Genomic DNA, 57,671 nt, shown 5'->3' on the forward strand with positions numbered 1-57,671 from the left:
CTGCCCGGTTGGCAGACCTTATGGCGAGGCTGGTTGCGATTACAGGATATGTGTTGGGCTGCTGATTTGATTACCCAATCACTTTAAAAGATGTTGGTAATGACAAGCCCTTATAGGGTGAGGGCGTTTTTGCACATTTGGGATGCTCCCAACCGCAGAGGCGCAGAGAACACAGAGATAAGAGATTACAGAGGAATTGATGGTAATAAAATTTTTATTCAACCAGGAAATGGCTAATTAATCTCAGTATTGACAAAATTACCAAATATTGTCTTTAAAAACACATTTATTGGATAGTTAGATAATTTTAATATCGAATCAATCATAAATCAGGTTAATAAACTCTCAACTAAGACAAAAAATGAGTAACCATAATTGCTTAATTAAAGCAGATCGTAGGGCCATGGCAGTGCCATGCCCCCCATAGGTGTAAGGCTGCGTCAGGGTTTGGGATTGCAGCAATAATAATAAAAATAAGCTGGAAATCAGATAAAAAATCTAGATTTTATCAAGTACAAGCTTAAAAATATTTCAATAGATTCTGGAACTTAATAAAATTTTTGGTTACAAACTAACGGTTATGATTATATAATTTTTGAAAAACTTTATTCTAAAATTGCTTTATCGTCACTGATTTATCAATATAAAAATAAAAAAATAATATGATTGCGCCAAGAATAAATAGTACTAAATTATACTTATGGAATGAACCGTTCTTTGCATCACCCATCATTGCGCGTGCGGATATCTTGACAATTAATGATGGCGGTTGGACAACTCAGGATCGCTATTTTCGCCAATTAGCGGATGTTAACGGCGATGGACGGGCTGATATTGTGGCTTTTGGGCTAGATGATGTTTTAGTCTCGCTAGGAAACAGTAATGGTACTTTTGCCAATCCCTTTATCGGTCGTTCTGATATCTTTACAATTAACGATGGCGGTTGGTCAACTCAGGATCGTTACCCCCGTCAGCTAGCGGATGTTAATGGGGATGGACGGGCTGATATTGTTGGTTTTGGCTTAGATAATGTCTATGTCTCATTAGCTAACAGCAATGGTACTTTTGCCAATCCCTTTATCGCTCGCGCTGATAGCTTTACAGTTAACGATGGTGGATGGCTAACTCAAGATAGCTATTTTCGCCAGCTAGCGGATGTAAATGGCGATGGAAGGGCTGATATTGTTGGTTTTGGCTTAAATAGTGTCTATGTTTCATTAGCTAACAGCGATGGTACTTTTGGCAATCCCTTTGTTGGCTTGGCGACAAACGATGGGGTATTAATTAGTCAAGATGCTTATCCCCGCTTGCTAGGAGATGTTAATGGTGATGGACGGGCTGATATTGTTAGTTTTGGGACAACCGATGTTTGGGTAATTCTCGGTCAAAGTAATGGCACTTTTGCTAATCCTATATTAGGTATTAAAAACTACTTTACCGCAAGTAATAATTGGACTAGTCAAAATCTTACTCCCCGTCAATTAGCGGATGTTAATGGTGATGGAAGAGCGGATATTGTCGGTTTTGCTCAAGATAAAGTTTATATCTCTCTAGCTAATGCCAATGGTACTTTTGCTACTCCTACTGTCGGGATTAATAACTACACAGTTAATAGTAATTGGACAAGTCAAAATGTAACTCCTCGCCAAGTCACCGATGTTAACGGCGATGGTCATGCTGATATTATCGGTTTTGGTGCAGATAATATTTATGTTTCCCTCGCAGCTACCAATAAAGTAGAAATTGTTGGCGGTGCGGGTAATGATGTACTCAATGGAACAGCGCAAAACGAGCTGTTAAAGGGGGGAAGTAGCCCCAATAGCGATTATATAAAAGGTTTAGCAGATTTGCGCACTGCTGGCGTAGCGATCGCAGGTTATGTCTGGACTAATTACGGCAAACGCGATATTGCCGAAGTAAAAGCAGATATTGACTTATACCAAGACTACTACAACGTCAATAGCATCTTTCTGGATGAAGCGGCAAATACTGCCAGTCAAGTGAACTACTACAAAGAATTACACGACTATATCATCAACACCAGCAGACTAGACAAAGTTATTCTCAATCACGGTACTCAACCAGACAGTCGTTATTTATCAGAATTACCCAACGCTAACTTAGTAATTTTTGAGAATCAAATCGGTTGGACTACAGCGCCAACTCCACCTAGCGGCTATAACTCCGATCGATTTTCCAGCTTAATATATTCTGTCACCGATCCGGCGGTGATGAAAAACTATATAGATATTGCAGTTAGTCGCAATGTGGGGTACATCTACGTTACAGATGATGGCGCAGATAAAAATCCTTGGGATAGACTAGCTTCTTATTGGCAAGAACAAGTTAATTACATTGATTCTTTACCAACAGCTAGCAACCTCAACATTTTATTGCCACTATACGCCTATCCTAATTGGTATAGTACCAGCTATCTTTGGGATGATGTGGCAGCTGCTAACGCTAAAGTACCGATTACCGCAATTATCAATCCTAATCACGGCCCACAAACGGGGAACGATACCCTTAATGGCGGTAATGGAAATGATACCCTAATGGGTTTTGATGGCAATGACTCTCTCAACGGTGGTGGCGGTAACGATTTGCTCATCGGCGGTGCGGGTAATGATATCTTGTACGGTGGATCTAATACCGATACCCTTAAAGGTGGTAGCAATGACGACAAACTTTATGGTGATAGTGGTAGTGACTTCCTTGAAGGTAGTTATGGCAATGATACCCTCAGTGGCGGAGGTTATTCGGTAACTAGCACGGAAATAGATACTTTAACTGGTAATAGTGGCGCAGACAGATTTATCGTAGGAGATCAATCAGCGTTTCTCTATATTGGCTCCAGTTATGCCAAAATTACTGATTTTAAAGCTTCTGAAGGTGATGTGATTCAGTTAAAAGCCTCTGCTAATGTGAATGAATACACTTTTACCTATGAATCTACTAAATATGGTAGTGCAGCGATTTCAGACTCATTAATTTATCGAGGTAACGATTTGATTGCAGTGGTGCAAGATGTTTTAGTGACGACACAAAATATTATATTTGTTTAAATGGGGTATTGGGCATTGGGCATTGGGCATTGGTGAAAAAAGGATAAGCAAGGTAATGCATTAACAATGCCAGGCGATGCATTAACAATGCCAGGCGATGCATTAACAATGCCAGGCGATGCATTAACAATGCCAGGCGATGCATTAACAATACCAGGCGATGCATTAACAATACCAGGCGATGCATTAACAATACCAGGCGATGCATTAACAATACCAGGCGATGCATTAACAATGCACACAGATCCACCCCGTAGGGGCGGGGTATCCCCGCCCTTAGCGACAATCCGTATGTCACAATCATTAATTGAACCCGTATAACCTAAGGAAATTGCTAAACTGAGAGAATTCCTGGAACTTTGTTCAGTCTGAAAACTACAGCGATGGCAAGACCGAGTTATGGCCCAGAAGCAAAAAAGCGATCGCGCCGCTTATTAGAAGTATTATTAACTTATGCTAATGATGCGATCGCCACTCAGGATGAAGCGACTTTAGAAGCACTGCGTCCTCAAATCCAAACTCGCTGGTTATCAGAACATCGTCTAGTTATCAGAACTAAGCTGAGATTTTTGCAAGCATTAACAACCTTAGCGCCAGGGGAAATTCAATTAAACGCCGAACATATTAAAGAAGCTTTAAAACGATTTACCGATTTCTTAGAAATTTTAGAAGATAATCGTCCTGCTCGTAGCGGTTCGGAAACTTGGCATTTTACCCTCAATCTTTGGCATACACGCCATGATATTGCAGGGAATTTACAAAAATTTGATGTTGAATGGGAAAATCGTCGTCCTGAAAAATCGAAGCAGGTAGCAGGAGGGGAAGGGGGAGAAGGGGGACAAGGAGGACAAGGGGGACAAGGGGGAGAAATAATAGATTGGTGGGGAATTTGTCGTGATGCTTTAATGGCACAAAATCACCAACGACTGACAACTAATCCCCTGACTAGTGCTGATGGTGTGAGTTTTGAATTAGATCAAGTATATGTGCCGTTGGGATTGGTGGAACGCAAACATCGTCGGCGTTATGGTAGTGATGTCAATCCTCAAGAAGGTTCGCGGTTGTATGAACCTGAAGATACGGAAGTTACCCAGATTTTTAATCATGAGGAATTTCTCCAACAATTACTCAGAGAACAACAAAGTCAGCGCATTGCAATTGTTGGCGAACCAGGCGCAGGAAAAACAACATTACTGCAAAAAATCGCCGCTTGGTTGTTAGAGAATACTCAAGATTTGCCGATTTGGGTTGATTTGGCAGATTTACAAGGTAAAACTTTAGAGCAATATTTAATTCAAGCTTGGTTACCTGCTGCTGTTCGTAAGCTTCGCGTTCCCGGAGAAGTTGAAGAAGCATTTTGCGAACAATTTAATCAAGGAAGAGTTTGGTTATTCTTAGATGCAGTCGATGAAATGGCTTTGGAATCTAGCCAAGCTTTAGCAAAAATTGCGAGTTATCTGACAGGTTGGGTAGCAGATGCGAGGGTAATTCTCACCTGTCGGTTAAATGTGTGGGATGGGGGTAAGAATGCGTTGCAATCTTTTCAAACCTACCGCAATCTTAATTTTAGCTATGGGGAAAAATCTGCGCTCAATTCTTCAGATTCATGCAATCAAGTAGCGCAATTTATTCGTCGCTGGTTTCAAGATAATCCCAATTCTGCTGAGAGTTTACAAGCTGAGTTAGCGCAACCAGAACGACGACGGTTAAAAGATGCGGTGAAAAATCCTTTGCGTTTAGCTTTATTGTGTCGCACTTGGGGATTAACTCAAGGAAGATTACCCACAACTAAAGCGATGCTGTATGAGCGATTTGTGGAATCAATTTATGAATGGAAACAGGATCGATTTCCCACAACTTCCACCCAGCGACAACAATTAAATCGCGCTTTGGGAGAATTAGCGCTGTTAGCAATTTCTCAAGAAGAAACCAAGTTTCGTTTGCGACACCGTTTTGTCTGTCAAGTTTTAGGCGCGCCTGATGATGGCATGTTTCAATTAGCGCTACAGTTAGGCTGGCTCAATCATGTAGGCATCTCAGAAACTCAAGGCGAAAGAGTTTATGCTTTTTATCATCCCACCTTTCAAGAATATTTCGCCGCTCAAGCTATTACTGATTGGCGTTTTTTCTTTAATTGCAATTCATCTCATCCCAGTTATCGCATTTTTGCACCCCAATGGCGAGAAGTAATTTTATTGTGGTTGGGTAGAGATGACATTTCCCCAACGTATAAAGAAGAGTTTATCCAAGCTTTAACAGCATTTAATGATGGTTGTGGCGGATATTATAGTTATCAAGCTTATTTTGTCGCCGCACAAGGCATTGCTGAGTTTACAGATTGTCAACAGGCACAGAAAATTGTGCAGCAGTTGGTAAAATGGCGATTTGGCTATTACAAATTTAACGCGCAACAGCAATTAAGATATCTCGCGCCGATTGTGGAATGCGCGCGGGTATCCTTATTAAAAACCGATCGCCCAAAAGCGATCGCGGCTTTAGAACAATTCGTTACATCTAGTCAAAACGAGTTCGATATCTGGAATGCAGCTTATAGTTTAGGTAAAGTCTTCGATCCTGGTAATCAAATTGCGATCGCAGGTTTAGAAAAGATTTTGCAAACTGTACGCTATGAAGCATTGCGCTGGCAAGCAGCGTATAGTTTAGGTAAAGTCGATCCCGGTAATCAAATTGCGATCGCTACTTTATTAGAAATTATTACCTCAACCAAGAGTGAATCTACTCGGCGCAAAGTTGCTTATAGTTTAGGCAAAATCGATGCTAAAAATGCCGTTGCTATTTCTACATTAGAGAAAATTGCTGCATCTGCAACCGATCCATCCCAAAGTCGTCAAGCATTAGAAAATTTAGCCACCCTACACAGCGATAAATTATCTTCTGTCGTTAATTCTATCCCCGCACAATTTCCCAAAACTAGAAGACGTAAGCGCAAAACCAAGCCACCATCATCATATTACTCGCTCAATTTTCAAATAGCCGAATTAACTCAAGGTATCGCCTTAGCAGAAGATGAAGATATCCAAAGAAGAAGAGCATATAAATTAGCACAGCTTGTTCCCGGTAATTTAATTGCACTCAATACCTTATTACAGCTAATCAAATCCAGCAAAAACGAAACACTGCGCAAACGTACAGCAGATAATATCAAAGAAATTTTACTTCCCGAACAATTCCCAAACGCGATCGCATCATTGAAAAATTGTAGCTGTCAGCAATTCATCAATGATGAACGAGAACGCTGTCGCGACTGTTATAAACTAATTTGGCACTGTGCAGACAATATGGATTATTTAGATTTTTCCCAAATTTGGCATCAATAATGTTAAGTAGCCATCATGAACATCTGTCTTTTCCAATGCCCAATGCCCAATGCCCATTTTTAAGCTATTCGCACAGATGACATAATACTGTCACCCCAATGTCACCAAATAGTGAGATATTGTAAATAGATGGATTGTTAATTTTCTTCCCAAGGCAGGAGAACCTGCCTTTTATTTAAGTTATTTCTCAATCAATATCAATAAGCTATTTATTTACGTTCCCTGCTGTTATTGGGCAATAAATAATTTCAATCAAAATTATAATTTGATCGGGCAATATTCTCATCCGGAGCATTTACAAAAATTAACCGTTTTTGGCGATCGCGGATGACGAAAACCGAGCCAAAATTGGTAAATACTAGTAACTGAAAAATAGCAATAAAACATCCTACTCAACATTCATTGAGTAGGATTAAAATCAAAATATTTCTTTAAACCCAGTTTTATTTTACACTGCTATACGCATAGATTGTAGGGGGGTATTACCCCTCACTATTCCTAAGTAATTATACCGATGCTCAATTTAAATATATTGAGTGACTTTGCGCCATCAATCAAGATTAGGTTTAGATGAGTTAGGTTGAAGCAATTGCTTCCATTCTATGGCTTTTCTTTCCATCTCCTTGATAAATCCGTCTTTACCATTCACATATCCTTCGATATCATTTGGGTATTGCTTGGCTAATTCCCGCTTCAAATCGCTGTATTTAATTGCATCTTCTGGATGTGCAATCATGTAATCGCGAAATGCTAAGTGTCTTTGAACTTCAGCAACATTAATCTTGAAGAAATGAACGTGATGTGTTCTGATTCCTTCCTCATTATTTTTACGAAAGAAACGACGACCAGGGAGACCAAATTCACCCATATTTTTATAACCTAATGCAGTCATCACTGAACTTTGCTCATCTATCTTAGCAATGTCCTTAACCTGAACTAATATATCAATAATTGGTTTCGCATAAATGGTAGGAATCGAAGTACTACCAATATGATGAATATCCACGATATTATCGCCCAATGCTGATAAAATCAGTTTGGCTTCAGCTTCAAACTTACCTCGCCATGATGGATCGTGGGGTACAACTTCTACTTTCATGAGAGACTTGAAAAATTGCAAATACAAAACTCAAAACAGTTTTTCTGGAGGTATAAATAAGTAAGCGATTGTACACAATTAAGATACAAAACGTAAACAAATTTGAAACCCTTATCAATGACAAATAACCAATGACCAATGACAAATGACAACCCTGACTAGTTATCTTTAATTGCGCCGACTTACTTAGTTATTGATGATAATTACCATCCCCAACTACCAGGAATCCCCTTAAAAGGCCCAACTATATCGCTAGTAATCCAACCACCATAAAAGTTACCAGGTTGGGGTTGTACTTGTTCGCCATCAACATAGCAAGCATCCATTGTATGCGCGTAAAAGGCAACATAATCTTTCATAGCTACAAAAGCCGATGTCGGATGGGGATAAAACCAAGCAGTATTCTCAACTGCTTTGTCACCAACCCGAATGCTGTAATAATTGGCGATTCCTTTCCATTCACAAAAACTAGACTTTGATGTCAGGAAAAGGTACTCCATTTTAATATCTGCAGGCGGAATATAATATGTAGGCGGGTGGCTAGTTTCTAGAACCCGTTTTGCTGCGTGAGTATCAACAATAGTTACCTGATTGAAAATAATTTGAATATGTTTATTTGTATCCTCAAGACGTGGGGGACGAGGATAATCCCAAACAGATTCTTGTCCGGGAGAGGGTTCAATGCGTTGTGGATAAACCATAATCAAATTGACAAATGTGAATAAGTAAGCTGAAAAATAAGATTAATTCCCTAAATAAAAAAACAACACAAATGGTCTGATTAAACATCTGTGACCGTTTGCGTTTATAGAGGAATTAAACATAGGGGAATGCACCCTGAAAAGCTAGCCTAACGTACTTCTTTGAGACTTTCAACCTGTTTGGTGAACAACTCAGTGAATAAACTCAGTACAGAACGTTCTTCGCGGACTTTAATATTAGCAGTTAACGACATACCAGACTGCAAGTTGATTTTTTTATCCCTGACTGTCAAGTATTGTTTTTCTAAACTCACTCTGGCGGGAAAGCGATAAAACTGATGTGTTTGATCTGGCGGTAATGCATCAGAACCAATACCAATCACTTTTCCTTTAATATCTCCAAATTCACTAAAAGGAAAAGAGTCAATTCTCACATCGACTTTCATGTCTTCCCTCACAAAACCAATATCTCTATTAGTAATGAAAACTTCAGCAATAAATTTGTCATTGGGTACTATTTGCATGAGTTTTTGTGTGGGGTTAGCCACATATCCTGCTGTCTTCGCTTGCAAATCAAAAATTGTACCGCTTACAGGCGCTCGCAGTTCTTGATATTTAATATTCTGCCTAGCTTGAGCAATTTTGCTATTAATATCTGATAATCGTTGTTCATTTTCTAGCAAAATTTTCGAGAATTGACTATCAATATCCGCAATGCGCTGTTTGTTTTGCGAAATTCTCTCTAAAATATCTTTATCGGAAGCGGCTACAGTATTGACTGACTGCTGTTGTCCTTTTTGAATCTCAAATTGCAGGCGTTTTTCTTCTTCCGCTAACTGCGCGATTTCCGCTCTGAGATTTTGTACCTGTTGCTGCTGGTTGAGATATTGTAGTTGGGAAATCCCACCTTCTTCAGCTAAGATTTTCACCCTACCTAAAATAGTACTTTGGATTTCTAAACTTTTTTGCGTATCTTCTTTTTTAACTTGAGTTTGTGCTAGTTGTTTGCGAGTTTTTTCGACTTCCAACTGTGCCGCTAAAGAGCGTGAATCTAACTCTCTGCGTGCTACTGCTAGGCGTTGTTGCTCATCAGAGCCTAGTCCAGCTTCTGAGCCATTTTTGTTTAATTGATTGCGTAACAAGTCATTTTCGGAAACTAATTCTCTGCGACTTTTAAGCAGAAAAGCTGTATCTTGAGGTAAGCGACTGCGCAAAAATTCTAATTCCGATGCTGTCGCCGAACTTACACCCATCAAGCGCCGATAAATTTGGTTTTCTTGAGTGATAGCAGCGCGAATTTGGTTTAAAGAATTTAATTCCGCACGGCTAGCAATGGAGTCAAATGTTAACAGTAAATCTCCCGCTTGTACTTGTTGACCATCTTTCACAAAAACTTCTTTCACAACTCCATTAACTGGAGCTTGCACATCTTTAACTGTTCCTTCTGGCTTTAATTGACCTGTAGCTGGTACTACTTGCTCAATTTTGGCTAAATATGCCCAAGCTAGTCCAAAACAGGCGATGAGCATGAGAGATACCATAATGGTACGCGACCAAATCGGAGATTGACGCAAGATGACTGCTTGCTCAAAGTTAGGCTCGCGGAAGTTAAATTGCGGTTCTTTGACAGGTTGAACATCAACAGATTCTACAGATGTTGTCACTACTTGCTGTGAATCTGATTGTGTTTGAGTACGTTGTTTGCCGTTACTGTTTGTATCGTTAAAGCTATTATCGTTCAGTTGAGTCATAGGGACTTTAGATTGTAAATTAGTAAATGTTTTTATTTAAGAGTTATCAGTTATTTAATGTGTTTGATAACTGATAACTCCATCATTACAGATTGACTTCTTGCTGCTGATAAAGGTAAAAATAATGACCTTTTGCATCCATTAACTCTTGATGGCTTCCTTGCTCTTTGAGCCTACCGCTATCCATGACGATAATTTTATCTGCATGACTCACAGTACTCAGACGGTGAGTAATAAAAAACACCGTACTTCCTTTAAAGCCTTGAGCTAAGTTCAGACAGACTTGTCTTTCTGTTGGGTAATCGAGAGCGCTAGTTGCTTCGTCTAATACTAATAATTTTGGTCGTTGCAAAACCGATCGCGCGATCGCAATTCTCTGTCTTTGTCCCCCAGAAAGTGATGCACCTCGTTCGCCTACACGGGTATTGTAACCATTAGGCAATCCCATGATAAACTCGTGGGCAACGGCGAGACGAGCCGCTTCGATAATTTCTTCGGTGGTAGCTTCGGGATTAGTTAAAGCAATATTTTCTTGCACTGTACCATCAAATAACAGTGGATCTTGCGGTACTACACCCAGCTGTCGCCGCAGGGAATACAGTTCTACTTTGGAAATATCATAACCATCGATGAGAATTCTCCCAGACTCGATATCATAGAGTCTTAGCAGTAATTTCATCATCGTACTTTTACCCGATCCACTCTGACCGACAATACCCACAAATTGTCCGGCGGGAATATCCACATTCACACTCGAAAGTTGTAAGGGGCCGCTAGGTGCAAAGCGGAAGGAAACATTTTCATATTTGACTGCTCCCTTAATTGCAGGTAAGGGGATGTTGTCGCGATTAGTTTCGGCTTCTTCGGGTGTATCCACAATATCGCTTAACCGCTCTAAAGATAAGGCAGTTTCTTGGAAGTTTTGCCACAGTTGCGCTAAACGTAATATTGGGCTGGTAACATAGCCAGAGATAATTCTAAAGGCGATTAATTCTCCTAGAGTTAATTCGTTTTGCAGTACTAAATAAGCACCTACCCACAACACTAATAAACTACTGAGTTTGTTGAGAAAGTTACTCGTAGAATTGGCTAGAGTCGAGGTGACAACGGTTTTAAACCCTGCAGCCACATACTTTGCATAACGCTCTTGCCAAGAAAAGCGCGATCGCAATTCGATATTTTGCGCTTTTACTGTTTGAATCCCCGACATCACCTCAACTAAATAAGATTGAGTTTCGGAGTTGCGTTCCGCTTTACTACGTAACTGTCTGCTGACAGTGGGCGAAGCAATTAAGGTGATAATCACAAAGATGGGAATTGTACCTAAACCCACCAATGTCAATTGCCAACTGTAAAACAGCATAACGATGATATAAACCACCGAAAATACTGCATCTAATCCCACCGTTAAAGCTGTACCTGTCAGAAATTGGCGGATATTTTCTAATTCGTTAATCCGTGTTGATAATTCACCTACCGGTCGCTTTTCAAAATATCTGAGTGGTAAGCGCAGTAGGTGGTCGATAATTTCCGACCCCAAACTCATATCAATGCGGTTGGTAGTATCAACAAATAAGTATGTCCGCAAGGTAGTTAATACGGCTTCAAATATGCCCACTACTAATAGCAATACCCCCAAAACATTCAGCGTATTAATGCTATTTTGGACAATGACTTTATCAATAATTAGCTGAATAACTAAGGGATTAGCTAATGCCGCCAATTGCACAAAAAAGGAAGCGATAAAAACTTCTATGAGTACGCGACGGTGGCGCGATAAATAGGGAATAAACCACCGCAAGCCGAACCGCTCTTGAGGTGTTTCTTTAGTAGCAGCTACCAGCAATATCCGCAGTTGAGGCGGCATTTTGCTTTCATCCACATCCAAACCTGCGACTAATTCAGCTGGTTTGCAGCGCAAAATCCCTTGAGATGGGACACCCACCACTACAGAATTAGCATCGGCTGCATATAAAACCGCAAAACTATCACCATAGCGAATCAATGCTGGTGTGGGAATCCTGGTAATGGCGCTGACAGGGATATCTACTAAATGAGCTTTGAGTCCAATTAACTCTGATAGGTAAGCACAAAGCTGATATGAGAGAGTACCCTGTTTTCGCATTTGCTCTGTTAAGATGCGCCGCACGACTTCTCGCCGAAAGGGAATGTTGAGGTGTTTGCAGAGCATCTGAAAACAGGCAAAGGTGGTATTTACCTCCCCAGTTCCCCGAAAGAAGGGAAATTTCTGATTTTTTTGCTTACCCTTGGAGCCTACTGCTGGTTGGGAAACCTCTTCTACAGAGGCATAGGGAATATCTACTGACTCAAGTGAGTAGCGCGGTTGCGAGTGAGAGCGAGATATAGATTGAGATTGAGACTGAGACTGAATCGTCGTTACTTGCTCTTGTACCGGCTCATCCTCAAGGAAATACAAATTTGCCGGATCTAAACCGAGTATCCGGATAGCATTTGGCCCTTGGACTTCAATGTTGCTGCCATCACTAAATTGCAAGCGCGAACATGTAGCTAAATTATCCACTGAACCACTACCACTGACAAACCAAACGCTGTCATGATTGAGTTGATTCAGTCTGGTTCTTCCTGGCGGAATGTAATTTACTTTCGCCTTGGGTAAAGCTTGATCTGATAGTTCTTTGAGATTAGCACTGGCTAAAGCTTGCTTTTCTAGTTGCCAGCCAATAACATCAAATATTTCAATAATATGGGGGCGATTTCTGCGCACATTGGCAAAAGCTGGGTAGGAAGACAGCAGCCGTAAGTATTCAACAGTACTTAACGTTACACATACTGTTTCTGTGGATGCGATCGCTGTTTCACAACCCACTTGACGCAAAAAACCGATTTCTCCTAGTACTTCTCCTGGTTGCAATAACCTCAAAGTTATTGGCATTTGGGTTTGCGGATCGTATCCTAAAAGGCGTACTTGTCCTTCATAAATAATTGTGATTTTGTCAGGAACAACTTCCTTACCGATAATTTTTTGACCTATGCGGTAGCGCCACGCTTGTAATTGTTGCGCGAGTTCGACGATTTCCTCTTGGGGTAATTGGTCAAAACCTTCGATAGTAGGAAGAAATTCTTCAAAGGCGTTCTTAATATAAGTCATGCAAGCTTATTAATCACTTTTATATAGGTTTTACTTATTTGTAATTGGCTACTAGGCCTTAAGAAACATATCTCCTGGCATACTACACATTATGCAGGGTAAAAGTTACAATCTTTGCGAAGTTTTACTTAAAAAAGTTACTCTTGGTGTCATTTTGCGAGAAAATCGACAAGTTACAGTGATGTCTTGTTAAATATAATACTTAATGCCAAGGTAATTTCATATTGTGGTGCTATTTTGGTTGCAGGTAATTTTTGATGCTCTATATTTATCTAGCTAACTAAGCGATCGCTTCTGCAAATAGCTTCAATGTTGTGTAACCTACATATAAAGAAACTCCAGATTGTCTCTCAGGATTTCTGGAGCTGTCTGGAGTGGTTACAGATGCTTAATACGAATCAATTTTTACCTGCTTATCGCCCAATGTCTTTAGGGTATATACCGAAGTTGCTGAAATTGGGTCAATGGTCAATGGTCAATGGTCAATGGTCAATGGTCAATGGTCAATGGTCAATGGTCAATGGTCATTAGTTACCCAGCACTAGCTACTGACAACTGACAACTGACAACTGACTAACCCAAAATAAAACCTCGGCCCGATGCGGAAGCCGAGGTGAAAGAAGAAAACTCCGAGATACCCAAATGTCAGATTTTTCTTCTGCGTTGTCGTTGTTCTAAATATTGAGATTTCTTAGCTTTGTAAGCTTATATTAATATATTTAACATATTCTTCATAAAACGTCAATCATTTGAAGTTTTTGTAAAGCCAGACCCCCAATAATGGCTTGGGGGCTATATCTATTGTCATGCTAATGCGCCACCTTAACTTTTATTGAGGCAGGTTGCGGCTGGTGTAGGCATCCGTTGCATAAGCATAAGCAGGAGTGCGTTCAGCATAATCAGTATCTTGCCCTGTAATTGATTTCGCCAACTTTTCAAAAGCATCTGAGCGCCAGTTACGCTCGTGGATGGGCTTGCTTTGCTCTCCCAAAAAATAAGCCAAAGTACCAATAACTGAAGCAGCTACCCAACCCACAACCAATAATGCAATTAAGATAGTCATTTCAAACCTCTACTTAAGCTTTGTAACTTTATGTAAATAAATATAACTTTCTTGTTACAAACATTGCAATATACAAACTAACGTGCATACCGATATTAAAAGTGGGGTAATCCACACCTAATACCAATTCAAAATTCAAAATTCAAAATTCAAAATTCAAAATTAAGAAACCAAACACAACAAGGGTTTGGGGCTGTGCATCTGTCGCAATCATTTTTCAAATTGGTATAAGAGTGCGATTGTGAGCGTGCTTTTAGTCGGATCGGCAATAAAAAAGACAGGCGATACGCCTGTCTGAAAATAAATGAATTCGCAAATCATTTAGAAATTCATTTCAGCCGCTTGGACTTTCTCAACCTGCTTCTTCTTCAAGACGAGCATGACTTGAGCTAGCATCACCAGTGCGATGAATGCAATCAACCATTTAATGCGATTAGCATCTTGCAATACAATTTCTGCATCTCTTTGACCAAATCCACCAACGTTGGGATTATTTGTCAAAGCATCGCCAGATTTTACTGCTTGTCCTTCAGAAACAATTAATTCTGGGCCTACAGGAATTGTCTCAGTGACAACTTCACCAGATTCGGTTTGGATGCTCACTAAATATTGGAGGTTACCCTCGTCATCTTCTTCTTTAGCAATCTTGGTAATGGTACCAGCAGCAGAAGCGTTATAAACGGTGTTATTGCTCTTTTCGCCAGTTGGGTAAACTTGTCCGCGTCCCCGGTTACCACCTACATGCACTGAATATTTACCAAAGTGGATATTTTTATCAGTTGCGGGGTTGGGGGAGAGAACTGGGAAGATTATTTCCTGATACTGTTCGCCAGGTAAGGGGCCGACGATGACGACGTTTTCTTTCTCTTCGCTATAGGCTTGGAAGTAAGTATCGCCAACTTCCTCTTTCAGTTCTTCAGGAATGCGGTCTTCGGGAGCAATTTTGAAGCCTTCGGGGAGCATCAATACCGCACCGACGTTTAAGCCGACTTTAGAACCATCAGCACCTACCTGCTGGACGCTGGTATCGTAGGGAATTTTCACTACAGCTTTAAACACAGTGTCAGGTAGAACTGATTGGGGAACTTCCACTTCTGTCGGCTTTGCAGCTAGGTGACAGTTGGCGCAAACAATTCGCCCAGTAGGTTCGCGGGGGGTTTCTGGATATGTTTGCTGGGCCCAAAAAGGATAGGCAGCAGCAGATTGGGGCAGAGCTAAATCGCTGGTGAAGTAGAATGTCACTGTAGCGATCGCCACGAGCAATACTTTAACTATTGCTCTGGTATTGCGAGTTAACCTCGCGATTATCGAAGCATTTCTCATCTCTATAAGGGCAACGATTCTCTCATGAATTAGTCATTAGTCATTAGTCATTGGTCAATAGTCAATAGTCAATAGTTAATGGTTTACACTATGGACTTTTGACTATGGACTTTTGACTAAAATAATTAAGCCCACCAAGGTTCTTCGCCTGTGCGGAAGTCGGTTTCAGTCCAAGGACTAATGACGACTTTATCGTCTTGTACAGTGGTGTGAGCCAAAGGCAAAGACTTAGGTGCTGGGCCGCGAACAACTTTACCGGTGGCGTCATATTGGGAACCATGACAAGGACATTTGAATTTGTTCTCGGCTACGTTCCAGGGGACAACACAACCTAAGTGGGTACAGATAGCATTAATCCCGTAATCACCTATAGCTTCTTTGCTTTCTACAACAAGATAAGTGGGGTCGCCTTTAAGTCCCTGAACTAGGGCGCGATCGCCTACATTATGGCTTGCTAGAAATTTGCTGACGCTCACATCGTTGCCCAGTTCGTCTTTTGCTGTTGCACCGCCACCAGCGCCACCACTAGCTGGTGGAATAAAATACTTGACCACGGGATACAATGCACCCAGAGCCACTCCAGTGACGGTTCCAAAAGTGAGCAGATTCATGAATTGACGACGCCCCATATCGGGCACGTCTGCTGATTCAGAAAATTGAGCCATAATCTACGCGCTCTTTCGTGTATTTTGTTAAGCATTTTGATAAGAGTACTAGTAGGTGAGCAACTCTTATCTAAGTCGAAATGTTAATGCCCACAAAAATGCCATACTTCTCTGTTCCAAGATATTTCTAGCATCTTTTCTGTTAGCATTACATTTCTTTATATCCTTATCATACTTGAGTTACGGAACTTAACATCATAACTAAATGTAAATTCTAATTGAGACAACCTATGACAGGACAGGAATTACGTCAACTGTTGGTTGATAAATGGGGCTATTCCTACGATGTGCAGCTGCGGCGCTCTCAAGGGAAAATCTTTCTCCAAGTCATGTGGAAATATCTAGAGCAGGCTTCTTTTCCTTTGAGTGAAGAGGAGTACCAGTCCCATCTAGATAGCATTGCCAATTATCTCCATGCTTTAGGAGGAGCATCCCAGGTACAGACATTTATTACACAGACAAGGGAGCGTCCCCGCTTAGGCAAGGCTGTGAGCATTCCCCTTGATTTAGGCGAACGCAGCTCCGAATGGATATTATGACTTGATTGGGCGCAAATTGCACGCTTTTTGCTGTTGAGTTCACCAAAACATCGATTCTGTGAGTTGCTCACCCCCTGCTTTCCGTCCTAGTAGAGAATGAGCGATCGCAAATCCAATGACTATTGGGACTGAACAAAAGTGAGCAATTCGCAGTCCTTGCCAACTTCCAAATAAATTAACTATCCAAGGAAACTGTGCAGGTTTATACATACCTATGCCTGTAAATATAGCGATAAGCAAAATAGGAATAATCGCTGTATATACTAGGCGATGCCAAGCATAAATTAGCCGCTTGGAGTTGTGGCTTTTTTGTAATGCTTTCATATCGTTCCCACCCACAAATCGATGTCGCCAACGACGGGTAATTAAAATATAAACTCCATACCACAATAAATTTACAGAAAAAAACCACATGGCAAAAAAATGCCAGTGTCTACCTCCTGCTAACCAACCTCCTAAGGTAAATATGGGCGGAATATGTAAACCTGCACGTCCGCCAAAAACCGGATTAGCATTGTAAATTTGTAGTCCACTGGTAAGCATAAGAAATAAGCTAATAATATTTCCCGTATGGAAAATCTTAGCCCCTATGGCTTGTTTGGGTAACTTACCTCTTTGCGTGGGAATGGTCGAACTCATAGATATTTGATCTAGCCGCGATTGTCTATTTCCTACCTCCAAAATAATTTCACAACTTGCATCAAATAGCTATAGATCTAATTTTTAAGTAATCTTATTCGCCGCCCCACGTGTCAATTTTACTCCAGCCCAAACAATCAATGGTTGTCCCACAGATTTATAGAGCAAACTCTCCAGAATTAGCCCGTTATTATTAGCTGTTAAAGCTTGATTTATTTGCTTGATAGACTCATAAAAGCCGTTGTACCAGCCTTTATTAGACATGAGATTTCTTTGGACAAAATTAAATAGCTGACGAGTGTAAGCAGTGTTATACAATACATGCCAGCCAATCGCCGCCTTGGTACTCAAAAAGCGTAAATCATGGTGTTTTTCGAGATTTTCTGTAATTGTCGCCCAAGGTTCTTTATTCACAAACAAACTACTGTAAACAAAGTAGGGAGGACGATCTATATAGTCGGCGGTTAATGCTGTTAATTGTTTTGTCGTTAAATAACGAGCTTCTTGGGCGGCTAAAACTCTATCGGCGTAAGCTTTTGGTACAGTTTGAAATCCGGTTTCAATCCCATCGAGAATATAAGGTTCGCTGACAACGTAATTATTCGCTCCCGAATTTTCGTGATTGCGTTCGTCATAGGGTACGCCCTTACCGTAAAGATTTACAAACGCGACATGAGACTGATAATTTAAGGCTTCCTTGACAGGTAGTCCCCAAAGTTTTAACCCAAAGGCAGCATAATTTTCATAACCTAAACGTCCTTCTTGGTGGTACTGTTCTTTACCATTAATTATGGTAGTACCGTACAATTGTCCGTTTTTGGTGAGGCGTTGTACTTGCCAATGCTGCCAAATAGCTTCGGTTTGCTGTTGAAATTGGGGATATTTTGTGCCTAAAATCTTCAGCCAAATGGCCAAGCGTCCGATATCAATGGCTGACCAGCCAATTTCTTGTTTTTGCTCTAGCTGACCGTAATTTATTGGTACTAAAGTTTGAGAATTATAAACTTTGTTAGGTAGTTCGCCTTTATACAAAGGTAGAGATGCTAGAGTTTGCAGCATTCTGCCAATTTTGACTTCAAATTCATATCCAGAGACAAATTTGAGTTCTCTAGCACTAATTAAAGCAGCGATCGCCACCGCTTGATCGGACATGGTCACAGAAGTCACGCCATCAAGGGAATTAACTAAGCCTGTTTGCTCATTCCAGTTGCGTTGGAAATATAACCAAGCTTGATGAGCGATCGCCGTTTCTTCCAGACTTAACGATCCGGCTTGAGGCGCGATATAAGGAGTTTTAGCGATTGTCGCCTGACTAGGACTAATAGGCGTACCTGGTAAGGCTAAGGATTGAGCATCAAATGTGGCAATGGCTTGGGCAGCATTGCCCGTAGTATCAGAGTGAGATGTAGAAATTTCCGTTTTTAGCACAGTATCAGTACTATTAAGCTGGTTGTAATTAATAATTTAGACTAAAAAAGCTATTATAGCTGTAACTCTTATTTACACAGAAGCTTTGATAGATAAGCCTTTGGGTATTGGTTTTACATCATAGAATATATATTAGTTAGCAAGTATGTGTTAAATGCTACTTTTTGCGATTAAATCCGGAATTTCTAGGAGATTACAGCAGAAATTAATACAAATTAATCAAGAAAAGAGTACCGATATCATTACAGTGCATAAATCATTACAAAATTAAACAGGATTTACGCAAAAATTACCAAAAATCTTAATTTATTAACAGGGAACAAGATTTGTATGGCGAGAATAAACTTGGAAACTCAGAGCGGTTATAAGCCTTGATTTTTCGTTTGATATCGAACATGCTCGAAAAAATAAAGTTGGAAACTCTAATTTAATTAGTCATAGATTTGGACTTCGCTACAAATAATAAAGTTGGAAACTGTCACACAGGTATAAGTACTTATCAGTGCCCATTAATTGAGCTTTTGTTTGAGAACATAAAGAGCGATCGCACTCAATCTATATCTACGAGAGAAAATTTTCTGCCATCACTATATCTGGTTCAGATTCTAAAAGCTCACCAGGTTGACAATTCAATACCTTGGAAATCTTGTTTAAGTGTTATGGATTTAGTTTTAGCATTAAATTATACTTAAAAAGCTAGTACAATTGAAAACCAAGCTAATTTTTGACATTTGCTGAATTAACTGCGGTTTTCTTGAGTCTTTCTATCCGGCGTTGGAGAACCTCTACCAGTCCTGAATCTCCCAGGAAAATATAGCCTACTTTTGCTTGACTATAATGCTCCAACGCCTGCTGAGGTTCATTAATCGCAGCATATACCTGCCCTAAACTATACTGAGCTAATGTCCAATCTTCCATATCTTCTAATCCTTGAACTGAGTCGATCGCTTTGAGATAATTGGCTTCTGCTAGACGCACAAGCCCAGTTTGCCAGTAGAGATCGCCTAAAGTACGGTAAATTAGAGACGATTGTTTTCCTTGCTGAATCAAAGATTCTAAAAGCGCGATCGCTTCACTAGTTAAGCTATAAGTTTTGTAGGTATTGGCAGGCAATTTATAAGCAGAAATCACAGATTCAGGTAAAACATAGTTACCATAAAAATTCGCCAAACTTAAAGCAGATGCTTCGTTACTCAAAGGTGTAGGAGAAATCTTAGCAGCTTGCGCTTTGACTAAAGTGGCTTCAGATTGACGTAAGATAACAAACTCTAGGTTAGAAGCCTTTTGCTGACGATTGGGGGCGATATCTTCCTGAGAAGATTTTCCGGTATTGGTGCTGACAATTAGAGAATAAGGTAGTCCAGCCTCTAAAGGCTTACCAGCATAAATGATTTGATTTGCCTTGGTTTTGGTTCTCCACATTAAACCTTTTGGCCCTGTTACCTCAACGTTGTATTCTGTAACTGTAGATACTGGGTTCCAGCGAAGTAGGGGAGTAGCACTCAGCAACAAAGCATGGCGGGGAGTAATTATGTAGGGTATGGAAGCATCAACTCCACCCAAAGTTTCCGCAGCTTGAGAACCTCTAAACTCAGTATTTGCCCACTTAATACAAAGCGAACCCATACCTGATACTATCCCTGCTCTAACCAGTACAGGAGTACCCACACCCGGACATTGAAGATAAACTCTAACTCCTTTGTCTGGAAATATTTGATCGCCTTGATATAACTCCGTTGCGGGGCGAACAGGAAGCCAATCTGTGCGTTTTTCGCGTTGGACTCTCACTTTACCTTTGCCAGCAATAGATTGGATGCGGGCAGTTTGGGCAATAGCAGATAATGGTAGGGTGATGATAGCCAATGTTAGTACCAAAACTGTGAATTTCGGCATTTTCCTGTGATACATTATTTACCTGTCTCCTGGGGTGTTAAACGCTTTTGAGCGATCGCAGCCCATTCATCTTGTTCGGGGATGGTAATATTGGCATACTGGTTGCAAGTTTTCCACTCTGTTAGTGCTGATTTTGGCTCTTTCTGAGCTTCCATCACTTGGGCGAGGAGACAATGAGGAGCAGCTATTTCATACTTTTCTAAGTTAATTTTTGATTGCAAGTTGATTGCTTCTAATAACTTCGCTTCTGAGTCTGGGTAATTTCCTTGCTTAAGTCTTGCCCATCCAAGATTTTTGAGAACTGCATATTTAGTTTTCGTATCCAAGGGTTGTTTTTTCTCTGTATCTAATGCTTTGAGTAATAAAGAAATAGCAGCCGGATAATCTTTTTTCATAATATTAAGTCTTGCCAAATTATTAGTAGCTCCAAGAATGCCTCCTTGAATTGCTAGTTGATATTGAGGGCGAGCTTTATCTATTAGTTGTAAGTCTTCGTAAAGTAGACCTAATTGAAAATGTGCTTGAGCATCATCGGCGTTGAGTTGAATTGCTCGGTTAAATTGTTCTTCAGCGCTACTCCAATCACCATTTTTACGGCTTTCAATTCCGGGATTTGTATAAAATTTTGTGGCAATTTGTGGTAAGGATTGCCGAAGGCTAAAGAAAATACATACTAGTAGTAATGAACCAAATGCACCTAATTCATGCCAATACTTTTCTGGGATATTAATAGCTTTGAGAAAATTTTTGAGGGCTTCTTGTCCGGCTTTTGTGAGTGCGCTCCCTGCTACTAACAAGGTGAGAACACTTTGGGCACTGACTGTAAAGGCTCCAAAAGAATCGGGGCCACCTGTAAGAAAGCGAGGGGCTATATCGCCCATTAAGCCCAAGGACATTGTGAGGAAGGTAACAGAAACAGCACTCCATAGCCAATCAAGGCGATCGCTCCAGGGTGTTGTGGTAGCTCTGAGAAACCACCACCAATAGGCTTCTTTGGGGCTAAAGCTGGCTCGCCAATCAGCAGATTGGGTAAAAGGTGCGATCGCTCCTGCTTGTTTCCTCAAGGTTTCATCGAGTTGGCTCAGTTTTTCTAAGCTTTCCCCAGTGGGAGGAGGTAATTCTGGTGAGGTTTTGCTGTTTTCTATTGCAGCCTGGACGCGATCGCGCGCAATTAGCACATCCAATACCAGAGCAGATAGAGATTGATTATCAGCCGCAGTTCCATTAACAGGTGTTATTGGCGATAATTGATCTGGAGAATTATCTGTGTCTAGTTTCTCAGCTTCTACAGTTGCCAGCAACTTCTCCTTGGCAGGCTGTTCGGTATCTTCAGATTTAGGGGGAGTGATAGCAGATGGCGTTGCTGGCTTTGTGGCTTGCACCAATCTTTGTAAGACAGTCGAATACTGTTCAATTGCCTGTTCTAAGGTTGTGGGAGAAATGTTTGGTTCGGGCATAATCTACAATCCATTACCAATGAGAATAAATGGTGCCCAATAGTAGGGATGGCTGAGATTACGAGAAATGCTTGCATCTTGTCCGCTATTACCTGGTGTTAATCTGACACTGCTGCGGTCTTTATTGTTGTTGTTTTGCTGATTACCTGCAATCATGGTGAGTTGTGCTTGCCGTAGAGCTTCTGTTTTAGTTATCTTGCCAGTGGCGAGATTTTGATAAAGATATCGCATTAATTGGCTGGTACTAGCATCATTCACTAACCACAGAGAAGCAATCACAGATTTAGCGCCACTGGTAAGAAAGTAGTAGCTCAAGCCAGATACTTCAATACCTTCTTTATCTTCTCCACCCCGCGCCGTTTCACAGGCAGATAGCACTACTAGATGAATTCCACCTAAATCAGTTAAGGTTTTCACTTGGGGAATTTTGAACGGATTACCATCTCCTAAAAGTAGAAAAGAATCATCTGGGTTTTGAGAAATAAATTGAGCGTGGGTAGCAACATGTAAAATCCGATGATCGATTAGATATTTAAAAGCATCTTTGGTGAAATCTTTGTTGATTAAAGACAAACCTGGATAAATACCATTGGGATTGACTTGACTGCGGATAATGCCATTAATTTCATCTTGAACATTTGGGAGTGATTTGAAATCGCCAACCTGCTCAGATAAACCTAAAGCCAGTACAGGATCGTTATCAATTTTGGGCGAAAGTCTATCGCTGGTGTCGGTTAACCCCGCAGTCAAAATTGTCGAAGTATTGAACGATTCAATTAAATATTTTTTACCGTCAAACAGCGCCGCCATTGGGATGTAGCGGGTGGAACGGTCAAGAGAAAACACCAAATTCTGAATATGATTACTGTCTAACTCGGCTCGTAACGGTGCAACTAACCACTGATAAAGTTTTTGGCTGACTTTTTGTAACTCTTTGACATCTCCTGGCTGTTCCAGCAATTGCCGAAACTCCACAACTGTTGTAGCTAGTTCCTTGCGTCCTACTGGTACAACTTTGCTGTTAAAAACAACTCCTTGTTTCCCGGCTTGAGTACCCCAAACCAGCCAGAGTTTATCTTCCAGCACTAAGGGATAAATTAACACCGTCTTGGGTTGGGATTGAACTACTTTTTGGGCTGCAACTGTGAGTTCTTCTTGCTGAATTTGAGCCGGATCTCTTTGGCGTTGTTGCTTGGCTAAAGCTCTGAGTTTGTCTGCTTCCTTGTTAAATTCTGCATTAGCTTGATCCCGTAAAGCTCGCAGTTGCTCGCGTTCTGAGCAATAGGGGGGTTTGCGTTCGCATTCAGTTAGTTTTAGGCCCAGATTCACCAGATTATTGTAAGGTGGAACTACACGCGATTCCACCGGAGTTAGGGGACTGCCTTGAGTTTCGCCACCTGCTCTAGTATCTCTGGTATAGTCTCGCAGTTCTTGAATTTTTAATAGTTCCAAGACTTGTTGGGCTTCGAGAACTCGTCCTTGGGAGAGTAACAAGTCAGCTAAACTGCGATAACTATTTGCCACAGTTTGAGTATATGACTCTTGCTGCTCACGGGGTAATGTACGGATATCCTGTCGGATACCTTCACGCACATTCACTGATTGTTTGTAGAAGACAATGGCTAATTCTAGTTCTTTGTGTTTTTCTAGTGTTAAGCCAATGTTAGCTAGTGTAAGTCCTTCTCCTGCGCGATCGCCGATTTCGCGAAAAATAGCCAGAGACTGCTGGAAGAACTCGATGGCTTTGGCATATTGCCCCAGGTAATTGTAAGCATTGCCCAGATTCATCAGCGAGTTGGATTCGCCATTTTTATCGTCGATGTCGCGCATAATCACCAGAGACTGCTGGTAGAATTCGATGGCTTTGGCATATTGCCCTAGGAATATATAATCATTGCCCAGATTCATCAACGAGGAAGCTTCGCCATTTTTATCGCCGATATCGCGCACAATCACCAGAGACTGCTGGTTAAACTCGATGGCTTTGGCATATTGCCCTAGAAATATATAAGCAGTGCCCAAATTATTCAGCGAGGAAGCTTCGCCATTTTTATCGCCGATATCGCGCACAATCACCAGAGACTGCTGGTAGAACTCGATGGCTTTAGCATATTGCCCTAGGTAATTGTAAGCATTGCCCAAATTATTCAGCGAGGAAGCTTCGCCATTTTTATCGCCAATATCGCGTCTAATCACCAGAGACTGCTGGTAGAACTCGATGGCTTTAGCATATTGCCCTACGGATCTATAAGCATTGCCCAGACCCATCAGCGAAGAGGCTTCGCCATTTTTATCGCCGATATCACGAAAAATTACCAGAGACTGCTGTAAGAACTCGATGGCTTTGGCATATTGCCCTAGAAATATATAAGCAGTGCCCAAATTATTCAGCGAGGAAGCTTCGCCATTTTTATCGCCAATATCGCGTCTATTCACCAGAGACTGTTGTAAGAACTCGATGGCTTTGGCATATTGCCCTAGGGATATATAAGCATTGCCCAGATTCATCAACGAGGAAGCTTCGCTCTTTTTATCGCCGATATCGCGAAAAATTACCAGAGACATCTGTAAGAACTCGATGGCCTTGGCATATTGCCCTTGGGATTGGTCAACAGTGCCCAGATTCATCAGCGACTTAGCTTCGCCATTTTTATCGCCGATATCGCGAAAAATCACCAGAGACTGCTGGTAGAACTCGATGGCTTTGGCATATTGCCCTAGGTAATTGTAAGCATTGCCCAAATTATTCAGCGAGGAAGCTTCGCCATTTTTATCGCCGATATCGCGAAAAATTACCAGAGACTGCTGGTTAAACTCGATGGCTTTGGCATATTGCCTTAGGGATATATAAGCAGTGCCCAAATTATTCAGCGAGGAAGCTTCGCCATTTTTATCGCCGATATCGCGCACAATCACCAGAGACTGCTGTAAGAACTCGATGGCTTTGGCATATTGCCCTAGGTAATTGTAAGCATTGCCCAGAACCATCAGCGAGGAAGCTTCGCCATTTTTATCGCCGATATCGCGCACAATCACCAGAGACTGCTGTAAGAACTCGATGGCTTTGGCATATTGCCCTAGGGATATATAAGCATTACCCACATTCATCAGCGAGGAAGCTTCGCCATTTTTATCGCCGATATCGCGAAAAATTACCAGAGACTGCTGGTTAAACTCGATGGCTTTGGCATATTGCCCTAGGGATATATAAGCATTGCCCACATTCATCAGCAACTTAGCTTCGCCATTTTTATCGCCAATATCGCGAACAATCACCAGAGACTGCTGGTAGAACTCGATGGCTTTGGCATATTGCCCCAGGTAATTGTAAGCATTGCCCACATTCATCAGCGAGGAAGCTTCGCCATTTTTATCGCCAATATCGCGAACAATCACCAGAGACTGCTGGTTAAACTCGATGGCTTTAGCATATTGCCCTAGGTAATTGTAAGCATTGCCCAGACTCATCAGCGAGGAGGCTTCGCTATTTTTATCGCCGATATCACGAAAAATTACCAGAGACTGTTGTAAGAACTCGATGGCTTTGGCATATTGCCCTAGGTAATTGTAAGCATTGCCCAGAACCATCAGCGAAGAGGCTTCGCCATTTTTATCGCCAATATCGCGAAAAATCACCAGAGACTGCTGGTTAAACTCGATGGCTTTGGCATATTGCCCTAGATAATTGTAAGCATTGCCCAGATTCATCAACGACTTAGCTTCGCCATTTTTATCGCCGATATCGCGAAAAATCACCAGAGACTGCTGGTTAAACTCGATGGCTTTGGCATATTGCCCTAGGGATATATAAGCATTGCCCAGATTTCCTAGCGACTTAGCTTCGCCATTGCGATTTTTCAGTTCTCGATAAATTGCTAACGCCTGTTGCCAAGATTGAATAGCCGCTTGATATTGACTGATATAAAATTGTTGGCGTCCTTGCTGCAATAGCCTGTCAGCCTCTGCTGTTTTGTCTTGGCTCGTCTGTGCTTGTACTGAGTTAGAGAGGGGATAAACGTAAGTTAGCAACAGTGAGGGAATCAGCGCCAGCAGCAGTTGCAATGTGAATAAGCCAACCAGCTTGAGTTTGAAAGACATTGCATTTAATACCAATAAAATTACTAGTAATTTTATTTACATTATATCTTAAGTGGGCTTTAGTTGTGTTATGCTGTCGCTCACACAGTTCCTGATTTACAACCCATTGCCAATAAGAATAAATGGTGCCCAGTAGTAAGGGTGACTGAGATTGCGAGAAATGCTGGCAGCTTGTCCGCTATTTCCTGGTGTAAATCTCACACTACTTCGGTCTTTGCTGTCGCTGCTTTGGTTCTTACCTGTAATTAGGGCAATCTGAGCCTCGCGGATGGCTTCAGCTTTGGTGATGTTGCCTGATTTCAGCCGTGCATATAAAGTATCCATCAAAGTTTGAGTACCGCCATCATTCACTTCCCACAAAGAAGCAATCGAAGCTCTAACTCCTGTGCGCTGGAGTTGGTAGCCAAACCCCAGTATTTCCAAACCAGTACCCAGTTCTCCACCCAGCGCTGTTTGGCAAGCACTCAGTACCACCAGGGTAACATCGGGCAACTTCCACTCCTCAATTTCTTTGAGGTTAATCCGATTTCCATCACCCATAAGGATAAAAGAATCTTCCGGCGCACCTTTAACAAAAACAGCATGGGTTGCCATGTGAATAATGCTGTAATTTTTAATTTGGGATAAGATGGCATCCCGGTTAAAAGCTTTGTCAAAGAGTTTGGTAGTGTTAGGAATTGCTGCACCTAATCCCTCAACTTCCGTCTTCGCAAAGCGCAATCCTTGAAAGTCGTAGGTTTGACCTGCTACCTGAACACTATAGCTACCTTGTGTAAATGCTCCTGCCAAAACACGAGGAGCGTTAGTAGGTTCAGGCTCAAGTTTAGTCAATGCTAAAGCAGTCAGGTAGTTGATTTGATAGCGTTGGGTCAGCCATTGCTTACCGTCATAGAGTGCAGCTAAGGGAATATAGCGCATTTGACCGTCAGGTGCATAGATAATTGTCTGCACATCTGCTTGTTGAAGGTCGCTTTCAATTGGCTTAATCAAATGCTCATAAAGCTTTTGGGAGGATTGCTTAACCTCAGAATTGGGATTTTGCAAATCTTGACGGAAAGTTTGAATCATTTTTTCTAGTTCCGTCCGTTTTATTGCCACCGAACGACGAATTGGTGGTTTCCCAGGGGGTAACAGCACTAATTCTAGGCGATCGTCCAAAACCAGGGTATAGAATAGGGCGATGCGTTTTCCTAAGCGCTGCAATCGGGTTTGCAGGTCTTGATAAGCGGGTAAGCTGAGATTTTGCTGTGGGGCAGTTTGTTGTATTTGTTGAGATAGAGCTACCACAGCAGGACTTTTGAGAAACTCGCTCATCTTTTGGTTAGTCTGCGCCTGGATTTTTTCAATTTCCTGAAGGCGTTGCTGTTGAGTAGGAGTGCGATTTTGCAGTTTGCGGAGGTCGGCTAGTTCAGCGCCCAGTCGAATGGATGGAGTTTGAATATCTGTATAGTCTTGTAAGATTTTTTGTTCTTGTGGGAATAACTCAATTCCTTTTACAGTTCTCTCGTTGCCTTGTACATTGCGTAAGTAGTCCTGTAGTTCTTGAACTTTGAGCAAGTCTAGAACTTGCAATGCCTCCATTACTCTATTTTTTTCGAGTAAGAGTGAAGCTAGATCGCGATAGTTTTGAGCAATAAGATTTCTAGTATAAGAAAATTGATCTTCGCGGGGTAATGTACGAATATCTTGCCGGATATTTTCACGCACATTCACTGACTGTTTGTAGAAAACAACTGCTAATTCTGACTGCTTTTGTTTTTCTAGTGTTAAGCCAATGTTAGCTAGTGTAAGTCCTTCTCCTTCGCGATCGCCGATATTACGTTTAATCACCAGAGACTGCTGGTAGAACTCAATGGCTTTGGCATATTGCCCTAGGAACAAGTAAGCATTACCTAGATTATTCAGCGAGCTGGATTCGTCATTACGATCACCGATATCACGCTGAATGCTCAGAGACTGTTGGTAGAACTCGATGGCCTTAGTATATTGCCCTAGGGACAAGTAAGCACTGCCCAGACTTCCTAGGGAGTTGGATTGACCTTGAAGATTGCCGATATTGCGTTTAATAGCCAAAGACTGCTGGAAGAACTCGATGGCTTTGGCATATTGCCCCAGGGATCTGTAAACACTGCCTAGACCCATCAGTGAAGAAGCTTCGCCATTCTTATCGCCGATATCACGCTGAATACTCAGAGACTGCTGGAAGAACTCGATGGCTTTGGCATATTGCCCTAGGGATTTGTAAGCAGTACCCAGATTATTCAGCGAGTTAGATTCCCCATTTTTATCGCCGATATCGCGGTAAAGGTTCAGAGACTGTTGGTAAAACTCGATAGTTTTGGCATATTGCCCTAGATAACTGTAAGCAGTGCCCAGATTTCCTAGCAAGGAAGCTTCACCATTCTTATCGCCGATATTGCGTTTAATAGCCAGAGACTGTTGGTAAAACTCGATAGTTTTGGCATATTGCCCTAGATAACTGTAAGCATTGCCCAGATTTCCTAGCGAGGAAGCTTCGCCATTCTTATCGCCGATATCACGCTGAATGCTGAGAGACTGTTGGTAAAACTCAATGGCTTTGGCATATTGCCCTAGATAACTGTAAGCATTGCCCAGATTTCCTAGCGAGGAAGCTTCGCCATTCTTATCGCCGATATTGCGTTTAATAGCCAAAGATTGCTGGAAGAACTCGATGGCTTTGGCATATTGCCCTAGAGATCTGTAAGCACTGCCCAGATTATTCAGCGACTTGGCTTCGCCATTCTTATTGCCGATATCGCGCTGAATGCTCAGAGACTGTTGATAAAACTCAATGGCTTTGGCATATTTTCCTAAGGAACTGTAAGCATTGCCCAGATTATTCAGCGAGTTAGATTCACCATTCTTATCGCCGATATTGCGGTAAATGCTCAAAGACTGTTGGTAAAATTCGATGGCTTTGGCATATTGCCCTAGCAATCTATAGGCAATGCCCAGATTATTCAGCGAGTTGGATTCACCATTCTTATCGCCGATATTGCGGCAAATGCTCAGAGACTGCTGGTAAAACTCAATGGCTTTGGCATATTGCCCTAGGGAAGTGTAAGCACCACCCAGATTATTTAACGATTTGGCTTCGCCTTGGTGATTTTTAAGTTCTCGATAAATTGCTAACGCCTGTTGCCAAAATTGGATAGCCGCTTGATATTGACTAATATTAAATTGTTGATTTCCTTGTTGCAAAAGCCTATTAGCCTCTGCTGTTTTGTCTTGGCTCGTCTGTGCTTGTACTGAGTTAGAGACGGAATAACCGGAAGTTAATAGCAGTGAGTGAATAAGCGTCAGCAGCAGCTGCGATGTGAATAAGCCAACTAGCTTCCCTTTAAAAGACATTGCATTCAATTTCAGTAAAATTACCGATGATTTTATCTACAATATATCTTAAGCGGGCTTTAGTTGTGTGATGCTGTCAGCCGATGATTTCAAACGTCATAGATAACGCCGCCATCTGTTGAACATCAAACTGGCGAATATTTTTTTTGGTTTCACCGCGAGTCCCACTAGCAAGATCATCAAGTAAACTAGCGATCGCATCTTCTGCCTTTTGAGCTACTTCACTGGCAGTTCTTTTTTCATTTTTGTGTTCCATTATCAATGCCTGTAACGGTTTCAAGGCTTTATCAATTGGTGCTGTACTCGCCACAATCAGCACCTCTACAATCCCCAATGGTTTAGTAAAAAGTAACTGTACTCCCTTCTGAATTTGAGCCTCATTTGGGATTTGTAGTGTCTCCCCTGCTGAAACCAGTGCCGCATTTTTGCCGTCACTCAACGGAAACAAAATATCAATATCCCCATCAGGACTAAAGATTAATACTCCAATATGCAAATCGCGTTCTTCTCGATTTTTAACTGAGATTTGTACGGGTTTGTCAATCTCAATCTGAGCAATCGACTGAGTTTGAGATTTTACCGTTGGCGGAATTCTTGGAGATTGACTTTTACCCCCACGCACTGTAAATGACTCTGCTAGCAAAGATTGAGTATTAGCAGTTGTAAGACTAGCAACAACATTTAACCGAGATGAACTGGTATTGAGTGTAAGTTTGATCAATCGGGCTGCTAGCAATAACTTAAATTTTGTCTGTAGCCGATTGACTGCTGCATCAATACTTTCATCTGCTACATCAAAGGAGCCAGGAATCGGCTCCAATCCCACCGAGAATAACCCAATACTATTTACAGGTGGTAAATCTGCGATCGCTCTTTTCTCTAAATCCTGGCGGTAGGCTGGGAGCATTTTACCCAAAATGTAATGTACCTCCTGCTCTAGTAAAGGTACTACTTCAATTCGTGGGAGCGCTTGCAATGCTTGTTTTGAGGCTTCACTGTCGAGTGATTTATCTAACCCAATCTTTAATTTAAGATTACTAGGAATTACCCGGACTTGTTCTTGCAAGGCTGTTCCTGGAGCAATTTTGGCTGCGGAATTAGTTTGCAGTAAGCCAGTTGCATTCAGGCGATCGCGTGATTCAATTTTTACAGTACCTTGTGTTTGTCCGCGATCGTCCACAACAGTGAATATTGCCCCTTTACCCAAAGCTTCTATAACTTGCGGTTCTGCACCAGTCAGTAGAAGTTTGACAGCATTTCCCTTGACTTCAGTAATCACAGCCTCTGCTGCTGGTTTCTGCATTGGGGCAAAATACATTGGCTGCTGATCGTCAGTGCTATCGGACTTTACCTCAATGCCTGGCTTTTGCCCACGAGAATTTTGTCCAGTTTTCAGAAATTGCTCAGTTTTAGCAGCCGCAGCTATAACTACTTTACCCATTGCCTGATTGCTGGTTAACTGCCAAAGCTGTCGAGTTAGCGCATAAGTAAACACACCTGCATGAACATCAGGCGCAAATGTTACATCAGCCGCTTCCTGATTGCGCTGTGCCGCAAAGATAGCTGCGCCGTTGACCAGATTCTTTCTCCGTCCCTCAATCCATTTTTCTTTGGAGATGTCCAGGTCTTTGAGCCAGCGTTGCTGATAATCTAGTTCTTCTTGGCTTGATTCTAATTGCGTCGTTTGGGTATCGCCTCGCAATTCTACATGACCAGGGCGCGACCTGATAATCAAATTTCCCCGCACTCCACCGCCAGCGTAGCAACTATCGAGAATGAATGTAACGTTTTTAGTTTTGCGACCAAGCGCTGACCGGAGTAGAAAGATTGTACCTGCTGTAATATCATTAACTTCACCACCGTTGTTGGGATAGCCAGGAGGTAAATCTGCGTCAAAAGGAACTATGGTTCCGTTCAGCTTATCTGTGAATACCTGATTGGGATCAATCACATTCGAGCCATGTCCTGAGTAGTGAAAGACTACTACATCATCTGGCGACTTCACCCATTGAATTAGGTGCTGCTTAAAGTTTTCCAGAATGTTTTGACGAGTTGCTTGGCGATCCGGCAACACCAGAACATCATCTGGATGAAAACCAAAGCGATGAATTAACAGTTCTCGCTGAAGCTCCACATCAGTTACAGCCCCTTTTAACCGATACCATAATCCTCGCTTTTTAAAATCTTCGTCACTAGTTCCAGGGTATTCATTAATGCCCACCAACAGCGCCCGTTTACGGCGTGTATCCTGTGCGATAACCTTGCCGTAATTCCAAGCCGCTTGCTGTATACCCAGTTGATTGATACCCACAATTGTCAGGGATGCACCTAGCGATTGTAGAAACTGGCGACGCTTAATGGAAGACATACTTCACTCTCTCAAACCTAAATTAAGGATTAAACGGTATCTCAAAATACAGATTGCCATACTCTCAAGTCTCCCATCCTGGCAATGCATTAGGTAAAATCTTCAGTAATATCCCCAATTTTAACTGTAATGTCCTTGCACCTCAGACTAGTTAGCTGGATCGCGCCACCTCTACTGCTGGTGTTTTTTCCCTACTTGTTACCCATTCACACTTACATACTCTCTACGCCAGCACAAGCACAGACCAGCCAAAACCGTAAAGCAGAAGCAGACAAACTTTTCCAACAAGGAATTCAACAATTTAATACAAGTCAATTTGAGGCAGCTCTTCAGTCTTGGCAACAAGCGCTCAAACTGTATCAACAAATCAAAGACCGCCAAAGTGAAGGAGCCGCTCTGGGCAATCTGGGACTTGCTTACTCGTCTTTGGGCAACTATGCCAAAGCCATTGAATATCAACAGCAAGATTTAGCGATCGCCAGAGAAATCAAAGACCGCCAAAGTGAAGGAGCCGCTCTGGGCAATCTGGGACTTGCTTACTTTTCTTTGGGCAACTATGCCAAAGCCATTGAATATGGACAACAAGATTTAGCGATCGCCCGAGAAATCAAAGACCGCCAAGGTGAAGGTCAGGCTCTGGGGAATCTGGGAATTGCTTACTCTAATTTGGGCAACTATGCCAAAGCCATTGAATATGGACAACAAGATTTAGCGATCGCCCGAGAAATCAAAGACCGCCAAAGCGAGGGTATAGCTCTGGGCAATCTGGGACTTGCTTACTCTAATTTGGGCAACTATGCCAAAGCCATCGAGTATCAACAGCAATGGTTAGCGATCGCCCGAGAAATCAAAGACCGCCAAAGCGAGGGTATAGCTCTGGGCAATCTGGGACTTGCTTACTCGTCTTTGGGCAACTATGCCAAAGCCATCGAGTATCAACAGCAATGGTTAGCGATCGCCCGAGAAATCAAAGACCGCCAAAGCGAGGGAGCCGCTCTAGGGAATCTCGGAATTAATTACTCCAATTTGGGCAACTATGCTAAAGCCATTGAGTATGCAGAGCAATACTTAGCGATCACCCGAGAAATCAAAGACCGCCAAAGTGAGGGAGGCGCTCTGGGCAATCTCGGAATTGATTACTCCAATTTGGGCAACTATGCTAAAGCCATTGAGTATGCAGAGCAACACTTAGCGATCGCCCGAGAAATCAAAGACCGCCAAGGCGAGGGTAAAGCTCTGGGCAATCTGGGAAATGCTTACTACAATTTGGGCAACTATGCTAAAGCCATTGAGTATGCAGAGCAAGTATTAGCAATCGCCCGAGAAATCAAAGACCGCCAAAGCGAGGGTAAGGTTCTGGGCAATCTCGGACTTGCTTACTACGGTTTGGAAAACTATGCTCAAGCCATTGAGTATGCAGAGCAATGGTTAGCGATCGCCCGAGAAATCAAAGACCACCAAAGCGAGGGTAAGGCTCTGGGCAATCTCGGACTTGCTTACTTGTATTTGGGCAACTATGCTAAAGCCATTGAGTATGCAGAGCAATACTTAGCGATCACCCAAGAAATTAAAGACCGCCAAGGCGAGGGTAAGGCTCTGGGCAATCTCGGACTTGCTTACTTGTATTTGGGCAACTATGCTAAAGCCATTGAGTATGCAGAGCAATACTTAGCGATCACCCGAGAAATCAAAGACCGCGAAAGCGAGGGTGAGGCTCTCAATAATATTGCCTTGTCGCTAGAAAAACAGGAAGAACCAGAATTAGCTATTGTCTTCTACAAGCAATCAGTCAATGTGCGAGAGAGCATCCGTAACGACATTCGCACATTACCCCGTGAGCAACAAGAGTCCTACACCCAGACTGTAGCAGATACCTATCGCCGTTTAGCTGACTTGCTACTCTCCCAAGGACGACTACTAGAAGCTCAACAAGTCCTAGAATTATTAAAAATTCAAGAATTACGCGACTTTACCCGTAATGCTAGAGCAGGTGGTGAAACCTCTGGTATTGCCTTAGCCCGCATTGAAGAAGAAATCCTCAATAAATACGGCACTCTAATTGTCTTTGGGCAACAGGTTTACGAATGCGAGCAGAAAAAATGTAATACCCTCAGCCAACTACGAGATCAGCTCGATGTCTTGACGCAAAAATTTCAGCAAGACGCTAATGCTTTTCGTAAAACTCTGCAAGACCGACTTGCCAAAGACCCCGCACTCCTCGAACCCGAACAACTCCGCAGTACTGCTGCCAAAATTGTCACGACCCAACCAGGTACAATCCTCATTTATCCCTTGGTTTTGAAAGACAAAATTCGGATTCTTTTAGCTAGTAGAGCCGGAGAAAAGGGAGTAGTCTTCCGCAGCTTTGAAACACCTGTTGACCAACAACAACTCTGGAAAACGGTAAACCAATTTAGAACCCAACTATCCAACCGTGACGATGAGACAGCCATCAAAACCACAAGTCAACAATTATATAAATGGTTGATCCAACCCTTAGAAAAGGAAATTAAAAATTCTAATGTCCATCATTTAGTCTTTTCCCTTGACCGTTCTACTCGCTACATTCCAATGGCAGCCCTATTCGATGGGCAAAAATATTTAATTGAGCGTTATGCAGTTTCCACAGTTTTGAATGCTGGTTTAACAGATGCTAAAGACCGCCTACCAAAAAATAAGCAAGAGGTTCGTGTTTTAGCAATGGGAGTCTCGAAAGCTTTTCCAGGATTTAATGCTTTATCTTATGTCCCAGATGAATTAGCCACAATCATTCAGCAGTCTGGAAAAGCACAACAAGGGATTTTTCCAGGCTCAGAGTTTCTCAATGAAAATTTTACTTTTAATTCTTTACGCGACAATCTCACAGGTAATAAAGTTTTGCACCTAGCTACCCACGCTAAATTTGAATCTGGTCGTCCAGAAAATTCTTACCTGCTTTCTGGTAGCGGTGATAAATTAACCGTTGATAAAATTCAAACATTAGGCAACTACATGGCAGATACTCATTTAGTTGTACTTTCTGCTTGTGAAACCGCTTTGGGTGGAGTAGATGCTGATGGCTTAGAAATGTCTGGTATGAGTTTTTACTTTCTTACCAATGGCGCTAAATCTGTGATTGCCTCACTTTGGCTAGTTAACGATGCCAGCACCAGCCAACTCATGCAGCGATTTTACCAGAATCTTTCTACAGGTCAGATGACCAAAACAGAAGCTCTGCGACAAGCGCAACTGGCTATGCTCAAAAGCAACAGCCAGGGCAATAACAGCAATCGTAGTAGTGTTAATTATAAATTGGGGCAAGGTGAACAATCTATTTCCCGTAATCTTAATCATCCCTACTACTGGGCACCGTTCATCCTCATTGGCAATGGGTGGTAGAGTCAAGTTTCTTCCTCTGTGACAATTTTGCGATCGCTTTTTTGCGTAGGCTTGCAGGGTGAGAAAGAAAATTAGCGATCGCTGCTTTAATTGCTGGTCAAACCAAAGAAAATAACCTTATGGCTAGCCAATTTCAATTACTTTGGTCTTGCTGCTCCAACGCCACATTGAAAATTACTGTAAAACTAACGTTTGGAATCAGTCGGTTTAAAACTTGTAGATGAGCTTCCGCATCACTGCGACGACGAAAACGGCCTACAATCCTGTGCTGCATATCAGGAAAAAGCCGAATAATACACCAAGGATTGAGCTTTTCAGAATAAGTCATAGAATTCTCCTGGTCATATTTGTACTTTCCAAGACAAAAGCCAGCCTACTGTGATGGTGGCTGGCAGAAAATATCAGAATGATATTGAAATTGGGTTTAAGTCCTACTCACTCTTGTCCGGGAAACAAAGCTTCTGCAAAAGTTCTTCGGGAATCTCCTCAAAATGTTCAAGCAAAAAGTTCATCAGAGCAAGGTGGCGTAAATCAGTAGGCATGGGGCGGCGGTAGTTGCGTCCCCTAGAAAACCAGCGCCGAACAGTGGAAAGTGAGCGAGAGCAGATTTGAGCAATTTCTTCGTAATTTACCTGCCACTTGGAGTAAAACTGCTTGGGAGTCATCCCTAACTGACAGTAACTGTAGAGTTTAATCAAATCTTGCTCTCGTTGCTTCAATGGATGAGGATTCATAAGGTTGATTCCTCGTTAAGTGGTTCCAAATCCTCTTCCCAAGCAATATCAGCAGATGTCCAAGCAGCACTGGGACTGTCTTTGCTCAACCAAATCAGGTAACACCATGCCCAGGAGCAACGATGTGAAGCATAGCTATAAAATCGACCAATGACAATACCCCAGTCAGTATCACTTTCAGCAGAGAGCCAACGCAAGCGATCGCCATATAAAAAGCGCGGTGTCTTCGCTATATCCGGGAAATTGGCTGGAAGCTCAATGGATGCGTCTGGGAATTTTAGATTAATCAAGCCAGGGACTACATCCTGGTTAATATGTCGGATGAGATTGAGATAATCAGCAATCAATTTACCATCGATGCTACCAGTCAACTGAGAAATTAGAATTGCTGCTAACGTTTCTATTTCTTGCTGCTTGAGTTGCATCCAAGTGCTATCAAAGTCAGCATCAGAGTAGTTGCTGAGTTTTGCCAGTAATTCTGTGATACCGAAATCATCTAGAGCTTGTTGATAAGCTCTGTGTTGATCTGTTTTGTAGCTAACAGGCTTTAACATGGGAAATGTCTCCTGTGATAGGGGGCCGAAAGCCAGCGTCGTCTCTGAGAAAGTTGATGGCTGGCTTTTGACTTATAAGTAATTATACGCAATTTTAGTGTGTTTTTGTGTTAATTTATGTATTTATGTGTGTTTAATATAAAAACACACAATAGCGCTTATGATAATCACATGGGAAAAGTAACAGTGACTCTTTACATGGAAGAAGAAGACAAAGAAGCTCTGCAACAACTTGCAGATGCAGAGGAGCGTTCTTTGTCTCAAATGGCGGTGTTAATTCTGAAACGAGCGATTAGAAAAGCGCAGGATGAAGGACAAATCCTTTCAGATCGAGGGAAAGGCCAATAATGGAATCATGCAGTATATGAGGTATTGATCTATGTTCAAAGCGTGACCTTAATTTTGCCTTCTGCATCCTCATCTGTACTCTACTGGTTGAAAGAGTCCAAAGCAGTTGCGATCGCTTCCTTGACTAAAAGCAACTCTCTTGTGTTTGGGCGTAAACCTGCTCGGCGTACCAATTGCCACCTTTGGGGAACAATCTTTTCTTGGCGGAAATAATCTGCTGCCCATTGAACTCTTCTAACAGCGAATTCTTCTCGGCTTTCACTCAGTTCAGCTAGAACTTTTGCTGTTTTTGGGAGCCTTTTGAGATGTCTTTTAACCCATGCACTGGCAGGATGAGGAAGGGAGTTAGCGATCGCTGTTTTGCTAATCCAAGTGGGGCGGTTCTTATCTTGTTTCAACCGCTGTACTACCTCCTTGACAGTTTCGATTGTTTGCTCATCTCTACTATCCCAATCCACATCTGGAGTGCCATTGTTTGTTTTTGGTGATGGTAAATGCTCCTTTAACCACTCCCGGTCATAGTTATATAACTGACTATAAATTGCTGGAGCTTTACTTCGTAATCGGGTTCTTCCCATGCCTGGATTTGCTCTCATTAATTTCAACCATTTTTTTCGGGACGATTGAATAACATCTTTGTTGAGATTCAGTGCCTTTTTACGAGGCTGGAGAGAGGGGCATAATTCTGTTGCTGTAGCCTTAGTATTGGGTCGTGGGAAATTCAACTGCAATCTACTTGCTTGACGTAGAACTGTTTTAAACTCAACTCCAAGATGGTGACCCATCTGCTTGAGGGTCAAAGATGAATCTTCCCAAAGAGCTTTCAAAGATTCTTCCCATACAGAACCATAAAACTTGACCTTGGAGTATCGGAAACTATCTTCTGGCGATCTATCAGGGCCACTTCGACAATAGACAAAACCACAGATACAGCTAAAAGTTCCTACAGGTTTAAAATTCTTTTGATTATATGTAATTTGACATTCTTTAACTTGCAGTTTTTTGTAGTGTTTGCATACGGGATTCAAGCATGGCCAAGGAGCAAGACCAAATGGAGGTAGCGCTTCTTGTAGCTCAAAGAATTCTTTGGTCGTATAGCCCAAAAACTGGATAAGTAGGAGATGACGTAAGGGATGGTGAACCCTTTGTGGAAAGCGCACTAATTGGGCGAGCCAGTGATCGCGAATCTGTTCATCAAGTGGGCATTGAACCCTATCTAAAACTCCCAAAGGATAGTGATTTTTGAATGCTTTCAATAATTCCTGAATACGAATTCTGCCTGCGTAAGTTACCCACTGTGGATTTCTCATCACTAAAGATTGGTACCTCTTATGTAAGCTCTCCAAACCAATAACGATGTGGCAATGGTTTAAAAGCCAGTCTACCTCTCTAGCTATGCTCAACAGAACTTTGTGAATAGGATTCAAAGAGTCTATTCGGTAAGGCGATACTACTTGGGATGACTGTTCTGCCGAAATAAATTCATATATACGTCTACGATTGTGCGTTAATACACTACTGTTCTCTAAAAAAACTTCATGAATAGGGCAGACTTCAACACCAGGTAGTTGATGAAGACGATGCCAGTAGCATTCACCAAATTGCTTCCTATCATCTTCTATGCATAAAGGACAAAAGCGCAGATGCTCAGGCATCTCAATAATGCCAGCCACAATTCCTAGCCTTGCATGAATTTTCGAGCCATTATCCCCACCCATATCTTCCTGAATCAGATGAAGTCTTTCAGGGGGTAGAAAAGGCCTGTAAAAAGGTAATAGGGTGTGATTATCTATGAAATATTCAACTGTATAGCCTGAGTTAGGAGGTAAGCCAGCAATAAGTTTATTCAGCTTACTTGGTAAATCAAAAATTGCGATCGCGCTTTTTGTTTGAAATAGATCCACAACTATTGACTTCTGACTAGGGTACTGTAGTCTATTTTGAAATCGAGCGCAAATACTGTAGAGCAATTCATCTGGGTAAGGTTCGGGAAATAAACCAAGCATTATGTCCTCTTTTGATATCAAAATTAGGGAACAATACGTTGTGATTTCTTAACTGTGAAAGTATTTTTTAATGATTGACTCTCCTCTGTGCCACCTATCTATGGGACTGAGTAATGCTAGAGCTTCTAAAGCAGCATCAATAGCATCTTTAACCTGCGGTACCTCTTTAAAATCATAAACACAAGCTAAAATCACAAGTTGAGACCATGCAGGACTTATATTCTCTTGATGAAAACACTCAGCAGCCCATTTAACCTTGCGAACTGCAAACTCCTCACAAGTTTCAACTACCTCAGTCAAAGCTTGTTTTGTTTTCGGTAACTTATGAAGGTTGTGCTGAATCTGTCCTCTTTTATCTAAATGTTTACAAATCGCCCCTTTAGTTACTTTCTGTGGTCGTCCTGCTTGGCTTTTAATCTGCAAAGCTGATAACCTAACAGCATTTTCCAGTTCTGCATCACGATTTTCCCAGTCTACAACACGTTTTACTCCACCGCATTTAGCCAATGGAAGGTGGGCTTTCAACCATTCAGTATCGTACCTGCGGAGCCATAAATAAGTACTAGGAAATTCTTTCATAAGTTTTCTTCTTCCAAATTCTGGCTTCTCTTCTCGGATAGAAAGCCAATTTCTTCGGTAAGTTTCTAACTCGTCTGATGTTGGTACTTTTTTAGTTTTGGCTTTACGATTGATAAATTTATTCTTGCGAGTAGATTCTCCTGTTGGCCCTAAGCGAGGAAATTTTAAGTCTAGTACAGCACCATGTTTGATAATTGCTCGTTCTTCAACTCCCAACTGGCGTGTCATTTCTATCCAAGTCACTGAAGAGTCTTCCCATAAATTCTTCAAGGCCAATTCCCATACTGAACCATAAGACTTAATCCTCGTAATTTTAAATTCATCTTCTGGATATTTATCAGGGCCTCTACGGCTGTATACAAAACCACAACTACAACTGAATATACCAATTGGTCTTTGTGACTCCCAACTATTCTTAGTAATTTTGCATTCTTTGATTACCAATTGATTGTAGTGTTCGCTAACTTTATTTAGACAAGGCCAAGGCCCATCTCCAAAGGGTTTCTTAGGTATGGGTATTTGAAAGAATTGCTCGATTGTGTATCCTAAAAATTGGATTAGCAATAAGTGACGTATGGGGTGATGTGCTTGGTTTTGCTTCAAATCTTTAATTATGCAGGATAACCAATTACTATCCTTTTCTTCATCTACCTCAGCTTGTAATTCCTTCAAAAAGCTAAGTGAGTAATAATCGTTAAACGCTTTTTTGAGTTTTTTTACATGTACATGATAAGTGTTATAAGCAGCGAATTCATGTTCAGCCAGTAAAAATCCATAGCGCTCTTTCAGCAAATTAAAACCAGGATTAAAGTTCTTTTGATTTAATAACCAAACTACATCCTTAGCTATATTCAATAAATCTGTGTGGTGTGGTTGTGATAAATCTAAACAACGTGGTGGTATGGTTGTTAGATTTTCTTCTGCTGCAAATAATTTATAGCTATGAATTTGATTCCGTGCGGCTACTGTGCTATCTTCTAAAAAAACCACATGAGTAGGACAAACCTCGACACCTGATATTTGATGAAGCCGATGCCAATATGTTTCACCGAACTGCGTCCTATCTTCTTCTGCACATAAAGGACAAAATCGTAGAAAGTTTGGTGAACGAATTATACTGGGTGAGATGCCTGATGATTGATGGATTCCTCGCTGATTACTTCTTTCCATATTTTCACGGATAATCTCAACTCGCTCTGTGGGTAGAAAGGGAGAATAGAAAGGCAGTAATGTATGATTATTTATCAGTATGTCAACAGTATATAGATGTCCTTTTGGTAAAACCGAAACAAGGTGATTCAAATGCCTTGGTAAATCGATAGTTAGTTTAGCTCCCCAAGTTCCACATAATTCTTGTGTTGTTAAGCAAGTGTTTGGATATTGCGTTCTATCAGAAAAACGCGCACATATACTGTAAAGTAATTCATCAGGATATGGATCTGGAAAAAAAGCAATCATTTTTCTATCTCCTCTAGAAGATATTCAGTAGCAGAGCGGATATATCCTTTTTGCTTAAGAGCTTCATATGCAACCATACCTTTTTCTACCCCAGTAGAAATAATGTCTCTTAAGCTATTTTTATCTGAAATAGTTTTACTGATATGATATTTCTTTTTTAAACTCTTATTTTGAGCGATATTTATAGGTTCTTCAGAAATTGCCTTGACTTCTGGCTGGGAAGGATTATTTGCCATATTTTGAGTATCAGTATTGGTATCCTCACTATTTGTTATATTTTTATTAACTAGAGGTGAGGAATTGATTTTACCTACAATTTTTAAATTATTTTTCATCTCCTCTATCAAAGATAGATAATTTATTGGGTAAACATCTTCTATATTTTTCAGTGATTGAATATTACCTGTTTTTAAAGCTAACAAAATTGGTTGTGCTAAACGAAGACTATCCTGTGCAACAGACCTAATGATACTTTCAGTAATAACTTCTTTTTCTGTTGTTATTGCTCTTACTTGTGCCAGCATATAAACTTTGACAGCAAAGTCAGTGATACCTTGAGTAACTTCATACAAAGCATGACAAATTTTTGGGTTTGGCAAACATGATCTCCGAACAAATTGGTATCGCCAAAGTGATTCAACAAATAAATCCCAAACCTCATCCTCCGCCATTCTGTCCCAAACTAAATCTCCTTGACCACTACCTCTACGAGTTTGTCGAAACTCGCCACTCAAAACAGACATAGCTTTATAAGTCCCAACTAAAACCACAGGAATGCCAATTGTGTTGACAAGTTGAACAAAGAAATTGAGCATTTTTTTATAACCACCGCTTTTAGCTTCGTTAAGATGCTGAATTTCATCTATTACTAAAACTCCAATACAGTGTAGTGAAGCTATACGAGCCATAAAGGGTATTAACTCATCAACTGTGCGTTTACTTCCTCCGTAGTGTTTAGAGTAGTGTGTTCCCAGCAGGTCATCAATTGCGTGAAAAAAGTTAAGGCACAGACCTTTAATTGAGCCATCAAAAGGGCAATCAAGTTTCAGCCAAACAATTTGCATGAGAGTGAAATTTCGATTGCGATATTGGCTGTGAACAATTACTTGGGGATAGAGTGAAAGAATAGCTTCAATAGCAGTTGTTTTACCAACACCACTAATACCAATTATTGTGAAACCTGTAGCTGTTGAGCGCAGATGGTTTTTAGGCACAGCCTCAGGATTCAAATTATCTATCCGCTGTTGAAAATCTCTCCAAAAATCTGCTGTTAAAGGATTGCGTGCCTGATAGCCTGCTCGAATCATTCGTGAAAACCGCTGCTCCAAGTCTAAATGGATTGGTAATGGTTCAAAGAATTGGAGTACGTTCTGTACTAGATGTAGACGTAGGTGATTTGGTAGTAATCGCTCTTCCTCAGCATATTGAGGATAACGTGCTAGAAAGTTCATAGCTTCTTCTTCCGATAATATTGAGGGCAAAGCCTCGATAAGTGGATTGTCGCGGTAGCTGGCAATTAATGGGTCACGGTATGAAGCTGGTACGATCTGTCCCTTACCAACTAAAAGTGACGGTACGGAATTATTACTTGTCATTGTTCCAATTTTTCTCCCGAAGTTTGCGTAATTTATCAACAGGTTTTGGTGGAGCTACATAGCCTTCGTCATCCTCTTCTGGTTCAATGGCTGAAGGCATTGAAATTACTTTCCCTGATTGATCGGAAGTTTCTTTAACTCCTAGTTGCCATGCTTGTGATTCTCGTTCGTTCTCACGCTCCAACTTGCGATTGTCTCGAATGCTTTGGAGGCGTGATCGTTTACTCTGTCCAGTAAGTGCTTTCTCAGTCTGCTCTTTAGCTTCAGCAACAATTTTGTCTATTTGCGCATGGAAATTTGCTTTTGCTTGGTATTGGCGAGTTTTAGCTGATTCTTTGGCTTGTTTTTGTAGTTCAAAGTAATCAATGGCTTCATACCAGTCTCGGTGCTGAAATGTCTTCTGAGTTTCAATAAGTTGGCAAGACTCTAATTTTCTACTGTCATCAAGGCGTAAGTAGATTATTTCAAGCTTCCGAGGATCGTAGGCAATAGGAATTTTCCACCTGCCATTGACTCTAGCTTTGACAAACCACTGTTCCCGTAGAGCTAATTCGCATGTGTAGTATAGGCCTTTATAGTAGATACCTTGATGAGTCACAGAAGCCTCATCTGTTGGTAGCAGATTTAAGCGCACAATATCAGGTGCTATTTGGCGCAGATGACCACTCCGATTTTGGACTCCCCAGTACCAGAGGTCGATTGGGTATGGGTCAACATATTCTTGGATCATGAAATCGTCCATTCGATACCAGTCCATCCGGGTGTCTGTATTATGCTCAAGAATGCAAGTGATTATCAGTTGCCGAAACTGCCGAAGGTCTAAACTTGCTTCCAGCCGATAGTCACGGTCACCTCTTTCTCTTTTTCGATAGACTGCTCCAGGCATCCAACGAATCATCTTGTCATTACTGAGACGGAAATTTCTCTCCACAATGCCTTTCCAGTCGGCTCTGTATGGAGGTGTATTAGATACCCTTATGTTGAGAGCGTTTACCAGATTATCAGCGTTGTAACCTTCGAGTTCACCTCTATCCGCGAGGATGGCTTCAGGAAGGTGATGACTAGGCCAATCACTTTCATTAATGTCAATGTCATACTCTTTGCAAAAAGCTACCTTATCAGTAGCAACATTTTCGAGAGCTAACATAGCACCTAACCAACTCGGGCCTTCTAGGCTTACGCTAAATCCTACTATGAGTCGGCTAAAAGTATCGATGACAAAGTAAATGACAGGACGACCAATAATACGGTTTCTGTCTAAGGAACTAACTAAGTAAATGTCGCCGATAGTAGCATCAATTTGATAGACTGACCCTGGCCCATAGGCCATCTGTGTTGAATCTCCAAGTACAGATCTGTGGCGTAAATTGAATCGACGCTTACCTTCACGCGAAATTTTTTCTTGAGTTATGTCTCTTTCTTTTTCATACCAATATCGGAACTGAGCAAATGTGGGAAGCTGAGTAGCCGGCGGTAGCATGGGAACTAATACCCCATTCCGCATTTCATAGCCTTGATGAAAAAACTTTTCCAATGTCAGTTGAAATGCATCTTTTAAAGTTCTTCCTTGACGATTTTCATAAAATGCTTTAATACCGCGATGAAAGCATTTCTTCATTTCATCGTCAACGTTGACTCCAATGGGCATCTCCATTGCTTTTGACAGCTTACTTGGACGACCACGCTTACAATTAGAAGGCTTCCTTTCTTTACCCTTTGCACCACATCTATCAAAGACAGGAAGAAGGGCATTTTTCATTTGTCCTCCTTGCCAGTAACGACGCAAATAATTGTAAATAGTCTTTTTTATGCAACCTGTGCGTTCGGCTGTAGCTTCTACAAGCGGGCCACGATCGCGGGGATTAAACATTAGCTCAGTATTTCTCTCAACAAGTGGGCCAATGACTTCCCATGCCCGATCCCTACGATTGAGGTGATTCTGTGAAATTGAATTTTCCGGACGAAGCAACCCAGCGTATGGATCAACTTCAAGGATGCGAATTTCTCTAGAAGCGATCGCTGTTTCTAATTCCTTAGATTTTTGCCATTTTGGAAGAGCTTTTGAGTTATTAATCTCAATGGTCACCACATCTGTACCAGACGGATCAATCCAAAGTACGCGCTCGATATAAATTTCACTATCGGTATTTTGCCACTCCAGCAGCATATTTACAAAAAGACTCATCCTACACTCCATAATCCCTGTGACTGCACCAGTGGGTTGGCTAGAAGAACTAGAGGCTGACTAGGTTTAATTGGTTGATTCATGTCAACCACCCACTGCCGATTGGCAATAAGATGACGAGCAACAGAAAGCCCCATACCTGGCTCTAGACCCAGTTTGTCATCACAATTAGCAGCTATTTTTGCTAGTGACTCTTTACCTTCTGCTACTCCCAGTGTTAAGGCTGTTGCAATTCGACGAATATCAGATTCTGACAGGGGTGACAGGTCTTCAAGGTTGAGGAAAGGGTGTAGCCAATGAACATTTCTGGCGAATGTTTCAGGAATTTCATTTTCAGTGACAATTCCCCAATTAATCTCTCTGGAATGCCAGTATTGACGCTCAATTTCTAACTTTTGGATTGTGCGTTCTGATTGCAAATCTTTTGCAGACCTAAGCGTGCGGATTTGTTCGGTAACTCCAATATTTTGGCGGACAGTGATACAGAAGTCCGCGACCATCACTAAGGGTTCTTGAGTTTTTGGATCTTTGGGATGAGGTATACCGCTCTGTTCTGCGATCGCTAGTGTTTCTTCTAGAGGTAGTAGAGGATACTGCTCTCGAATATCACAAACAATAGACGACCAATCCAGTAGATAAAAATAGTTCAGTTCAAAATTGCTGTGTAAGTGATGAACTCGATTGGTTTTCCAACCTTTGATTCTGCTAGCAAGACCTTGAGATGCTACATCTTGAATCAAAAGCCAGGGTTGGTACTCAGAACCTCTACCCTGCCCACGACCTTCTTTAAGATATCTATCAATAACTATCTGATTTGCTGTTCTTTTGCGTTTAGCCATTCCCGCCTCCCAATTCAATTACTAGGGTTATTCTTCAGACTGGTTTTTACACACATGTTGCGGTTGCAGTGCTACCCACAGCGTCAACTGCATTTTGCCTATGCTACAAGTTCTGAAGTGGAAGGCTACTCAATGGCTTTCTTCAAACAGATGCTAAAAATTTTTTAATTTTGTTGAGTTGCTCTTCATTCAAAACTTGTTTGAATTTTTCCGCCACCATCTCCTTTTGTTCTGGCAAGGCGGTCATAAGTAATGCTACAAGTTCGATGAAATCCTCCTGTTTAAAGGTTTTTTTCAGCTTAGTTGCTGCCCGATGAGGATCTACAAAAACTGTTACTTGCTTAGTTCTCAATCCAGCTTGAACCATAGCAGCATTGACAGTTAACTCACCAGCCAGAACTTTAGCGTGTAACTCTGGATTTTTCCTACGCAACTGGCGTAGTCCAGCTTGCTTGCTAGTACCAGAAGGTCTCTCTGGTTGTTCGTAACTGTGTATATCATCAACATTTTTTTGGTAATTGTCAATCCTTGGATTTTTTTCTGGTGCTCCAGGTTCTCTCTGGACAGCTCGATCAAGGAGATCCAGAAGCAATGGGTCATGATCAGACAATCGCCAAAGTGTATCAAAATCTGTCCCTAGTCCTGCGGGTGGAGGAGTTTGGATAAAATCTACAAAAGACTCAAATCTCACAACTTCCCCAGTTTCTGGGATAATTCGTTCTTGCCATAACTCTTCTTCCAGGACTTGGTGAAGCAGTTGCGGCACGTTACTCAGTTCTATAACTCCTTCCATCAGCGCTGAGTGAAGTAAGGTAACAATTTGATTTGTATCTAATGGGTTTCCGTTGGACATGTCAATTTCTGCTATTTTTTGAAGACTCTATTCATCTTCGCAATAGCTAAAAATTTAAGCTCACTTAGTCCTTTCTCAATTGCTACCTAAATCACATTTGACTGCTGATATCAAAAATATTCAATTTTGCATAACTAGAGGCAAAGGTTGGGGTGATGACTCAGTATGGCAAAATCATAAGGTAGTTTCTGGAGTGCCAGATTTGATAGTACTACCGTTAGTGGGAATGAAGAGAAGTGCTGTAAAGATTAAAGCACACCAATAGCATTAAATTTGTCCAGCTTTAATTTTGCCCACTGATCATTAGGCACAACCTTTGCATATGCACGTAAAAAAGCAATTGCTTTCCCTGCATCTCTCATTTGCTCGAAAACCATAACAAGACGCTTAAGGATGGCGGGATGGTTTGGGTGCTGGCGGTTCAACAATAACAAAATCTTTGCAGCATCCTCGTACCTTGCCAGTAAACCTAGCAGTGAAGCTTTCTTCAGTAGTAAATCTGGCAAATCGCCTTCAATTACTAAACACTTTTCTACCATTCCAAAAGCTTGAGGAATCTGCCGAGTTTGTATATAGGCAGTTAAGGTGATACGACAAAGGTCGCGGCCTACAGGAGACTCAACATTTAAAAAATATGGATGTGCTTCAATATCTCTTAAGCAGTCAAAAAACCTTCCGTCTCTGTATGCTGCGGTGATCATTAGTAAGAAAGCATGGGGGTCAGAGCTACTTGCAAACTCTGAGTGCGCCACATTTTTTGCTTGAGAGTACGCTCCAGCTTCTAACAAGCGCAAAGCCTGAGTTGACCAATCTTCTGAAGGCTGTTGCCGAGGTGGCAAGATACGAATTGGTTGGTAATCGATTTGGGCACGCGCAACCCGTTTAAATGCGATCGCCATTTCTGAGAGTGATTCCCAGCGTTCTACTGGCTCAAGGGCAAGGCAACGCAAAATAAAATGCTCTAAAGCAGGCGAAACTGAGGAGTTAATCTCACGAGGACGAGGAAAAGGTGTATGCCGAGCAACTTGGCTAAGAGTATCGTGAGGCAATCGGGCTGTTACTAGATGGTAAATTAAAACACCTAAGCTGTAGATGTCTGCTTTAAACAGAGATTCAGCACTACGTCCTTTGACACTTGAGCCAACTATTTCAGGTGCTGAGTAAAGAATTGTTCCACCATTTTCGCGGGTTCTAGCATATATATCATCAGGTAACACACTGCATCCAAAATCAGTCAATTTGACCTGATCTCCAGAGACAAGAATATTTTGGGGTTTAATATCCCCGTGGGACATTCCCAGTCGGTGGAGATGTTCTATTCCAGCTAAAACTTGTTGGTAAATATCGAGAATTCGCTTGTAACTAGCAACAAATCCTTGCTCTCCCTTATCCAGTAACTGAGATAAGGTCAGGCTAGGGAAATATTCCATTTCAATGACGTACCATTCACGCTCAGGAGGTACTCGTCCCATCCAAAAGACTTGAATAACGTTGGGATGAAGTTCTGCTCCCACCAAGGCTGAACCCTCGGCAAGTTCTTCATTGGTTGCACTTTGCTCTTTTGGTATTTTTACCGCCACAATTTGATTATCTTCTAGGCGTTGCGATCGCCAAACCCAACCATAAGAACCATCGCCTAAACATTCGAGCAGTTCATAGCGATCGCCTAACCGCCGATCTGGGCGTGGAATAAAAAATTTAGATTTGCGACTCATCAGTTTTCTCGCAGAATAATGTCCGATAGGTACAATAGATTTTTGCTGTTTTCTCTCATGACGAATTCAAGCAGTACAAACTGACCCTTATTGGCTCCTCTGACTCTTTCTTTTGCTTGAGTTTCAAATCCTTCTTTAATAATTTTCAGCAAATTTGTGTGATTGGGGGATGAAACAGTTGTTTTTCTCCAGTAAGCCAACAATAAGAGTTCTGCTGTCTCGCTCCAACGGTGCTGTGCCAGCAGTAGGTTTTTCGCTTTATCCTCTAATTTCCACTGTTCGTTCTTGTTGCTGTAACGCTCAAATTCAGCAATTAAAAAAGGTGAATGACTAATTTTGTCGAACCAAACCGCATCTGAACGCACATCATCCCCAATATGAGCGTAATTGCCTTGTTTAAAAGCTGGAACCTCTGCAACTCCCACATAGCCTAGACGATTGCCCAGTAAGGCTAAAAAGGTTGTTCCTAGGCTGTGAATTGATAAACCAAAATCTGGAAATCCCCAGTTATTAGTCCAGATTGGTAGCAGTTCTTGAGCCGTTGTCAAATTTTGCAGTTCTGTCATGGTGTGTTCAAGGGAATTAGCCATTAAATCTTCCCCAGAGATTTAAAACTTCTGGTGATTGCCCACCATGAACAAGTGCCTTAGTACCAATTTTGACTAATAGTGGTGCAGGAATTGAGCGTCCGCAAATCAATGCTTCCCCAGTAGAAAGGCTGGGTAATTCCTCAATGTCAGCTTTGCTCACCATATCCGAAGTTTTAGTAATAAACCTCTGGTCATCTGGGTTTTTCAAGCGCATCGCAATTAAAGTATTGCATTGGGACGTAACATCAGAATCTAGTTTTGAAGGACGCTGGCTAACAATGGCAAACCCCACCCCAAATTTGCGTCCCTCACTGGCAATTTTCTTAATAATGCGGTGGCTTACTGCTGCTTCTCCTGCGGGTGCAAAGTTGTGTCCTTCTTCGTAAACTAAAAAACAAGGACGAATGCGGTCTGTTTTACTTGCAGCAGCGCGGAGAATTTCACTAGAAATTAAGGCTGTAATAATTTGTTTTGCTGTATCGCTTAAACCTTGTAAGTCAATTACTACAAGTCTGCCGCGTTTATCACTGGGTCGTCCTACCATATCATATATATCTGTAGGTCGTGCTAGGGCTGCGGAGTAAAAACTTTGGGCTTCATTCAAGACCCGTGATAGCTTCATAGAAGCAACTGCTGCACTACGACTATTAAGGGCGGTAGCCTCAGCAGAACTTAGTTCTTCCCACTCACGTAACTTTTCTATGCCATCTCCCAGGTAGTACCGTAAAGAGTTAATATCTCTAGGTTCGGTAGTTTCCTGAATTTTCCAGTAACGAATAGCTACATCAAGAACACGCTGTTGTGGCTCTGTTAAACCAGGAAGAATTTCGGTCACATCATCCATTTCAAAGCGGTCAAATTGCAGAGCTAGTTCTTTATTTTTCCCTGCATATTTTTCCCGAAATGAAGGATTTTGGGGCGTGTAAACTACTATTCCCGCACCAGCTTCAATTAATCGCTTAAAGTTTTCTTGGATTTCGGGAATAGTTTTGCGATCGCGGGGGTCATCAAGATTGTTAAAGTCAAGGTTGAATTGCAAATTGCCACCTTGCAAAGCACGGCCATATTCGCCGTGAGGGTCAAATACAACAACTGTGCCATTATTAAGGGTGACAATACGCTCAATAATCCGGCCGACCGTGTAAGATTTACCAGAACCTGTCATAGCTAAGACTGCCAGATGTTCTGTAACCAGGCGGTTAACGTCTAAATATACAGGAACAATATTCTCGCCAGATTCATAACCTACTAAGTTGCCTATATGTAAACTGGTTTGTTCATCAAATTCGTAGAATGAGCTAAGAAATTGATAGTCTACAGTTTCCACTTTTGCACCAGGGTCAAGCGCACGGCGAGGGATTTTGATTTGACCAGTGTATGAGTCTTTGTAACCAACAAGTTCTAGTTTGGCAGCTACTCGTTCTCCTGTAATTTGTGCGCCAGGTAGTAGCTCTAAATCTGTGAGCGATTGCCCCATCTCTGAGTTATAGAGAACATTGGTGCGGATAATACTATTAATTCTCCCTAAAACATTAATTTCTGGCTCCTCTTGGCATTCTTGGTGACGGATGCGAACAAATTCGCCGCGTCTACCAGCAAAGGATGAGGAAAGAATCATTGTTAGGTTGTTGGGATCACCAGTGTTACCTACTAATTTCCCTAGAATTTGATGTTTCATTGCTATTTGTGCAGATAATTAAACAAAATCATCTAAATCTGATAGCCATAAATCCTCAACTTCACGCCGTTTAATTTCTACTTGTAGGCTTTGGCTGTAATATTCGAGGAAATTATCTAAAGCGTTTTGTTCTCGTTCTGCCAACTGGATTGGTAAAGGTGCGGCTTGTGACCCACCAGTTAGTGTGAGTGCCATGATTTGAGAACAAATTCTGTCTAAGTTTTTTTGGTTCCAGTGAGGTTCATCCCCAATTAACTGGAGTAATTGCGGAGTATTTGTTTGTGCCGCTTTGAAATGATAACCAAGCACTCCTAATGAAGTGACATCGCTGGGTTCCATGCGAGGTGTTTGTACACTCATACGGAAAGCTGCGGTGCGCGTGTAACTGTTGAGAATGCCGTAAATAAAACGTCTTTCACCAATGCCTGCGATCGCGTCTTCTGATCCGATAATTTGATGAGTTAGATTTACATCAACTCCCTCATTATTCAGTATGTGTTTGCGTCCCTCGGCTGTGCGTAAGTCTTGTTGGGCAATATGAACTATGGCACCGTAACGCTCTGATGCTAAACCCACAACAGCAGTACCATTAGGATTCCAAGGCTGAAGTTTTTCGCGGTGCTTTGACCAGAAATTAGAAATTGCCTGAATTGCACTATCAAAAGCAGCGCGATAACTTGCGTAACTTTCTGCTTCTCGTAGCGGAACCATGCTCCGGTCTAGCACCAGAGGACAATCGAGCAAAATCAGGTCATAGGGATTTTCCGATCGCATTGCCCGGTCTGCCATCTCGTAAGCCTGACGCACACCAATAAGCTGCAACCGTTTTGACTGATTTTCATAGTTGATATCATCTAGTTCGCAAGTGCTATCCTGACCAACTGTGGATATTACATTGTCATCAACAGCTAAATCGACACGAACCGCAGCCGCAGCATATAGAAAACCCCCGATGGTTTTTGTAGTTGTGGCTTTAGTAGATATTCCAGCTACGCGAACATTTAAGGGATTAGGGCGGTCAACTGAACGTACTAAGCCTGCTTGGAAGAATAGGGGGGCGACACGTTCAATATCTCTAATTTGCTTTAATATGCGACCAACGGTTCCTGGCAGGTTAATCTGTGATTGAATAGCCAGAGTTTGTACCAGCGATCGCCCCTGTGTGTTAAATGTTAGTGTCATCTGGCTAATGCCTCCAGTTCTTCTGCATAAGCTAAATAGGGACTTTGACGAATTACATCTATGCCGCTTTCTGTTAACTGAACTCCCTTCACCAACCCCTGAGATTGCAAATCGCCTAAACAGGTTTGGGCTGTGTTTCTATCTAGAGAAAAAATAGTTGAACTTTGTAATGCCGTTAGTGCTGTTGCTGCATCAACAAATTTTTGTGAGACTAAGTGAAGCATGACTATAACGTGTTCTTCTTTTAGTTGAAATGAAGTTTGGTCTACAGCTTGGTTCTCAACCGGTTGACCAGCCAAACTGTGTAATGTCTCTAGCCATTTTTGCAATTCTTGTTCTTTGTCAAGAACGGCTAAAGACCATATTGGTAGACAGGTGATAGCAAAAATTCCAGAGTGGGGATGCTTGCGATAGTAAGCAGTATTGATGCTCATGTCTTCCCAAGCACCACCAATTTCACTGGCAATTTGTAATTGTCCTTGCAGCTCATAATCTACTTCTGGAGCTAGCGCTTTAACTAGCGGTGAATCTTGTTGTGGTTTGACACCGGAACGCCGCCTTATTTCCCAGTTACAGGGAATAGAAGATTTTTTGGTTTCAAAGGGAGGAATTAACAATAATGTTCTTCCTGGTTCCTGTGACCAGTTGTACCAGTCTTTTTCTTGTGATTCAGCAGCTTCTTGAAAATCAATGCCAAACATTAGGCACAAACCAAAAGATGGTAGTTGATTTTCAACAAGTTGAGCAGCAATCACATTTTGTAAAATGCGCTGGCGGCGATGGGTTGCTAGAGTCCCGACTAACCAGATGCTGGTATTCATAATGTTTTTCCTCCTAGCCGATAGGTGCGAACGAGGAAGCCTTGATTAACCAGCTTATCTGCTTCATCTGCTGTTAATTGGGGGTCACTTCCTGAGTTAATGGCGGTAATAATGTGTTGCCATCGTTCAAAGTAAATGCCTGTAGTATCAAGGATTTCTGCTGCTGTTTGTAAGAATTTTTCACGGTGTTGTTCTTTGAGTGCGATCGCATCCTTTAAACTTCCTGTTGCTTCTAACTCTGCCAGAGTTAATGGATTAAACAAAGGTTTCCCTTGTATTTGTAGTAAAGCATTCACACTCTGTTCTGTGGATTGCAGGCTGGTGTCATTTAAGAGTTGCTTGTAATAACGTGTAATTGCGTTCTCTAAAGTGGTAATGTCGCCTAAGAGAACATCTAATCTGTTTTTTGCTTCTTTTGGAAGTTCAACGGCTACATCCATTAACGGTTTGAAGTTACCCAGTTTTGCTGGTTTATCATAGATGGAGTCATTCCGAAGACGTTCGGCTTTTTCTTCTTGGATGTCGAGCAAAGCGTCTTCAACCAAACTAGGTTGATTTGATAATTTGCTAATTGGTGGTAAATTCTGAGGGTAATCGAAATTTCCAGGCACATTATCTAGTGCAGTTTGCAATTTTTGCAGCCTATTTTTGACATCATCAAATCTGCTTTTGATTTGTTCATAGGCTTGTTTAGTGCGACGGAATCCGCTCACAATTGACCCGTCTATTTCTCCTAAAGGAGTTAATTTTTGAATGCTGAGGTCAATACCTACTTCTCGTCCTAGCTGTGATAACTTTTCAGTAGCTTCAGCAACTTTTAAATCTTTGAGATACTGGCCAAGGGTATCTACTTCCGTTAACTGTTGGCGACCTGTACTGCCTTGGGGAGGGCTAGAGTGCAATGCTCCATTTAAAATACCACGAATTTTTTCTAAAGTTAGAGTAAACAAAGATGTAGGAAAGTAAGTTATTTCTTGAACTTCTACCTTCATTTCTTCTTTGAGTAAATCAATGCGATCGCAAATTATTTCTGCAACATCCTGTACTTGTTTGGCGAAAATTTCAGCGCGGCGAATGCGTTCCCATAAGGGTTTTGAATCATCCTCAAAATTGAGGGTTTTAATGTTGTAATCCGATTGCAGGCTTTCGTACTCATCCCGCAAATAAACAGAACTAATATTTTGCAGTAATGATAGACGATGCTTTGCTGCTGTAATCAGAATGTTTTGTTGATTTTCAAAATCAGTAGCATGAGAGTATTGATTGATTTCATCTGCTTCTAATGCCGATAAAGACTTTTTAGCTTCTGCGATTTTTGCTTTAGCCTGTCTAGTTTTTGAACCTATATAGGAACTGTTTAAAGGCGCAAAAAAATCACGTACTTTTCCTTCACCAAAAACTAGTTCCATATCTTGAACTATTTTTGGGTAGTCATTCTGTAACCAGTTTTCAGCTTCGTTAATGAGATTGCCTAACTCACTATGAGTTTTCAGGCTATATTTTTTATCTTTACCGCCTGTAACATCTGGGTCAATTTTGGCAACCTCTAGCTCACAGGCTAAAGCCATCCAATCAATGAAAATATCTTTGGGTTTTGCACCTTCCCATATATAACCCCAAAACCATTCTTTTTCTGCTACTTCTAAAGTCCAAACCCAGTTTTTTTCCTGTAATAGACGGCCAATAATTTTTTTCATAAAAGGTGGAAATACTGCAATAGCTGCATCATCTAACCCATCAAATAGCCAAGCACGCTCTTTTGGTTCATAGCCTTGTTTTTGGGCTTTAGGAGTAATTCCCAATTTGCTCAAAACAGCTACTAATTTTTCTAAATCTATGCCACTGCTGCGGTCTAAGCGTATTACTTGAGGTGAATTTTGTTCTATCAGTAAATAACGCCAAGCCTTAAATAATAATTCTTTCTCGTCATCTTTTAATTTACCGCTAGGACGAAGCGGAAAAGCGATCGCACCTTGTTCATGTAGTTTTCTCCGCCATTTGTGAACTTCTTGCATTAAAGGGCGAGATAAAGATAAAATCCGGTTATAAAATGCTGTGGTAAAACCTTGAATATCTATTTTGAACCCCAGAAAAGCTGAAGTAGAGATTCCGATTTGATGCAGTACAAATTCTTCGCTATCTGATAGCTGATAAAGTAACAGGTATTGGTGGGCATTTTTGAGAACATCTGTTGAGGGTTTAGCAAAAAGATCAACCAAAGCACGGGAAGATGTAAAAGCTAAAATAGGGGTTCGCCCTTCCTGAATAAACTGTGTTGCTGCTTGGCTACACAGTAGCTCTAGTTCTTCTTCATTGTTTACCCAAGCCAAAATCAGTCTACCTTGAGGATGCAGCTTGAGTGCATCACAACTCATCAGCCCTCCATTTTTTCCGCTAGGAGTAGTAATTGCTACAACATATTTTAGCCCTGAGCTAACGGGGTTGTAGTTCCAGTTCTCATCTAAAAGACGCATCGCTCCTGTAAGAATTTGGATAGCTTTGTCAGAGCGAGATTGCGGCTCAAGCTGCTTTATTGCTTTTTCGTGAGCATTATTAAAGTCTGGATCTCGAAAAATCAGAGAGTTGCGGCTCTGTTTGCGATAACGCAAATTCAGCCGTCCTAACATAGCAATACTGGGGCCGATATGTGTTGCTTGGGATTCTTCTAAGTCTTGTTCACCTATGAGATTTCGCCACAACGCCCGTGCGGCATCTTCAGCCGCAGCATGGGGATAGAGTAAGCTGACTAATTGAACAAAATCATTTCTTCGTAGAGGAATTAAAAGATTGTATTTACCCTGGTTATTCTGGCTATTGCGGCTTTCGTGAATAGCGTAGGTGCTGAGGTTAGCTAATAGTTGTTTCAGGTCGAGGGGCTGATCTACACCGTTTAATTTCCAAGTGCTGAGATCGCGAGTAAACTTGCCTTCTCTTAGAGCTTTAGTGCAATCGACTTCATCCCAATCTACCCGACGATAGCGCAAAGCGATCGCTTCATCATACTCATTCACGCCTGTTAACAGAGCATTCAGTTCTTCTGGTAGCCATTGTGTCAAAGGTATTGGTAATTGCCCGTAGAGTAACTTTTGGGCTGCTGGTAAATAAGCTTTATCGATTTTCAGTTCATTAATAGCGTTATGGTCTAGGATGTATTGGCTAATGCGGTTAGATTTTGTCACCGCATCATCAAAAAGTTCCGCAACTGTTGGCGGATCTGCTTGATTGTGGGAAGTAGGTTTGTTTTGTCCTGCGTTAATCCGAAGGCGGCGATCGCGTAGAATTTGATCTACGTTAGCCATGATCACATTAAACCAGCCAAAGTTACCTCCACTCATAGCGTAAGCAGCTTCAACTAAGCCGTCAGGATAAGTTTCGCTTAAACGTCCTCGTTGTTTCAGTAAGTCTACAAAATCGCTAACATCAGCAAAAGCATTCTGTGAAAGTTCTACTATTTCAAACCTTCGTGCTGTGGATTGAATCTCTCGCAGTTCATCGCCAATAGCTGGAGAACATAAAGCTACGTATCGCAACCAAGGTAATTTACGCCGGGGGTCTTCTTCTTTAATGGCTTTCCCCATCAGTTTAATCGCCCGTCCGTCTAAGTGCTTAATATCTTCATCTTCTAAGCCGTAGGTAGCAGCTTCGGCAGCAGTTTCTAGTTCATCAAGGGCAATTAATATATATTTGATTCCAAATTGGCTTAAGTAATCGTAAGCAGCTTGGCAGAGATTTGTTACTAAATACGGGTCTTCATACAAAGTTTCATCAGAGTAATTTTTATCAACTTCCAGTGCTGCTGCTAGTTTACTTTCCTCAAAACCTTTCACAATTAAGCGGTCGTAGGCTTCCTTCGCAATACTGGCTTGAATTGAATTATCAAATGTACTTTTAGCTAAGGGTAAAAGGGCTTTATACAAACCATAGCCAAACCAGTTGTCAACGTTATGATATTCATTAGCAATTTGGCTATAGCGGATGTAAAGACCAAGGTATTGTTCGCGGTCTGCGTCATCATTAAAAAGTTTGGCATTAATTAAAGACCCTGCTGGGTCGCGTACTACCCAACCAGGGGAAGTATCGTTAATTTGGCTGATGAGTTCATAGGCGAGACGAGATTTACCTACACCCCATTGGGCGATAATGGCAAAAACATGAGCGAAGCGTTCATCTTCTTGATCTATGAGATGGATAAAATGCTGGAATTTATAGAAGAAATCTCCTTGTCCAACAATGGGATGAGTTAAAGGATAGGAAGAAATACCAGTAGCAGCCCAGTGATAGGATGCAATTGTTTGATTATTATTTAATAATTCTGAATTATCCATACTTTTCAATTCATTACCAATAGATTTTGTAATTAGTTAAGCCAGTATTTTTTATGTTTAATTTATTATTTTTATTCTCCAATATTAGTATTTTCATCCATAATAAAATCAATGGTTTCTCTAATCTCAGGTGCAGCATTGATTATCTTTATTTTTTTATATGCTGCCATACCATATTGACGAATCGGAGTAGCTAATAAAGCATTCAAAAAGCTATGAGGGGCAGAAATAATATCATCAAAGTCTATTGTTAAAGACTTTCCCTCAGCAATTGCAGGCATAAGTTTTTCATCTCTAATACGAATTGCTGTCATCTTATCCTCAGCATATTTACCAAAATAATTACGTACATTGATATAAAAATTTGTCTTGGCTTCGATATTAGAAGCTTCGGAAAGCTCTTGCGTGGCTGCTGAACGAAACTCAGACATCATCCTTTGTAGATTGATATCCTGCGAAATACCTAGTTTAATAGTGACGTAGACTAATGTACCTGGCCAGTATGATTCTATTTTTCTTCCCGTTACATCAGTTGGTGAAATATGTACAACTCCATCACCAGAAACAATGTGCATATCGGCATGAAGTTTACGAATAATATTACTTGAAATATATAAGCCAATACCAGCATTATTTTTAGCTTGATATGGGTTGTTTTTAAAAAAAGTACCGGAAACTTGAGGCTTCAAAGCTTTTTTAATAGCTGATACATTATCATCAATTTCCGGATAAACTTGCCGGAGATGTTTTTTAATACCAATTCCAAGGTCAGCTATAATAAAAGATATTTCATCTTTTTCTCTATACCAAGAAAACTGTATTATTGATGGAATGTCGGGGTTGTGTCCATGTTCTAAAGTATTGTATAGTAATTCTGAGAGAACATAACGTAGAGTTTTTTC

The 57,671-nt window shown here is 41.4% G+C and carries 38 protein-coding genes and 1 pseudogene (1 of these 39 running past the window's edge); 8 read left to right on the plus strand and 31 right to left on the minus strand.

All coding sequences use genetic code 11. The features are described 5' to 3' along the window. The first annotated feature begins 99 nt into the window (after nt 1-99). From H6G08_RS20980 to H6G08_RS20995, 4 genes are all read left to right on the plus strand, one after another. Complete coding sequence (locus H6G08_RS20980) at nt 100-237, plus strand: hypothetical protein (RefSeq protein ID WP_190546400.1); 138 nt, start codon at nt 100-102, stop codon at nt 235-237. A 425-nt stretch (nt 238-662) separates the two neighbouring features. Beyond that, on the plus strand, nt 663-3,065 hold the full coding sequence (locus H6G08_RS20985; RefSeq protein WP_190546402.1) for a spherulation-specific family 4 protein: 2,403 nt from the start codon (nt 663-665) through the stop codon (nt 3,063-3,065). Nucleotides 3,066-3,131: 66 nt separating this feature from the next. Continuing rightward, a complete protein-coding gene (locus H6G08_RS20990) occupies nt 3,132-3,386 on the plus strand; it encodes a hypothetical protein (RefSeq protein ID WP_190546404.1) in 255 nt (84 codons plus the stop codon). A gap of 62 nt (nt 3,387-3,448) precedes the next feature. After that, on the plus strand, nt 3,449-6,403 hold the full coding sequence (locus tag H6G08_RS20995) for a HEAT repeat domain-containing protein (protein WP_190546406.1): 2,955 nt from the start codon (nt 3,449-3,451) through the stop codon (nt 6,401-6,403). A 550-nt stretch (nt 6,404-6,953) separates the two neighbouring features. Here H6G08_RS20995 and H6G08_RS21000 read toward each other — a convergent pair. From H6G08_RS21000 to H6G08_RS21015, 4 genes are all read right to left on the minus strand, one after another. Next, nucleotides 6,954-7,502 carry a GrpB family protein gene (locus H6G08_RS21000; protein ID WP_190546407.1) on the minus strand — a complete coding sequence of 183 codons (549 nt, stop codon included), beginning with the start codon at nt 7,500-7,502 and terminating at the stop codon, nt 6,954-6,956. A 203-nt stretch (nt 7,503-7,705) separates the two neighbouring features. Next, the gene (locus tag H6G08_RS21005; protein ID WP_190546409.1) at nt 7,706-8,203 is read right to left on the minus strand and encodes a DUF427 domain-containing protein; all 498 of its coding nucleotides are present in this window, start codon (nt 8,201-8,203) and stop codon (nt 7,706-7,708) included. Nucleotides 8,204-8,352: 149 nt separating this feature from the next. Continuing rightward, nucleotides 8,353-9,954, minus strand: coding sequence for a beta-barrel domain-containing protein (locus H6G08_RS21010; protein WP_190546411.1), 1,602 nt, complete (start codon nt 9,952-9,954; stop codon nt 8,353-8,355). A gap of 85 nt (nt 9,955-10,039) precedes the next feature. Continuing rightward, nucleotides 10,040-13,084, minus strand: coding sequence for a peptidase domain-containing ABC transporter (locus H6G08_RS21015; RefSeq protein ID WP_190546413.1), 3,045 nt, complete (start codon nt 13,082-13,084; stop codon nt 10,040-10,042). Nucleotides 13,085-13,468: 384 nt separating this feature from the next. Here H6G08_RS21015 and H6G08_RS21020 point away from each other — a divergent pair, with 384 nt between their 5' ends. Beyond that, complete coding sequence (locus H6G08_RS21020; RefSeq protein WP_190546415.1) at nt 13,469-13,615, plus strand: hypothetical protein; 147 nt, start codon at nt 13,469-13,471, stop codon at nt 13,613-13,615. Between the two features lie 298 nt (nt 13,616-13,913). Here the strand turns inward: H6G08_RS21020 and H6G08_RS21025 are convergent, their stop codons facing one another. The 3 genes from H6G08_RS21025 to petC all read right to left on the minus strand — a co-directional run bounded on the left by H6G08_RS21025 (nt 13,914) and on the right by petC (nt 16,135). Continuing rightward, a complete protein-coding gene (locus H6G08_RS21025; RefSeq protein ID WP_190546417.1) occupies nt 13,914-14,147 on the minus strand; it encodes a photosystem II protein, Psb35-related in 234 nt (77 codons plus the stop codon). A gap of 321 nt (nt 14,148-14,468) precedes the next feature. Further along, nucleotides 14,469-15,470 (minus strand): cytochrome f, encoded by a 1,002-nt coding sequence (gene petA / locus H6G08_RS21030; protein ID WP_190546419.1) that lies wholly within the window; start codon nt 15,468-15,470, stop codon nt 14,469-14,471. A 125-nt stretch (nt 15,471-15,595) separates the two neighbouring features. Next, nucleotides 15,596-16,135, minus strand: coding sequence for a cytochrome b6-f complex iron-sulfur subunit (petC, locus tag H6G08_RS21035; RefSeq protein ID WP_096646536.1), 540 nt, complete (start codon nt 16,133-16,135; stop codon nt 15,596-15,598). A 230-nt stretch (nt 16,136-16,365) separates the two neighbouring features. Here petC and H6G08_RS21040 point away from each other — a divergent pair, with 230 nt between their 5' ends. Then, nucleotides 16,366-16,674: a DUF3067 family protein gene (locus H6G08_RS21040; protein ID WP_190546421.1), complete on the plus strand. Its 309-nt coding sequence runs from the start codon at nt 16,366-16,368 to the stop codon at nt 16,672-16,674. Between the two features lie 39 nt (nt 16,675-16,713). Here H6G08_RS21040 and H6G08_RS21045 read toward each other — a convergent pair whose 3' ends face one another. From H6G08_RS21045 to H6G08_RS21080, 8 genes and pseudogenes are all read right to left on the minus strand, one after another. Next, nucleotides 16,714-17,313 carry a cytochrome b/b6 domain-containing protein gene (locus H6G08_RS21045; protein WP_190546423.1) on the minus strand — a complete coding sequence of 200 codons (600 nt, stop codon included), beginning with the start codon at nt 17,311-17,313 and terminating at the stop codon, nt 16,714-16,716. A gap of 84 nt (nt 17,314-17,397) precedes the next feature. Further along, nucleotides 17,398-18,741, minus strand: a complete 1,344-nt coding sequence (locus H6G08_RS21050; protein ID WP_190546425.1) for a DUF3131 domain-containing protein — start codon at nt 18,739-18,741, stop codon at nt 17,398-17,400. Between the two features lie 561 nt (nt 18,742-19,302). Next, nucleotides 19,303-19,392 (minus strand): annotated as a pseudogene (locus tag H6G08_RS38735) (helix-turn-helix domain-containing protein); the annotation flags it as partial. 66 nt (nt 19,393-19,458) lie between these two features. Then, on the minus strand, nt 19,459-20,634 hold the full coding sequence (locus H6G08_RS21060; RefSeq protein WP_190546427.1) for a tetratricopeptide repeat protein: 1,176 nt from the start codon (nt 20,632-20,634) through the stop codon (nt 19,459-19,461). A gap of 14 nt (nt 20,635-20,648) precedes the next feature. After that, nucleotides 20,649-22,091, minus strand: coding sequence for a tetratricopeptide repeat protein (locus H6G08_RS21065; protein ID WP_190546429.1), 1,443 nt, complete (start codon nt 22,089-22,091; stop codon nt 20,649-20,651). Between the two features lie 3 nt (nt 22,092-22,094). Beyond that, entirely contained in the window at nt 22,095-26,189 is a 4,095-nt protein-coding gene (locus tag H6G08_RS21070; RefSeq protein WP_190546430.1) for a tetratricopeptide repeat protein, read from the minus strand. A gap of 96 nt (nt 26,190-26,285) precedes the next feature. After that, a complete protein-coding gene (locus H6G08_RS21075) occupies nt 26,286-29,561 on the minus strand; it encodes a CHAT domain-containing protein (RefSeq protein WP_190546432.1) in 3,276 nt (1,091 codons plus the stop codon). Nucleotides 29,562-29,637: 76 nt separating this feature from the next. Continuing rightward, nucleotides 29,638-31,929 carry a caspase family protein gene (locus H6G08_RS21080; protein ID WP_190546434.1) on the minus strand — a complete coding sequence of 764 codons (2,292 nt, stop codon included), beginning with the start codon at nt 31,927-31,929 and terminating at the stop codon, nt 29,638-29,640. A gap of 129 nt (nt 31,930-32,058) precedes the next feature. On the opposite strand from H6G08_RS21080, the gene H6G08_RS21085 reads away from it, so the two are divergent. Continuing rightward, nucleotides 32,059-35,307: a CHAT domain-containing protein gene (locus tag H6G08_RS21085; protein ID WP_190546436.1), complete on the plus strand. Its 3,249-nt coding sequence runs from the start codon at nt 32,059-32,061 to the stop codon at nt 35,305-35,307. A 133-nt stretch (nt 35,308-35,440) separates the two neighbouring features. On the opposite strand, the gene H6G08_RS21090 is transcribed toward H6G08_RS21085, so the two are convergent. The 3 genes from H6G08_RS21090 to H6G08_RS21100 form a co-directional block, all read right to left on the minus strand. Then, the gene (locus tag H6G08_RS21090; protein WP_190546439.1) at nt 35,441-35,635 is read right to left on the minus strand and encodes a hypothetical protein; all 195 of its coding nucleotides are present in this window, start codon (nt 35,633-35,635) and stop codon (nt 35,441-35,443) included. A 103-nt stretch (nt 35,636-35,738) separates the two neighbouring features. Continuing rightward, nucleotides 35,739-36,041: an RNA polymerase sigma factor gene (locus H6G08_RS21095; protein ID WP_190546441.1), complete on the minus strand. Its 303-nt coding sequence runs from the start codon at nt 36,039-36,041 to the stop codon at nt 35,739-35,741. Further along, a complete protein-coding gene (locus H6G08_RS21100; protein WP_190546442.1) occupies nt 36,038-36,595 on the minus strand; it encodes a hypothetical protein in 558 nt (185 codons plus the stop codon). The genes H6G08_RS21095 and H6G08_RS21100 overlap by 4 nt, the downstream gene beginning before the upstream one ends. 186 nt (nt 36,596-36,781) lie before the next feature. Between H6G08_RS21100 and H6G08_RS37605 the strand changes: the two genes are divergently transcribed. Further along, on the plus strand, nt 36,782-36,943 hold the full coding sequence (locus H6G08_RS37605) for a ribbon-helix-helix domain-containing protein (protein ID WP_313942301.1): 162 nt from the start codon (nt 36,782-36,784) through the stop codon (nt 36,941-36,943). Nucleotides 36,944-37,023: 80 nt separating this feature from the next. On the opposite strand, the gene H6G08_RS21110 is transcribed toward H6G08_RS37605, so the two are convergent. The 13 genes from H6G08_RS21110 to H6G08_RS21170 all read right to left on the minus strand — a co-directional run. Further along, nucleotides 37,024-38,949 carry a TnsD family Tn7-like transposition protein gene (locus H6G08_RS21110; RefSeq protein WP_190546446.1) on the minus strand — a complete coding sequence of 642 codons (1,926 nt, stop codon included), beginning with the start codon at nt 38,947-38,949 and terminating at the stop codon, nt 37,024-37,026. A gap of 48 nt (nt 38,950-38,997) precedes the next feature. Beyond that, nucleotides 38,998-40,986: a TnsD family Tn7-like transposition protein gene (locus tag H6G08_RS21115; protein ID WP_190546448.1), complete on the minus strand. Its 1,989-nt coding sequence runs from the start codon at nt 40,984-40,986 to the stop codon at nt 38,998-39,000. Continuing rightward, nucleotides 40,983-42,581, minus strand: coding sequence for an ATP-binding protein (locus tag H6G08_RS21120; RefSeq protein ID WP_190546450.1), 1,599 nt, complete (start codon nt 42,579-42,581; stop codon nt 40,983-40,985). Before H6G08_RS21120 ends, H6G08_RS21115 begins: the two co-directional genes overlap by 4 nt. Then, nucleotides 42,571-44,778 carry a TnsB C-terminal domain-containing protein gene (locus tag H6G08_RS38540; RefSeq protein ID WP_521166020.1) on the minus strand — a complete coding sequence of 736 codons (2,208 nt, stop codon included), beginning with the start codon at nt 44,776-44,778 and terminating at the stop codon, nt 42,571-42,573. Before H6G08_RS38540 ends, H6G08_RS21120 begins: the two co-directional genes overlap by 11 nt. Continuing rightward, on the minus strand, nt 44,763-45,605 hold the full coding sequence (locus H6G08_RS21130) for a TnsA endonuclease C-terminal domain-containing protein (RefSeq protein ID WP_190546455.1): 843 nt from the start codon (nt 45,603-45,605) through the stop codon (nt 44,763-44,765). The genes H6G08_RS38540 and H6G08_RS21130 overlap by 16 nt, the downstream gene beginning before the upstream one ends. A 142-nt stretch (nt 45,606-45,747) precedes the next feature. Continuing rightward, a complete protein-coding gene (locus tag H6G08_RS21135) occupies nt 45,748-46,458 on the minus strand; it encodes a hypothetical protein (RefSeq protein ID WP_190546457.1) in 711 nt (236 codons plus the stop codon). Between the two features lie 248 nt (nt 46,459-46,706). Next, nucleotides 46,707-48,173, minus strand: coding sequence for a serine/threonine-protein kinase (locus H6G08_RS21140; RefSeq protein WP_190546459.1), 1,467 nt, complete (start codon nt 48,171-48,173; stop codon nt 46,707-46,709). Then, entirely contained in the window at nt 48,173-48,763 is a 591-nt protein-coding gene (locus H6G08_RS21145; protein WP_199322679.1) for a hypothetical protein, read from the minus strand. Before H6G08_RS21145 ends, H6G08_RS21140 begins: the two co-directional genes overlap by 1 nt. Beyond that, nucleotides 48,756-50,441, minus strand: coding sequence for an ATP-binding protein (locus H6G08_RS21150; protein WP_190546461.1), 1,686 nt, complete (start codon nt 50,439-50,441; stop codon nt 48,756-48,758). The genes H6G08_RS21145 and H6G08_RS21150 overlap by 8 nt, the downstream gene beginning before the upstream one ends. An 18-nt stretch (nt 50,442-50,459) precedes the next feature. Continuing rightward, the gene (locus tag H6G08_RS21155) at nt 50,460-51,623 is read right to left on the minus strand and encodes a hypothetical protein (protein ID WP_190546463.1); all 1,164 of its coding nucleotides are present in this window, start codon (nt 51,621-51,623) and stop codon (nt 50,460-50,462) included. Next, the gene (locus tag H6G08_RS21160) at nt 51,620-52,444 is read right to left on the minus strand and encodes a hypothetical protein (RefSeq protein WP_190546465.1); all 825 of its coding nucleotides are present in this window, start codon (nt 52,442-52,444) and stop codon (nt 51,620-51,622) included. Before H6G08_RS21160 ends, H6G08_RS21155 begins: the two co-directional genes overlap by 4 nt. Next, on the minus strand, nt 52,441-56,769 hold the full coding sequence (locus H6G08_RS21165; protein ID WP_190546467.1) for a hypothetical protein: 4,329 nt from the start codon (nt 56,767-56,769) through the stop codon (nt 52,441-52,443). The genes H6G08_RS21160 and H6G08_RS21165 overlap by 4 nt, the downstream gene beginning before the upstream one ends. A 71-nt stretch (nt 56,770-56,840) precedes the next feature. Continuing rightward, nucleotides 56,841-57,671 carry the 3' portion of an STAS-like domain-containing protein gene (locus tag H6G08_RS21170; RefSeq protein WP_190546469.1) on the minus strand. The gene runs 438 nt beyond the window's last position, so only the last 831 of its 1,269 coding nucleotides appear in the window; the start codon falls outside the window, past its right edge; it ends in the stop codon at nt 56,841-56,843.

Source organism: Calothrix anomala FACHB-343 (genome assembly GCF_014696435.1).
Classification (GTDB): domain Bacteria; phylum Cyanobacteriota; class Cyanobacteriia; order Cyanobacteriales; family Nostocaceae; genus Aulosira; species Aulosira anomala_A.

What these genes read in the sequence shown, in the direction of transcription:
- H6G08_RS20980 (WP_190546400.1), top strand. Translation starts at nt 100, where the DNA reads ATGACAAGCCCTTATAGGGTGAGGGCGTTTTTGCACATTTGGGATGCT.
- H6G08_RS20985 (WP_190546402.1), top strand. Translation starts at nt 663, where the DNA reads ATGATTGCGCCAAGAATAAATAGTACTAAATTATACTTATGGAATGAA.
- H6G08_RS20990 (WP_190546404.1), top strand. Translation starts at nt 3,132, where the DNA reads ATGCCAGGCGATGCATTAACAATGCCAGGCGATGCATTAACAATGCCA.
- H6G08_RS20995 (WP_190546406.1), top strand. Translation starts at nt 3,449, where the DNA reads ATGGCAAGACCGAGTTATGGCCCAGAAGCAAAAAAGCGATCGCGCCGC.
- H6G08_RS21000 (WP_190546407.1), bottom strand. Translation starts at nt 7,502, where the DNA reads ATGAAAGTAGAAGTTGTACCCCACGATCCATCATGGCGAGGTAAGTTT.
- H6G08_RS21005 (WP_190546409.1), bottom strand. Translation starts at nt 8,203, where the DNA reads ATGGTTTATCCACAACGCATTGAACCCTCTCCCGGACAAGAATCTGTT.
- H6G08_RS21010 (WP_190546411.1), bottom strand. Translation starts at nt 9,954, where the DNA reads ATGACTCAACTGAACGATAATAGCTTTAACGATACAAACAGTAACGGC.
- H6G08_RS21015 (WP_190546413.1), bottom strand. Translation starts at nt 13,084, where the DNA reads ATGACTTATATTAAGAACGCCTTTGAAGAATTTCTTCCTACTATCGAA.
- H6G08_RS21020 (WP_190546415.1), top strand. Translation starts at nt 13,469, where the DNA reads ATGCTTAATACGAATCAATTTTTACCTGCTTATCGCCCAATGTCTTTA.
- H6G08_RS21025 (WP_190546417.1), bottom strand. Translation starts at nt 14,147, where the DNA reads ATGACTATCTTAATTGCATTATTGGTTGTGGGTTGGGTAGCTGCTTCA.
- petA (WP_190546419.1), bottom strand. Translation starts at nt 15,470, where the DNA reads ATGAGAAATGCTTCGATAATCGCGAGGTTAACTCGCAATACCAGAGCA.
- petC (WP_096646536.1), bottom strand. Translation starts at nt 16,135, where the DNA reads ATGGCTCAATTTTCTGAATCAGCAGACGTGCCCGATATGGGGCGTCGT.
- H6G08_RS21040 (WP_190546421.1), top strand. Translation starts at nt 16,366, where the DNA reads ATGACAGGACAGGAATTACGTCAACTGTTGGTTGATAAATGGGGCTAT.
- H6G08_RS21045 (WP_190546423.1), bottom strand. Translation starts at nt 17,313, where the DNA reads ATGAGTTCGACCATTCCCACGCAAAGAGGTAAGTTACCCAAACAAGCC.
- H6G08_RS21060 (WP_190546427.1), bottom strand. Translation starts at nt 20,634, where the DNA reads ATGCCGAAATTCACAGTTTTGGTACTAACATTGGCTATCATCACCCTA.
- H6G08_RS21065 (WP_190546429.1), bottom strand. Translation starts at nt 22,091, where the DNA reads ATGCCCGAACCAAACATTTCTCCCACAACCTTAGAACAGGCAATTGAA.
- H6G08_RS21070 (WP_190546430.1), bottom strand. Translation starts at nt 26,189, where the DNA reads ATGTCTTTCAAACTCAAGCTGGTTGGCTTATTCACATTGCAACTGCTG.
- H6G08_RS21075 (WP_190546432.1), bottom strand. Translation starts at nt 29,561, where the DNA reads ATGTCTTTTAAAGGGAAGCTAGTTGGCTTATTCACATCGCAGCTGCTG.
- H6G08_RS21080 (WP_190546434.1), bottom strand. Translation starts at nt 31,929, where the DNA reads ATGTCTTCCATTAAGCGTCGCCAGTTTCTACAATCGCTAGGTGCATCC.
- H6G08_RS21085 (WP_190546436.1), top strand. Translation starts at nt 32,059, where the DNA reads ATGTCCTTGCACCTCAGACTAGTTAGCTGGATCGCGCCACCTCTACTG.
- H6G08_RS21090 (WP_190546439.1), bottom strand. Translation starts at nt 35,635, where the DNA reads ATGACTTATTCTGAAAAGCTCAATCCTTGGTGTATTATTCGGCTTTTT.
- H6G08_RS21095 (WP_190546441.1), bottom strand. Translation starts at nt 36,041, where the DNA reads ATGAATCCTCATCCATTGAAGCAACGAGAGCAAGATTTGATTAAACTC.
- H6G08_RS21100 (WP_190546442.1), bottom strand. Translation starts at nt 36,595, where the DNA reads ATGTTAAAGCCTGTTAGCTACAAAACAGATCAACACAGAGCTTATCAA.
- H6G08_RS21110 (WP_190546446.1), bottom strand. Translation starts at nt 38,949, where the DNA reads ATGCTTGGTTTATTTCCCGAACCTTACCCAGATGAATTGCTCTACAGT.
- H6G08_RS21115 (WP_190546448.1), bottom strand. Translation starts at nt 40,986, where the DNA reads ATGATTGCTTTTTTTCCAGATCCATATCCTGATGAATTACTTTACAGT.
- H6G08_RS21120 (WP_190546450.1), bottom strand. Translation starts at nt 42,581, where the DNA reads ATGACAAGTAATAATTCCGTACCGTCACTTTTAGTTGGTAAGGGACAG.
- H6G08_RS38540 (WP_521166020.1), bottom strand. Translation starts at nt 44,778, where the DNA reads ATGGAGTGTAGGATGAGTCTTTTTGTAAATATGCTGCTGGAGTGGCAA.
- H6G08_RS21130 (WP_190546455.1), bottom strand. Translation starts at nt 45,605, where the DNA reads ATGGCTAAACGCAAAAGAACAGCAAATCAGATAGTTATTGATAGATAT.
- H6G08_RS21135 (WP_190546457.1), bottom strand. Translation starts at nt 46,458, where the DNA reads ATGTCCAACGGAAACCCATTAGATACAAATCAAATTGTTACCTTACTT.
- H6G08_RS21140 (WP_190546459.1), bottom strand. Translation starts at nt 48,173, where the DNA reads ATGAGTCGCAAATCTAAATTTTTTATTCCACGCCCAGATCGGCGGTTA.
- H6G08_RS21145 (WP_199322679.1), bottom strand. Translation starts at nt 48,763, where the DNA reads ATGGCTAATTCCCTTGAACACACCATGACAGAACTGCAAAATTTGACA.
- H6G08_RS21150 (WP_190546461.1), bottom strand. Translation starts at nt 50,441, where the DNA reads ATGAAACATCAAATTCTAGGGAAATTAGTAGGTAACACTGGTGATCCC.
- H6G08_RS21155 (WP_190546463.1), bottom strand. Translation starts at nt 51,623, where the DNA reads ATGACACTAACATTTAACACACAGGGGCGATCGCTGGTACAAACTCTG.
- H6G08_RS21160 (WP_190546465.1), bottom strand. Translation starts at nt 52,444, where the DNA reads ATGAATACCAGCATCTGGTTAGTCGGGACTCTAGCAACCCATCGCCGC.
- H6G08_RS21165 (WP_190546467.1), bottom strand. Translation starts at nt 56,769, where the DNA reads ATGGATAATTCAGAATTATTAAATAATAATCAAACAATTGCATCCTAT.